Source organism: Lactiplantibacillus songbeiensis (assembly GCF_005405125.1).
Lineage (GTDB): Bacteria > Bacillota > Bacilli > Lactobacillales > Lactobacillaceae > Lactiplantibacillus > Lactiplantibacillus songbeiensis.
In genome coordinates, this window is the sequence record NZ_BJDL01000012.1 from 57,672 (window position 1) to 115,342 (window position 57,671).

At 43.8% G+C, this 57,671-nt stretch carries 50 protein-coding genes (2 of these 50 cut by a window edge); 8 read left to right on the forward strand and 42 right to left on the reverse strand.

The annotated features are described in order from the left end of the window. The 6 genes from FFM77_RS05270 to FFM77_RS05295 all read right to left on the reverse strand — a co-directional run. Positions 1 to 324, reverse strand: the start of a protein-coding gene (locus FFM77_RS05270; RefSeq protein WP_137634712.1) for an argininosuccinate synthase. 912 nt of this gene lie to the left of the window's left edge; only the first 324 of its 1,236 coding nucleotides appear in the window; the start codon lies at positions 322 to 324; the stop codon falls past the left edge of the window. Between the two features lie 244 nt (positions 325 to 568). Further along, entirely contained in the window at positions 569 to 1,045 is a 477-nt protein-coding gene (locus tag FFM77_RS05275; RefSeq protein WP_137634713.1) for an S-ribosylhomocysteine lyase, read from the reverse strand. Positions 1,046 to 1,107: 62 nt separating this feature from the next. Continuing rightward, positions 1,108 to 3,957, reverse strand: a complete 2,850-nt coding sequence (uvrA, locus tag FFM77_RS05280) for an excinuclease ABC subunit UvrA (RefSeq protein WP_137634714.1) — start codon at positions 3,955 to 3,957, stop codon at positions 1,108 to 1,110. 11 nt (positions 3,958 to 3,968) lie between these two features. Next, positions 3,969 to 5,972 carry an excinuclease ABC subunit UvrB gene (gene uvrB / locus FFM77_RS05285; RefSeq protein WP_137634715.1) on the reverse strand — a complete coding sequence of 668 codons (2,004 nt, stop codon included), beginning with the start codon at positions 5,970 to 5,972 and terminating at the stop codon, positions 3,969 to 3,971. A gap of 248 nt (positions 5,973 to 6,220) precedes the next feature. Then, the gene (locus tag FFM77_RS05290; protein WP_137634716.1) at positions 6,221 to 6,856 is read right to left on the reverse strand and encodes a YfbR-like 5'-deoxynucleotidase; all 636 of its coding nucleotides are present in this window, start codon (positions 6,854 to 6,856) and stop codon (positions 6,221 to 6,223) included. A 105-nt stretch (positions 6,857 to 6,961) separates the two neighbouring features. Next, a complete protein-coding gene (locus FFM77_RS05295) occupies positions 6,962 to 8,158 on the reverse strand; it encodes an MFS transporter (protein WP_137634717.1) in 1,197 nt (398 codons plus the stop codon). Between the two features lie 168 nt (positions 8,159 to 8,326). Here FFM77_RS05295 and FFM77_RS05300 point away from each other — a divergent pair, with 168 nt between their 5' ends. Continuing rightward, positions 8,327 to 8,884, forward strand: a complete 558-nt coding sequence (locus FFM77_RS05300; RefSeq protein WP_137634718.1) for a M15 family metallopeptidase — start codon at positions 8,327 to 8,329, stop codon at positions 8,882 to 8,884. A gap of 52 nt (positions 8,885 to 8,936) precedes the next feature. Here FFM77_RS05300 and FFM77_RS05305 read toward each other — a convergent pair whose 3' ends face one another. Continuing rightward, positions 8,937 to 10,664, reverse strand: coding sequence for a phospho-sugar mutase (locus tag FFM77_RS05305; protein WP_137634719.1), 1,728 nt, complete (start codon positions 10,662 to 10,664; stop codon positions 8,937 to 8,939). 217 nt (positions 10,665 to 10,881) lie between these two features. On the opposite strand from FFM77_RS05305, the gene FFM77_RS05310 reads away from it, so the two are divergent. From FFM77_RS05310 to FFM77_RS05320, 3 genes are all read left to right on the forward strand, one after another. Further along, positions 10,882 to 11,334 carry a DUF3290 domain-containing protein gene (locus FFM77_RS05310; protein ID WP_137634720.1) on the forward strand — a complete coding sequence of 151 codons (453 nt, stop codon included), beginning with the start codon at positions 10,882 to 10,884 and terminating at the stop codon, positions 11,332 to 11,334. Then, positions 11,334 to 11,966 carry a DUF421 domain-containing protein gene (locus FFM77_RS05315; protein WP_137634721.1) on the forward strand — a complete coding sequence of 211 codons (633 nt, stop codon included), beginning with the start codon at positions 11,334 to 11,336 and terminating at the stop codon, positions 11,964 to 11,966. The genes FFM77_RS05310 and FFM77_RS05315 overlap by 1 nt, the downstream gene beginning before the upstream one ends. A 417-nt stretch (positions 11,967 to 12,383) precedes the next feature. Further along, positions 12,384 to 13,325 (forward strand): glycosyltransferase family 2 protein, encoded by a 942-nt coding sequence (locus tag FFM77_RS05320; protein ID WP_137634722.1) that lies wholly within the window; start codon positions 12,384 to 12,386, stop codon positions 13,323 to 13,325. 143 nt (positions 13,326 to 13,468) lie between these two features. Here the strand turns inward: FFM77_RS05320 and trxB are convergent, their stop codons facing one another. The 8 genes from trxB to FFM77_RS05360 form a co-directional block, all read right to left on the reverse strand. Continuing rightward, positions 13,469 to 14,407 carry a thioredoxin-disulfide reductase gene (trxB, locus tag FFM77_RS05325; protein WP_137634723.1) on the reverse strand — a complete coding sequence of 313 codons (939 nt, stop codon included), beginning with the start codon at positions 14,405 to 14,407 and terminating at the stop codon, positions 13,469 to 13,471. A gap of 100 nt (positions 14,408 to 14,507) precedes the next feature. Then, on the reverse strand, positions 14,508 to 15,365 hold the full coding sequence (locus FFM77_RS05330; RefSeq protein WP_137634724.1) for a GGDEF domain-containing protein: 858 nt from the start codon (positions 15,363 to 15,365) through the stop codon (positions 14,508 to 14,510). Then, on the reverse strand, positions 15,358 to 17,583 hold the full coding sequence (locus FFM77_RS05335; protein WP_223876785.1) for a cellulose biosynthesis cyclic di-GMP-binding regulatory protein BcsB: 2,226 nt from the start codon (positions 17,581 to 17,583) through the stop codon (positions 15,358 to 15,360). Before FFM77_RS05335 ends, FFM77_RS05330 begins: the two co-directional genes overlap by 8 nt. Next, on the reverse strand, positions 17,507 to 18,760 hold the full coding sequence (locus tag FFM77_RS05340) for a glycosyltransferase family 2 protein (RefSeq protein ID WP_137634725.1): 1,254 nt from the start codon (positions 18,758 to 18,760) through the stop codon (positions 17,507 to 17,509). Before FFM77_RS05340 ends, FFM77_RS05335 begins: the two co-directional genes overlap by 77 nt. 303 nt (positions 18,761 to 19,063) lie before the next feature. After that, the gene (locus FFM77_RS05345) at positions 19,064 to 20,641 is read right to left on the reverse strand and encodes a hypothetical protein (RefSeq protein WP_137634726.1); all 1,578 of its coding nucleotides are present in this window, start codon (positions 20,639 to 20,641) and stop codon (positions 19,064 to 19,066) included. Beyond that, entirely contained in the window at positions 20,638 to 22,134 is a 1,497-nt protein-coding gene (gene wsfD, locus FFM77_RS05350; protein ID WP_137634727.1) for a glycan biosynthesis hexose transferase WsfD, read from the reverse strand. Before wsfD ends, FFM77_RS05345 begins: the two co-directional genes overlap by 4 nt. 19 nt (positions 22,135 to 22,153) lie before the next feature. Then, the gene (locus FFM77_RS05355; protein WP_137634728.1) at positions 22,154 to 23,284 is read right to left on the reverse strand and encodes a glycosyl hydrolase family 8; all 1,131 of its coding nucleotides are present in this window, start codon (positions 23,282 to 23,284) and stop codon (positions 22,154 to 22,156) included. Positions 23,285 to 23,304: 20 nt separating this feature from the next. Beyond that, entirely contained in the window at positions 23,305 to 24,717 is a 1,413-nt protein-coding gene (locus FFM77_RS05360; RefSeq protein ID WP_137634729.1) for an FAD-dependent oxidoreductase, read from the reverse strand. A gap of 374 nt (positions 24,718 to 25,091) precedes the next feature. On the opposite strand from FFM77_RS05360, the gene FFM77_RS05365 reads away from it, so the two are divergent. Next, positions 25,092 to 25,775, forward strand: a complete 684-nt coding sequence (locus FFM77_RS05365) for an EAL domain-containing protein (RefSeq protein WP_137634730.1) — start codon at positions 25,092 to 25,094, stop codon at positions 25,773 to 25,775. Between the two features lie 93 nt (positions 25,776 to 25,868). On the opposite strand, the gene galU is transcribed toward FFM77_RS05365, so the two are convergent. The 20 genes from galU to FFM77_RS05465 form a co-directional block, all read right to left on the reverse strand. Beyond that, positions 25,869 to 26,786 carry a UTP--glucose-1-phosphate uridylyltransferase GalU gene (gene galU / locus FFM77_RS05370; protein WP_137634731.1) on the reverse strand — a complete coding sequence of 306 codons (918 nt, stop codon included), beginning with the start codon at positions 26,784 to 26,786 and terminating at the stop codon, positions 25,869 to 25,871. A gap of 39 nt (positions 26,787 to 26,825) precedes the next feature. Further along, positions 26,826 to 27,842 (reverse strand): NAD(P)H-dependent glycerol-3-phosphate dehydrogenase, encoded by a 1,017-nt coding sequence (locus FFM77_RS05375; protein ID WP_137634732.1) that lies wholly within the window; start codon positions 27,840 to 27,842, stop codon positions 26,826 to 26,828. Positions 27,843 to 27,859: 17 nt separating this feature from the next. Further along, complete coding sequence (gene lgt, locus FFM77_RS05380; protein ID WP_137634733.1) at positions 27,860 to 28,708, reverse strand: prolipoprotein diacylglyceryl transferase; 849 nt, start codon at positions 28,706 to 28,708, stop codon at positions 27,860 to 27,862. Between the two features lie 15 nt (positions 28,709 to 28,723). Then, entirely contained in the window at positions 28,724 to 29,674 is a 951-nt protein-coding gene (hprK, locus tag FFM77_RS05385) for an HPr(Ser) kinase/phosphatase (protein WP_137634734.1), read from the reverse strand. Positions 29,675 to 29,833: 159 nt separating this feature from the next. Then, the gene (locus FFM77_RS05390) at positions 29,834 to 30,187 is read right to left on the reverse strand and encodes a phage holin family protein (protein ID WP_137634735.1); all 354 of its coding nucleotides are present in this window, start codon (positions 30,185 to 30,187) and stop codon (positions 29,834 to 29,836) included. Positions 30,188 to 30,202: 15 nt separating this feature from the next. After that, entirely contained in the window at positions 30,203 to 30,532 is a 330-nt protein-coding gene (locus tag FFM77_RS05395; RefSeq protein ID WP_137634736.1) for a PspC domain-containing protein, read from the reverse strand. A gap of 99 nt (positions 30,533 to 30,631) precedes the next feature. Then, positions 30,632 to 31,306 carry a phosphate signaling complex protein PhoU gene (gene phoU / locus FFM77_RS05400; protein WP_137634737.1) on the reverse strand — a complete coding sequence of 225 codons (675 nt, stop codon included), beginning with the start codon at positions 31,304 to 31,306 and terminating at the stop codon, positions 30,632 to 30,634. Positions 31,307 to 31,317: 11 nt separating this feature from the next. Continuing rightward, entirely contained in the window at positions 31,318 to 32,073 is a 756-nt protein-coding gene (pstB, locus tag FFM77_RS05405) for a phosphate ABC transporter ATP-binding protein PstB (RefSeq protein ID WP_137634738.1), read from the reverse strand. Between the two features lie 11 nt (positions 32,074 to 32,084). Next, on the reverse strand, positions 32,085 to 32,897 hold the full coding sequence (pstB, locus tag FFM77_RS05410; RefSeq protein WP_137634739.1) for a phosphate ABC transporter ATP-binding protein PstB: 813 nt from the start codon (positions 32,895 to 32,897) through the stop codon (positions 32,085 to 32,087). 10 nt (positions 32,898 to 32,907) lie between these two features. Beyond that, on the reverse strand, positions 32,908 to 33,792 hold the full coding sequence (gene pstA, locus FFM77_RS05415; protein ID WP_137634740.1) for a phosphate ABC transporter permease PstA: 885 nt from the start codon (positions 33,790 to 33,792) through the stop codon (positions 32,908 to 32,910). After that, positions 33,782 to 34,711 carry a phosphate ABC transporter permease subunit PstC gene (pstC, locus tag FFM77_RS05420; protein WP_137634741.1) on the reverse strand — a complete coding sequence of 310 codons (930 nt, stop codon included), beginning with the start codon at positions 34,709 to 34,711 and terminating at the stop codon, positions 33,782 to 33,784. Before pstC ends, pstA begins: the two co-directional genes overlap by 11 nt. Before the next feature lie 10 nt (positions 34,712 to 34,721). Further along, positions 34,722 to 35,597: a phosphate ABC transporter substrate-binding protein PstS family protein gene (locus tag FFM77_RS05425; RefSeq protein ID WP_137634742.1), complete on the reverse strand. Its 876-nt coding sequence runs from the start codon at positions 35,595 to 35,597 to the stop codon at positions 34,722 to 34,724. Positions 35,598 to 35,889: 292 nt separating this feature from the next. After that, positions 35,890 to 37,284: a two-component system histidine kinase PnpS gene (gene pnpS / locus FFM77_RS05430; RefSeq protein ID WP_137634743.1), complete on the reverse strand. Its 1,395-nt coding sequence runs from the start codon at positions 37,282 to 37,284 to the stop codon at positions 35,890 to 35,892. Beyond that, positions 37,277 to 37,999: a response regulator transcription factor gene (locus FFM77_RS05435; RefSeq protein ID WP_137634744.1), complete on the reverse strand. Its 723-nt coding sequence runs from the start codon at positions 37,997 to 37,999 to the stop codon at positions 37,277 to 37,279. Before FFM77_RS05435 ends, pnpS begins: the two co-directional genes overlap by 8 nt. 5 nt (positions 38,000 to 38,004) lie before the next feature. Further along, complete coding sequence (locus FFM77_RS05440; protein WP_137634745.1) at positions 38,005 to 39,180, reverse strand: PDZ domain-containing protein; 1,176 nt, start codon at positions 39,178 to 39,180, stop codon at positions 38,005 to 38,007. 202 nt (positions 39,181 to 39,382) lie between these two features. Next, positions 39,383 to 40,499 (reverse strand): peptide chain release factor 2 gene (gene prfB, locus FFM77_RS05445; protein WP_137634746.1). Its coding sequence is split into 2 segments (ribosomal slippage): positions 39,383 to 40,426 and positions 40,428 to 40,499, totalling 1,116 coding nucleotides; the frame shifts between segments, so codons are not numbered across the junction. Positions 40,500 to 40,595: 96 nt separating this feature from the next. Beyond that, a complete protein-coding gene (secA, locus tag FFM77_RS05450; RefSeq protein WP_137634747.1) occupies positions 40,596 to 42,959 on the reverse strand; it encodes a preprotein translocase subunit SecA in 2,364 nt (787 codons plus the stop codon). A gap of 257 nt (positions 42,960 to 43,216) precedes the next feature. Beyond that, positions 43,217 to 43,783: a ribosome hibernation-promoting factor, HPF/YfiA family gene (hpf, locus tag FFM77_RS05455; protein ID WP_137634748.1), complete on the reverse strand. Its 567-nt coding sequence runs from the start codon at positions 43,781 to 43,783 to the stop codon at positions 43,217 to 43,219. Between the two features lie 133 nt (positions 43,784 to 43,916). Continuing rightward, positions 43,917 to 44,582 carry a ComF family protein gene (locus FFM77_RS05460; RefSeq protein WP_137634749.1) on the reverse strand — a complete coding sequence of 222 codons (666 nt, stop codon included), beginning with the start codon at positions 44,580 to 44,582 and terminating at the stop codon, positions 43,917 to 43,919. Continuing rightward, the gene (locus FFM77_RS05465) at positions 44,545 to 45,897 is read right to left on the reverse strand and encodes an ATP-dependent helicase ComFA (RefSeq protein ID WP_137634750.1); all 1,353 of its coding nucleotides are present in this window, start codon (positions 45,895 to 45,897) and stop codon (positions 44,545 to 44,547) included. The genes FFM77_RS05460 and FFM77_RS05465 overlap by 38 nt, the downstream gene beginning before the upstream one ends. Positions 45,898 to 45,962: 65 nt before the next feature. On the opposite strand from FFM77_RS05465, the gene FFM77_RS05470 reads away from it, so the two are divergent. Beyond that, positions 45,963 to 46,601, forward strand: a complete 639-nt coding sequence (locus FFM77_RS05470; protein ID WP_137634751.1) for a YigZ family protein — start codon at positions 45,963 to 45,965, stop codon at positions 46,599 to 46,601. A gap of 99 nt (positions 46,602 to 46,700) precedes the next feature. On the opposite strand, the gene FFM77_RS05475 is transcribed toward FFM77_RS05470, so the two are convergent. The 5 genes from FFM77_RS05475 to groES form a co-directional block, all read right to left on the reverse strand. Next, a complete protein-coding gene (locus FFM77_RS05475; RefSeq protein WP_137634752.1) occupies positions 46,701 to 47,603 on the reverse strand; it encodes a phosphate ABC transporter substrate-binding protein PstS family protein in 903 nt (300 codons plus the stop codon). Between the two features lie 312 nt (positions 47,604 to 47,915). Continuing rightward, the gene (locus tag FFM77_RS05480) at positions 47,916 to 49,013 is read right to left on the reverse strand and encodes a glycosyltransferase family 4 protein (RefSeq protein WP_137634753.1); all 1,098 of its coding nucleotides are present in this window, start codon (positions 49,011 to 49,013) and stop codon (positions 47,916 to 47,918) included. A 163-nt stretch (positions 49,014 to 49,176) separates the two neighbouring features. Next, entirely contained in the window at positions 49,177 to 51,012 is a 1,836-nt protein-coding gene (locus FFM77_RS05485; RefSeq protein WP_137634754.1) for an APC family permease, read from the reverse strand. Between the two features lie 258 nt (positions 51,013 to 51,270). Then, on the reverse strand, positions 51,271 to 52,896 hold the full coding sequence (groL, locus tag FFM77_RS05490; protein ID WP_137634755.1) for a chaperonin GroEL: 1,626 nt from the start codon (positions 52,894 to 52,896) through the stop codon (positions 51,271 to 51,273). 58 nt (positions 52,897 to 52,954) lie between these two features. After that, entirely contained in the window at positions 52,955 to 53,239 is a 285-nt protein-coding gene (gene groES / locus FFM77_RS05495; RefSeq protein ID WP_137634756.1) for a co-chaperone GroES, read from the reverse strand. A 246-nt stretch (positions 53,240 to 53,485) separates the two neighbouring features. Here groES and FFM77_RS05500 point away from each other — a divergent pair, with 246 nt between their 5' ends. After that, a complete protein-coding gene (locus tag FFM77_RS05500) occupies positions 53,486 to 54,124 on the forward strand; it encodes a CPBP family intramembrane glutamic endopeptidase (protein ID WP_137634757.1) in 639 nt (212 codons plus the stop codon). A 45-nt stretch (positions 54,125 to 54,169) separates the two neighbouring features. Here the strand turns inward: FFM77_RS05500 and FFM77_RS05505 are convergent, their stop codons facing one another. Continuing rightward, entirely contained in the window at positions 54,170 to 54,838 is a 669-nt protein-coding gene (locus tag FFM77_RS05505; RefSeq protein WP_137634758.1) for a redox-sensing transcriptional repressor Rex, read from the reverse strand. Positions 54,839 to 55,004: 166 nt separating this feature from the next. Here FFM77_RS05505 and FFM77_RS05510 point away from each other — a divergent pair, with 166 nt between their 5' ends. Continuing rightward, the gene (locus FFM77_RS05510) at positions 55,005 to 56,984 is read left to right on the forward strand and encodes an ABC-F family ATP-binding cassette domain-containing protein (RefSeq protein WP_137634759.1); all 1,980 of its coding nucleotides are present in this window, start codon (positions 55,005 to 55,007) and stop codon (positions 56,982 to 56,984) included. A gap of 47 nt (positions 56,985 to 57,031) precedes the next feature. On the opposite strand, the gene tsaD is transcribed toward FFM77_RS05510, so the two are convergent. Beyond that, positions 57,032 to 57,671: the 3' portion of a tRNA (adenosine(37)-N6)-threonylcarbamoyltransferase complex transferase subunit TsaD gene (tsaD, locus tag FFM77_RS05515; RefSeq protein WP_137634760.1), read on the reverse strand. 398 nt of this gene lie beyond the right edge of the window; the window shows 640 of its 1,038 coding nt (coding positions 399–1,038); its start codon lies beyond the right edge, outside the window; the stop codon is at positions 57,032 to 57,034.

The window sequence follows — 57,671 nt, forward strand, 5'->3', positions numbered from 1 at the left end:
CTTCGCTAAGGTCACTAACTTCTTAGCAATTAAAGGCCGTGATAACGCTGATACTAATGGATATTCACCTTCGTATAACGTATGCCCTTGTAAAGCAATTAAAGCATATTCTTCAGCGAATTCTTGCTTGGCATCGATCATATATGACGCAACCGCCCCTAATTTCAAGGCTTTGGCTTTGATTGCATCCATATCTTTACCTTCACCAACATCAACGCCACAAGCAATGACGTCATAACCTTTGTCAGCTAACCAACTGATTGCCACTGACGTATCTAAACCACCGGAATAAGCGAGAATAATTTTATCATTTTGTTTGACCATTGAATTGTACCTCCAAAATTTATTGTCGAATTTCTCAATGACAGTATCGTACCACCTGATTTAACTTTATGCAACGTTTTTTGAGAAATATTCGTATTTTTCGAAATATTCAGTCTTTTTATGTATTTTTATACATTTATACAATTGTTTTTGTATTTATTGTCTCATTTAAAGCCACAAAAAAGCGTTATATCCGGTTGGATATAACGCTTTGATTAGTCAATTTTAATTTTTTAATCGATCCTTATTCAACGACTTTTCGAACGAATGGATCTGAGGAAATGCCTTGTGACAAGATCAATTTAGCCCATTCCTTAGCTGAGAATAAAGAATGATCTTTGTAATTCCCACAGCTATCAATGGTCGTCCCTTGAACATCAGACCACTTAGCAGGACCAGCGATGAACTCTAAGGAAGATTTCAAAGCTTTGGCAACTTCTTCCGTACTGTGTTCACCCCAAGTAATCAAATGGAACCCCGTCCGGCAACCAAATGGTGAACAGTCAATCACACCAGTCATCCGGTCACGCAATAATCCGGCCAACATATGTTCAATCGTATGCAAACCAGCCGTATCAATGGCAGTCTTGTTAGGTTGAACCAACCGTAAATCAAAGTTGGTGATGGCATCACCTTGGGGACCATGTTCCACCGTGATTTTACGAACATAAGGTGCTAAAACTTTCGTATGATCTAATGTAAAACTTTCTACTTTAGCCATTCAAAAAACACTCCTCTATTTAGATAATCAGTTAACAAGTCTAGTGTAGCACAACTCCACTGCTATTTGGCAGCCGCCATGCGTGCCCGGTCCCGTTCCAGTACTGGCTTCAAATACTGACCAGTATAACTTTCAGGTACCGCCGCAATCGCTTCAGGGGTCCCTGTCGCAATGACCGTGCCCCCACCAGCACCACCTTCTGGCCCCAGATCAATCAAATAGTCGGCAGACTTCACAACATCTAAGTTATGTTCAATGATCAAGACCGTATTGCCCGCATCGACTAGGCGTTCCAAAACACCGATCAAGCGCCGAATATCTTCACTATGCAACCCAGTGGTGGGTTCATCCAAAATGTAGAAGTTCTTCCCTGACTGTTGCTTATGCAATTCAGAAGCTAGCTTCATCCGTTGCGCTTCCCCACCAGAAAGCGTGGTGGCAGGTTGGCCTAGCTTGACGTAACCCAAGCCAACATCCACTAAAGTTTGTAACTTTCGCCGAATCTTAGGAATCGGTTCAAAGAATTTCAGGGCTTCGGAAGCCGTCATCTTTAAGACATCCGCAATATTCTTCCCTTTATATTCCACTTCCAAGGTTTCAGAATTATATTGCTGACCATGGCAGACTTCACATGGGACAAAAACATCCGGTAAGAAGTTCATTTCAATTTTCAAGATACCATCGCCATGACACGCTTCACAGCGGCCACCCTTAATATTAAAACTAAAGCGGCCCTTCTGATAACCTCGTAACTTGGCTTCATTAGTTTGCGCAAATAAATCTCGAATATTATCAAAGACGCCCGTATAGGTCGCCGGATTACTCCGCGGCGTGCGCCCAATCGGACTCTGGTCAATGTTAACTAACCGTTCGATATTTTTAACGCCACTAATCGACTTGTACTTACCTGGTTTTTCAGAATTATTATTGAGCTTTTGAGCCAAAGCCCGCTTTAAAATATCGTTAACTAACGTCGACTTACCGGAACCAGAAACCCCAGTCACAACGACAAATTCACCTAATGGGAAATCAACGTCAATCTGCTTGAGGTTATTTTCAGCCGCTCCAGTAATCCGAATCTTCTTGCCATTACCTTGACGCCGTTCCGTGGGTACCGGAATAAAGCGTTTACCGGCTAGATACTGTCCGGTTAATGATTTGCGTGACCGGGCCACTTGTTTAGGCGTCCCAGCAGCCATGACTTCACCACCGTTTTCACCCGCACCCGGACCAATATCGATAATATAATCGGCCGCCCGCATCGTATCTTCATCATGTTCAACGACAATCAGTGTATTCCCAAGGTCACGCATCTTCTTCAATGAACTAATTAAGCGGTCATTATCACGTTGATGTAACCCAATTGATGGTTCATCCAAAATATATAAAACCCCGGATAAATTCGACCCAATCTGCGTTGCTAACCGAATCCGTTGGGCTTCCCCACCAGATAAGGTCCGAGCGGCTCGACTTAACGTTAAGTAAGCCAACCCAACATTTTGCAAGAACGTTAATCGGTCCCGAATTTCCTTTAAAATGGGTTGTGCAATCACTAAGTCTTTTTCAGATAAAGTCAGCTTTTCAAAGAACGCTAATTCATCACCAATCGCTTCATCAGAAACGGTCCCGATATGTTCACCGCCGACCTTAACGGCTAAAGCTTTACGATTCAACCGGAAACCATGACACGTCTGGCAAGTGAGCTCAGTCATGTATTTCCGCATCACATCCCGGGTAAAGTCACTGCTAGTTTCCCGATAACGACGGTCCACATTATTCATGACCCCTTCAAAAACGGCATCGACATCGCGCACACCACCAAAGTCATTTTGATAATGAAAATGGAACTGTTTCCCATCAGAGCCATATAGAACCGTCTGTTGGTCAGCCTTAGATAAATCTTCAAATGGCACATCCAACGGAATATCTAATTGTTCACAAGCTTGCTTGAGCATTTCTGGATAATATTGCGAGCTGATGGGATTCCAAGGTGCCAAAGCGCCTTCAGCTAACGTCAAACTTTTATCAGGAACGACCAAATCTTCATCAACTTCCAGCTTCATCCCTAAGCCTTCACAGTCAGGACAAGCCCCCTGCGGCGCATTAAATGAGAATAAGCGTGGTTCCAACTCGCCCACGGTAAACCCACAGACGGGACAAGCGTAGTGTTCTGAGAAGAGAATTGGATCGCCACCAATCACATCAGCAATCGCATAACCGCCGCTCAAACGCAAAGCGGCTTCAAAAGAATCGAACAGTCGTGACCGATCACCGGGCTTAACCACAATCCGGTCAATCACGATTTCAATCGTATGCTGCTGGTTCTTGTTGAGGTCAAAGCTTTCACTAATATCATGAATCTCGCCATCCACGCGAACCCGCACGAAACCTTCACGTTTAATCTTTTCAAAAATCTTTTTGTGTTCACCTTTTTTTTGCCGCACAATTGGTGACAGAATTTGCAGCTTCGTCCGTTCAGGCAACTGTTGCACCCGGTCGACCATTTGTTCAACCGTTTGACTGACAATTGGCGTCCCGTCATTAGGACAAATCGGCTGGCCAACACGGGCCCACAACAAGCGTAGATAATCATTGATTTCAGTCACTGTTCCGACCGTGGAACGCGGGTTCTTCGACGTTGTCTTTTGGTCAATCGAAATGGCTGGACTAAGCCCATCAATCGAATCAACATCAGGCTTTTGCATTTGGCCTAAGAATTGCCGCGCATAGGCCGATAAACTTTCGACATAGCGCCGTTGACCTTCCGCGTACAGCGTATCAAACGCCAAAGAACTCTTCCCAGAACCGGACAACCCCGTAATCACGACTAATTTGTCACGGGGAATCGTGACATCAATATTTTTTAAGTTATGGGCGCGTGCGCCGTGAATGATTATTTTATCGTTCGCCAAAGAATTGCCTCCTAGCTAATCTGTGCTTTTAATTCCATCACCGTATCCCGTAAAGTAGCGGCTTGTTCAAAGTCGAGCTTCTTGGCAGCGGTCTTCATTTGTTCTTCTAACTTGCTAATCATATCTAATTGTTGTTCGTGCGTCATATCATCGAAATCAGTTTCCAAGAAGTCATCTTTCTTACCCGCATCGTCGGTTACCTTCGTTGAGGCAATCAAGTCCGGAATGGCTTTCTTGATCGTATGTGGCGTCATATGATGATCCACATTGTACTTTTTCTGAATTTCACGCCGACGCGCCGTTTCATCAATGGCGGCCTGCATGGAATCTGTGGTATGTTCCGCATACATGATTACGGCCCCGTGTTCATTCCGCGCCGCACGACCAATCGTTTGGATCAACGACCGTTCATTCCGTAAGAAACCTTCCTTATCCGCATCCAAAATTGCTACTAAGGACACTTCGGGCACATCGATTCCTTCACGCAATAAGTTAATCCCAACTAGCACGTCGAACTTGCCCAGCCGGAGATCACGGATAATTTTCGTTCGTTCCAGCGTCTTAATATCACTATGCAAGTAACGAACTTTAATGCCAAGATCCTTCATATAGTCAGTTAAATCTTCGGCCATTTTCTTCGTTAACGTGGTCACAAAGACCCGTTCATTGCGCTCAATACGCAAGTTGATTTCGCCAACCAAATCATCAATCTGTCCCATAATTGGTCGGACTTCAATCGTTGGATCGAGTAGGCCGGTTGGTCGAATAATTTGTTGAACCACATGCTTGGTGCGATCCATTTCATAAGGCCCGGGCGTGGCGGACATATAGACGACTTGATTAATATGTTGTTCAACTTCAGCTAATTTCAAAGGCCGGTTATCCAAGGCACTTGGTAAGCGGAACCCATAATCAACTAGCATCTGTTTTCGAGCCCGATCACCATTGTACATCCCGCGGACTTGTGGCATCGTGACATGCGATTCATCAACGACCATTAAGAAGTCTTTCGGGAAGAAATCCAGTAGCGTATATGGCGGTTCACCTGGTTTTCGACCATCCATAAACCGGGAATAGTTTTCAATCCCACTGGTGTAGCCCATCTCACGCATCATTTCAATATCATAAGTGGTCCGTTGCTTTAACCGTTGGGCTTCCAGCAACTTGCCATCATCGTTCAATTCTTTCAACCGCGCATTCATTTCGGCTTCAATGCCATCAATAGCGTGTTCCATGGTGTCTTCATTAGTCATAAAGTGGGTCGCCGGGAAAATCGCCACATGATCACGATCACCAACGACTTCCCCGGTCAACGCATCGATCTCACGAATGCGATCAATCTCATCACCGAAGAATTCCACCCGCAAGGCATGATCGTCACGAGAAGCCGGGAAGATTTCGACAATGTCTCCATGAACCCGGAACCGTCCCCGTTGAAAATCAATATCATTGCGATCAAATTGAATATCGACTAACTTGCGTAACAAGTCGTTACGATCGAGCTGCATGCCCACACGTAAGGACACCACGTGATTCTTATATTCAGTCGGATCACCTAAACCAAAGATACTGGATACGGAAGCGACTACAATGACATCGTTACGTTCAAGTAATGAGCTGGTAGCTGAATGCCGTAATTTATCGATTTCATCATTAATGGCGGAGTCCTTTTCGATATACGTATCACTCGAAGGGACATACGCTTCTGGTTGATAATAATCGTAATAACTCACAAAGTATTCCACCGCATTATTCGGGAAGAATTTCTTAAATTCACCATATAGTTGACCCGCTAAGGTCTTGTTGTGCGACAAAATTAACGTTGGCTTGTTGACTTGGGCAATCACGTTAGAAATTGTAAACGTCTTCCCAGTCCCGGTCGCCCCCATTAAAATCTGTTCTTTTTCGCCCGCATTAAGTCCAGCCGTGAGTTGTTTAATCGCTGCTGGCTGATCCCCGGTTGGTTGATAGTCTGAAACTAAGTCAAACCGATTATTATCAATTCGATCGATCAAGGTGACTCCTCCTTTTTTATCTCGTTTGTTTTTTCCGAAACGTGTTCGTCAAAACTGGCAACTCCGCTTGCTACGTCCACGGGCCACAGCCAGAACCGCTGTCACCCATGGACTAGGCAATGCTCATTGCCAACCCGTTTTGACTCACACTCTAACACAAAAAATAGGCAAGCCACAGCCTCCCTATCAATTACAAAACCGCTATTCATTTTAGCACATCGAACATACTTTCGCCATTAAACAGGTTGCTAATCCGTCGTTAATATTTCATGCGTTAAAGCTTGCAATTTATCTTGGTTGGTAAACGGTTCTGCCAACATTTCTGGCAAAACTGACTTTAAGAAATATTGCACACTGGCCAGTTGTTTAAAAGCCACAATCGTCTTTAAACTCTCTTGATAAATGTCCGTAAAGACGGATTCTGGATTGCCTTTTTGAATTTCGCCAAATGATTCATATAATAAGTCGATTTTATCAGCGACTGATAAGATTTGACCTTCCAAGGTGTCATCCTTACCCTCAGAGAGCCGCCGTGAATAGGCCGCTTGAAATTCGGTGGGAATTTCGTTTTGCACAAAGTTTTGGGACAACTTATGCTCCACATCTGCCAGCATCCCACGTAACGATTTCGTGGCGTACTTAACTGGCGTCTTAATGTCGCCGATAAACCGTTCGTTATAATCATGGTTCAAGGCTTTCTCATATAGTGACCGCCAATCAACCGGCTGGCCAGCATTTTCTTCGACGTCGCCTAAGAATTGTGCCGTTTCAGCCACTTTGAACGAATGTGCTGCTACCGAATGATTTTGATATTTAAAGAATCCCGGTGCGCGTTGAATCGTTTCCAAGTTACTTAAGCTTTGTAAATATTGATGCATACCCATTTGTTATCGCCCCTTCTGAACTTAATTAAATTGCAACTAGTGTATCAGAGCTAACTAATGGACGCAATGAAAAAGCAATGCTCAACCGAACATTGCTTTTTCAGCTTATTTTGGTGCTGCCATTTGACTCGGATGGCGCAACGTAAATGCCATGACATACGACACAATCAAAAAGACGGCCACCACGAGATAAGGATAATGATAATTCATATCCAATAGCATCCCGGACATAATCGGCCCCACGATATTCCCCACACTCGTTAAGGACATGTTTAACCCGTTGATTAGCCCCTGATTGGACTCACTCGCCTTAGTTAACAACGTCGTAATCGCTGGTCGCAATAAATCGAAAGCTGAGAAAACAACCAACGTGGCAATAATCACTTCCCACTTCGTATGTGCTTGGGTAATCCAAATCGTACAAATTGCCGCCGACGCAAAGCACACGCGAATCACGCGGCGTTCGCCAAAACGTTGGACAAAGGTATCGAATAAAGCCACTTGTAAGAATAATGAAATTAACCCATTCAACGTTAGTACTAACGCAATATTGCTTAAACTAAAATGAAAGACTTCATTCACATAAATACTATAAATGCTTTCAAAACCTTGTAGACCAAATGACGACACTAAAATCATCGTAAACAAAATAATAATCGGCACGGTCCAAAACGCCCGCGTCATTGGATGATTAGGGGCCGGTTTGTCCTGATTAGCCGGTTCCAAATCAGATTGCTTCACAATATCGCGGTCATTTGGCAATTGGGTGATTAGCACAATCGCACTCAACAAACCGAGTGTTCCAGCCACCCAAAACGGGGTCTTATAACTAATCCCAGCCAAAATACCGCCAATCCCGGGACCTAAGATTAACCCGCCACTAAAGGCCGCTGACAACCAGCCAATCACTTTGGCCCGTTGCCGCTTCGTTGTAATATCAGAAGCCATCGCCATCGCAGTCGGCACGACCATTGCGGCTGACAGCCCACCAACAACCCGTGAGATATTAAAGACCCATAGTTGATTAGTCAACGCAAACAAGACTTCAGAGACCATATATAAGAACAGGCCCGCCGTTAAAACGGGTTTACGACCAATTTTATCCGACACCCGACCAATCACTGGTGACGCGACAAACTGTGCTAACGCAAATAACGCGTTCATAATGCCCATATCCGTAGCCGTCAAATGCAAGTCATTCTTAATGAACGGCATGACGGGAATCACTAAACTAATCCCCAAACAGACTAGAAATTCACTAAATATTAAAATAAAAATGGCTCGTTTAGTTTGACGTGTCATCAGTTGCACCTCACTTGATTTTTTTCACACAGTAAAGCTATCTTAACAAGTTTAACTAACAAAAGTCTAGTCACAGACCCTTTCGCATTGGTCTAATGCACCATCACAGACAAAACCCCCGTGATTACGTACAATAGAGCTAAGATGAACTAAGGAGGTCCAGCCATCATGTCCCCAGAATTAAACGGTTTCATAAATATTCAAAAACTCGATCCAAACATTATTGTTGACTTACGTTATGCCACGACGAATAATTTCACTCACAAAAAAATTTATGACTTCACCACTGCCATCGTACGTACTGGGACGGCTCACAAATTAGCCCGAGCGAGTACCGCCGTTCAAGCTCAAGGTTATCGTTTGAAAATCTGGGATGCGTATCGTCCAGTTAGTGCACAGCGGCGCTTATTCGAAGTTTATCCAGATCCTGACTTTGTTGCTAGGCCTAATCCTAACTTTAGTCATCAAAAAGGGGTAACCTTAGATTTAACCTTAACCGATGCAGCCGGCCATGAGTGCCCGTTGCCAACCGCCTTTGATGACTTTACCCCATTGGCACACCGTGACGCGCCCCGAACTGCAATTCAAGATCAGTATTATCAGCTCTTAAACACCGCGATGCTGCAAGCTGGCTTTGTCGGCTACGTTAACGAATGGTGGGATTACCGTGATGCTGATATGGATGACTACCAGCCCTTGCAAGCTGATCCTAATGATTATGCTTAACAAAAAAACGCCGCCCACGTAATTGTGGACGACGTTTTTTGTTAGGACTCTTTTAAGCTTTAATAAAGGTTTGCAAAGCAGCTTCAAATTGATCAAGCTTCGTATTCGCTTGGTCTAATGAGTCACCCAGCGTGCCAATGTAGAACTTGATCTTTGGTTCTGTCCCAGATGGACGAATGGCGATCCAAGTACCATCGTTTAATTTATACTTCAACACGTTCGCTTGTGGCAAGCTGATTGGTGCACTATGACCGTCTGCAAAGGTTTCAACTTGTGACTGGAAGTCTTCAGTTGAGACCACGTCAAATCCATTAAAGGCTTTCGGCGCTTCGTCACGGAACTTCGTCATCAAAGCCGCAATCTTATCACTACCACCGACGCCATCAAATTCCTCAGAAGTCGTCTTTTCACGGAAGTACCCGTATTCAGCAAACAAATCTTGTAAGCCATCATATAAGTTTTTACCTTGATGCTTGTAATAAGCCGCCACTTCAGCCAATAAGACTGTTGTTTGAATGGCATCCTTATCATGTACAAATGGCTTGATCAAGTAACCGTAGCTTTCTTCAAAGCCAAACATGTAAGTATGATCACCACTAGCTTCAAAGTGTTCAATTTGTTCCGCGATGTACTTGAACCCAGTCAAGACGTTGATCATTTTAACGTGATAAGAAGCCGCAATCTTGGTTGCAAACTCACTTGACACGATTGATTTAACCGCCGCTGCATTGGCTGGCAACGTTCCAGCATCTTGATTGGCTTGTAAGATGTAATGTAACAAAACAGCTGCAATTTGGTTCCCGGTCAGCAAGACATAGTCGCCATTAGGTTGCCGCACCGCCGTGCCTAACCGATCAGCATCGGGATCAACCGCGATCAAGACATCGGCGTCTTCTTTTTTACCTAAATCAATCGCCATCTTAAAGGCTTCCGGAAATTCGGGGTTCGGGAACTTAACCGTTGAGAATTCAGGATCGGCAACGGCTTGTTCTTTAACCACGCTAAAGTTTTTAAACCCAGCGTTACGTAAGGCTTTTTCACCTAACATCCGACCAGTCCCATGCAATGGCGTGAAGACTAACTTCATGTCTTTACCATCTTCATCGACTAATTTTTGATTGATCGTCACCGTCTTAACCTTAGCTAAGTAGGCTTGATCGACGTCATCGCCAATGATCGTCATCGTCTTATCCGCTAATAATTGGGTTTCATCAGCAACCTTAATTGCAAATAAATCCGTGACTTTACGAATATAAGACGTAATCAAATCAGATTCTTTTGGTGGCATTTGTCCGCCATCTTCGCCATAGATCTTATAGCCATTGTATTGCTTTGGATTATGACTAGCCGTAATCATGATGCCGGCATACGTATGTAAATGCCGCACCGTAAAGGAAAGTTCTGGTGTTGGTCGTAAACTCTCAAACACATACGACTTAATCCCATGTTCACCTAAAACGCGGGCTGATTCATGGGCAAAATCCGTTGAATGGTGCCGTGAATCAAAACTAATCGCGACCCCGCGGGCTTTAACGCTGTCATCCAACGTATCCATAAAACGTGCTAACCCTTCAGTTGCTTGCCGAACGGTATAAATGTTCATTCGATTGATCCCAGGTCCCAAGACCCCACGCATCCCGGCTGTCCCAAACTCCATTGGTTGATAGAACGCATCCTCCAATGTCGCATCGTCGCCAGCTAAGGCGTTTAATTCATTTTTAAGGCTTGGTTCAAGGTTTGCTTGATTATTCCAAGTTGCATAATTATCTTTCCAACTCAAATCGGCCATCCCCATTCAATATAGTTGTTAGTGCTTACAAAAACAGTATACAACATGTTATCGCTTTACCAAGTAAAATTTACTGAAAAAAGTCGGCTTTTCATTGGTTTCTTAGTAAAGTTTACGCTAGTTAGGTTACTCACTGAACCGAACTATAGGTGTGATTAATTAAGTCACTAGCCAAACTTGGTATAATATTTTTAATAGGAGGCTGATTATGACATTTTATTCTTACGCCTACTTAACCCATCAAAATAGCCATCACACCTTATTACAGCTCACAGTGATTGGCATTATCATTTTAATCATTGCTGGTTTAAGCTGGCTCTGGTATCGCCACAAAACTGATTTAAAGTATCGCGACTTATTCATCATCATGGTGTTAATTTTATGCTTACTCATTGGCATCCAATATAATGAATTTCAAAGTTTGCGGTCAAGCTTTTCACAAAAATCACAAGTAACGCAAATTATGCAACGGGTTGCTGAAGAAAAAGGTGTCGCCACGACCGCTGTCTGGTCCAATACCGCCACCGTCAGCAGTGGCATGTTGATTGCCGTTCAACACCACATCTATAATGTGACCCTCAATCCAGATGGCAATAGTTACACCCTGACTAACGCCACCCCGATTACCCAACCAATCAAATACGTGAAAGAAGGCCAATAATGTTTTCTTACTGGGACGTCACAATCAAGTTGGCTTTAGGCTTGTTAACCATTATTTTACAAATTAACTTATCTGGTAAGAGTAATCTTGCCCCGATCAGCGCGCTTGATCAAGTTCAAAACTACGTCCTTGGGGCGATTGTTGGTGGCATGATTTATAGTACCAGCGTGACGGTTTTGCAATATATTTTAGTGCTCTTAATTTGGACCATTCTAGTCTTAGTGTTGCGCTTCATGACGCATCACAATCGCTACCTCAAGAGTCTGATCGACGGTAAACCACAATTGCTCATTAAAGATGGTGAATTAATGGTCGCGACGGCGCTCAAAAATGGGATGAGTGCGAATGACTTAGCCTTTCGCTTACGAACTGAAGGTATCACTGATATTCGCTACGTTAAACGCGCTGTTTTGGAACAGAACGGTCAATTAACGATTACGCAAGTTGGTGATGACACCATCAAGTATCCGCTCATTATTGACGGCCAGTTAAACGCCGACGCATTGGCCACCAGCGACCACGATTTAGCCTGGTTGACCAGCCAGCTTGAGGCCCAACACTATCAAATTAGTGATATTTATTTAGGGACCTATACGAACCATCAATTATTACTCTTTCCTTATCAACATTAAAATTGTACGCCTGGTGCTAGTTGAAATTACCGCCTGCCGGTAGATTTCTAAAATACTGGAACGCCAACGACATGGCTGAACATTTTAGAAACCAACCTATTGGCTAAATTTTTGGGTTAAATGAGAGCTATCCGTAATTAACGCCGGGCGGGCTAGAATTGGCTCAGTGGTGTCGTTTATCTTGGTCGGTGAATTTTCCGACTTAGATAAAGCCCGGCTTTTGAGACCGCTTTGTGGCTCAAAAACGTGGCCACCACGTTCCAGCCGATTCTAGACCAACCAGAGTGCCAATTTAATCCAACTAGCACCAAACGTAAACTGTATTTAAGGACACGATGTCTAAAAGATTGAACCACTCAATAACCGTTTATGGTAAGCTAAAGAAGTGTTCAAATCTATATTTAGGGGGCTTTAATCATGCCCAAAATCAGTTTAATCGTCCCTTGTTTTAATGAGGAACTAACTTTAGAAATCTTTTACAATACGGTTGAAAAAGTCTTTAGCCAACATGCCACCACTTTTAAAAATATCACCCATGAATATCGGTTTATTGATGATGGTTCCAGTGATCAAACTTTAGTCGAATTAAAAAAGCTACAAGCTCAGCATCCTGACACCGTTCATTACTTGTCGTTTTCCCGCAACTTTGGTAAAGAGGCAGGTTTAGCGGCTGGGCTGCAACATGCTGACGGTGATTACATCGCCGTCATGGATGTCGATCTCCAAGACCCACCGGAATTATTACCCAAGATGCTGACGACCTTGCAGCAAGGTGACTATGACTGTGTCGGAACAATGCGTTCTGATCGCCGCGGTGAGCCAGCAATTCGCTCATTTTTCTCGCGCGCTTTCTATTCGATTATCAACAAAATATCAAAAGTACAAATTATTCCGAACGCCCGTGATTACCGCTTAATGACTCGGCAAATGGTTGATGCTATTTTAGAATTGCCGGAATATAATCGTTTTTCTAAAGGCATCTTTAATTGGGTCGGCTTTAAAACTACCTACCTAACCTTTGAAAATGCACCCCGCTCTGCTGGAGAATCACACTGGTCCTTTTGGCAGTTACTGAATTATTCCATCGAAGCCATTGTGGACTTTTCGGAAGTGCCGTTAAAAATTGCCACCTTCATTGGCGGTCTATTCGCCTTTCTATCAGTCATCGGGATCATCTTTATTATTATCCGTAAACTGATCTGGGGGAACAGTGTCGGTGGTTGGGCCTCATTGGTTTCGATTATGCTATTTGTTGGTGGCGTTCAACTCTTTTGTCTGGGAATCATCGGTAATTACATTGGCAAGATTTACTTAGAAAGTAAGCATCGCCCATTGTATATTGTTAAAGAGCAAAAATAATCTGTCCGACACGCGATGCTAGCTGGATTAAGCTTGTCACTCTGGTTGGACCAGAATCGGCTGGAACGTGGTATCGTTGGTCTTAATCTTTCAAAAAGCAATAAAAAAGTCGACTGGAAAATTTTCCAATCGACTTTTTTAGATTAAACGCGGGCTTTATCACCTAGCGCTGTGATGTAGTTATAAACTTGTTGTCCGGCAGTTCCGCCTTCACCGACAGCAGTTGCGACTTGACGTAAGTCTTTCTTACGAACATCGCCCACTGCAAAGATACCAGAGACTTTGGTTTCCATATGGTCATTCGTCTCAATCCAACCATTTTCATCGGTAATCCCTAAGTTAGTAAATGGCGCGGTAATTGGGTTGATGCCGACATAGATAAAGACACCATCAACGGCAATTTCACTATCTTCACCGGTTTTATTATTATTAACCTTAACCGCAGTGACCTTCTTGTCATCACCGACAATTTCAGTCACGTTACTATTCCAGACAAATTCCATCTTATCATTAGCAAATGCCCGGTCTTGCAAAATCTTTTGGGCCCGTAATTGATCCCGACGATGAATAACCGTGACTTTGTCGGCCAATTGGGTCAAATAAGTGCCTTCTTCAATGGCTGAATCGCCACCGCCAACGACGACCACGTGCTTATTACGGAAAAACGCCCCATCGCAGACTGCACAGTAGGAAACACCCCGGCCACCATAAGCATCTTCGCCAGGAACACCCAATTTGCGATATTGAGACCCGGTCCCAATAATTAAGGCTTTCGTTTCAAAGGTATCTGAGTCAGTCTTCACGATCTTTAAATCGCCTTGGTCTTCGACCGAATCAACCGTGCCATACGCATATTCAGCACCGAATTGGGTTGACGATTCATACATATCCTTCGCCAAGTCGGGACCTAATACGGATTTAAACCCTGGGTAGTTTTCAATTGCGGCGGTGTTATTCATCTGACCACCGTAAATCCCGCGGTCTAACATTAATACTGATAAGTTGGCGCGTGAAGCATAGAGGGCGGCGGTCATCCCAGCCGGACCCGCACCAATAATAATCACGTCGTAACGCTTTGCCATTTCTAAAAGACCCCTTTCACTAAAATACTATGTGGTTTAGTATACCCTCAAAATTTACATTTGTCGACTATCTTGCTTGTACACAACGAAAAAGTTGGGTTTACCCAGCAACGTCATACTCGGTCTCTTTAATCCCAGTATTCATAAAGTCATACGGACTCTTCATCTTATCCGGGTCCCAACTCGCAATGCCGACTACCAACAAGATTTCCAGAGAACTCAAGCTGACTGAATCGTTAAGTCGTTTTTCAAAAGCCGACTTAATCCGATTAGCTGCAATTTGAGCGCCGGGCGTATCAGAAAACAGTAAGATCGCCCAAGTCGGATTATCTTGGTCCAGCGAATACGTAATATCATTATCCCGGGTGGTCGCCGCAATCGTATCCGAAGTTAACCGTAAGAGGTCCGAAAACTGCTGATCATTCATCATCCGCTTGATTTCGTTAAAATACCGTATCCGAATGATGACCGTGGTCACCGGCAATTGAAAACGGCGATTGGTTTCAATAAAAACTTGTGCATCTTGAATATAAGCCACCGTCGTCCGTAGATCCGTCCGCTCATCAAACGCCCCACGCTTCATAATGTCACCCCGCAGTTTTGCATTCGATGCTTGCAACAAGGTTAGTCGCCGGGTCATCGCATAAAAGGTTGCTGACAATAATAGCGGCATCACCAACCAAAAAATCATAATCATTGGAATCTCGGCGTGATGAGTCGAATTGATATAAATCATGACTACTGCCTGCACAAAAATAAACAATAGATTCGCCGTTAGACCGGTAACTGCTCCGAAAAAGTAAGTCATTAAAATCATGACCAACGTGAGCCCTAAATAAATCGTATTTAACGTTAAGTTTGCCGTTAAGGTCATTAAGATGGCCGTTACACTGAATAGCGCTAAAAACAATAGTAAGTAGACATCGGCTAATATGGCCGATCGTTGATCATCACTCATGGTGCCGCCCCCTTTGCGCCATTAAGCCGTTTTTACGCAGAATCAGAAACGCTGCTAACGCTATCACCACGATTGCCGCCAGCGCAATACCCAGATAGATCACCAATTGAGAATTACGTGTAATGACAGTCTTAATCGTCGTCCCGTCACCAATCGTTTTCTTTTTCTTAAACCGGTAGTCGTAATGATGATTATCATGGTCAACCACAATCGCATCGCCCGTATATTGCTGAATATTACGTTGGAAGTTAAGCTGCGTTGACGCGCGGTAAACATCAGCTGATTTTCCAGCTGTCACCACTAGTAACCCAGAACGGACATTATATGGGGAGCGTAGCAGTTGCGCCGTCCCAATATTTTGACCATATTGGTGTTCAATACTCAGCTTTTCATTCGACACAAAGCCATGGTCACCCTTGCCATATTGAAAATACAATTTTTTATTCAATTGCTTAATAAACACATTTTGTTGTGGCGTCCCAAAGGCAATCACATTCTTGTTTTTTAAGACTGGCTTACTTGGCCGTTGTGTATAAAACTGTACATCCCCAGTATTACTCTGCGCATAATTTCCAATCAAATTAAAAATATTAGTTAACGTCTGGTAATCATATTTAGTCAATGCTTTGGGCCGAACAACCGCAATCTGATTGAACGTATCGTTTTTTAAAAATAGATTAGGATAATTCGTAAACAATAAGTCACTGACCGGCTTCGACTTAATATAAGCCTTCGAATCCGATTCAATCGTAGCCCAAGGGGTCTGCGCATTATCAGCACTCGACTGGTCATGCATCTCCAAATCAAAAGCAACTCGAATCGTAAAGCTATGTCCTAGAGCTTGCCCCTTTGGCAACGTTACCGTCAAGCTGTCATTATCGGCATGTGCCGCACTCAACTTCTTACTCCCCAACGGACTACCGTTGAGATAAATCGTAGCGAGTGCCCGCTTAAAGTTCAAGTTTTTAGCATACCGAAAATGTATCCGGATTTGAGACCCATCCGCATTTGTACGGTCAACGGGTAAGCTGACAAAATACGTACTCGATTGATGTTGCGCCCCAGTCAGGGTATCATCACGACTCGTCAACTGATAACTGCCATCATACTGTAATTCCGAGGTTTCAGTCCGCGTCTGGTCACTAATATATTCCGTATGGGCCTGCGTTTCTTGCATCAATTCCTGATTAGCAATAAACCGACTGGCTTCTTTCAAACGCTTAGCCGTTAGCGCGGTCACAATCAAATAATGCTTATGGCCCGTATACATCGTCTTAATCACTGCTCGCTGCTTAAGCTTTGTCGCATCAATCACCCGCCGAAACCGGGCCGGTAAGTGCGCATAGGTCGCCATCACTAATTGATAGTCCCCTTGTTTAGCTGCCGCATTATCAAAAGTCGTCACCTGAATTTGTGAGATTTCAGTCGTAATCGTTCGAGCTTCTCCTGACAACGCGTACATCGCCGCCGTCAGCTCACCATTACTAGCTTGCTTAGGCGTCGTAATATAAGAATTCTGATACGCAATCGTGTCAGTTCCTGAAAAATGGGCATAAAAAGACTTAATTGCGCGTGTTGGCGGCTTTAACAAGTATTGAAAGTTCACGTTAGCCCCATCATAAATCGTCAACCAATTAGCTGGCGTTTGTGCTAGTTGTAACTTTTTAGACCCCGCTTGATTTAAAATCTGCCCGCTAATCTTTAACTGATTTTCACCTTGAACTAGTCGTAATGGCACACTAATCGCCTTTGTTTGCAGACCAGTCCGCCGACTAGGCCGAAACGAATAAAATTTAGTGCCATTAAGTGACAACGTGATATCAGAAGTTGACCGTTGTGCTAATTGTGAGATTTGAAAATTCAAATTCAAGGTCACTTTTTTCAGCTGCCAATAGTCCATTTTAATAAAGTACATATTGGCTTCGACCGACTTACCAGACAGCGTTGTCGTCGTATTTTGAAACGGCTGTGTATAGGACTTCAGCTGACTCTTTTTAGATTTGGCTTTAGCTTTACGCTTGGTTTTAGCTTTAAATTGCTTCGCCTGCGCAGTCGTTTTAGCTTGACCCATCAGGCTAGGCACACTCAGCCCGCCACCGACCGCCATCAAAATAACCAATAAACTGATTAATAATCGCCAGTTACTGATACCGTTTGGTTTTATACCATTTTGCTTGTTGATGAAAGACTTGCTCACGAACATACCCCACCATTCCATGGGCTGCTACTGCTAACCACATCTGACTATAGACTAAGTACATAAAAATAATAATCATGAGATTGGCGAACGTCATCTCGCCTTTTTCAGTGGTAATCGTCACAAATGTACTTATCACAAATGTTAACACCGCCATCAGCCATAACACATTACTAAACCCCACTAAATCTGAATGGGCCACTCCGGCTACCGATAAGACAAACATCGTATCGGATAAGATAAGTGACGTCATTAATAAGAAATAAATGGATAAAAAGTAAAGTAAATCAAAGCGAATCGGGCGGCCAGATTTCGTAAACAGTAACCGCGAATTCTTTAAAATCACATAAATATTACCTTTAACCCAACGCGTCCGCTGGTGAAACCAGACATCTAAAGTTTGCGGTTCTTGTTCCCAAGTGACCGCTAACGGTTGAAACCGAATGCGGTAGCCCATCCGGTAGACCCGAAAACTAATTTCAGTATCTTCCGCTAAGGCTTTGACATCCCAACCGCCAATCTTTTCTAAGACATCTCGTCGAATGACGTAATTCGTGCCCGGAATCGTGCATAACTTAAATAACTTTTCCCGTCCCGCTTGCGCCATCCATTGAAAAGATAAGGTCTCAATATTAATAAAGCGTGTCAACAACGAGGCATTTTTATTCCGGGTCCGAAACTTACCGATTACGGCTGCGAGGCGATCATCGCCCATTAATTCAGCCACTAACAACCGTAAAGCACTCGCTTGCGGCGTGTTATCAGCATCATAGATTGAGATCAATGACCCCTTTGCTTGCCGCAAACCAATATTTAAAGCATTCGACTTCCCTTTACCGCCAGTTTTTTTATCCGTATTGATGACCGTTAGATTGCGTTTGGGATACAAGGTTTGCATCCGCGCCAACAACACTGCTGAATTGTCATCCGAATTATCGTTAATCACAATAATCTCGTAACGGTCATGTGGATAATCGAAATTCAACAATGATTGCAACGTCTTAACAATCACGATGCCTTCATTATGTGCTGGCACCATAATCGTCACAAACGGCACCTTTGCTGGCAACTGCGGCTCAGGACGCCGGGCTTTCTGCAAATAATTCACATAGCCGGCAATCGTGAGGATTACATTCACCACTAAGATCCCCCAGATTGCCAAAATCGCAACAAATAAGAACCAATCTAAAACTGTGATTTGACTTCCCCCTTCAGCCTCAGTCTAATTAACACGTTTAGTGCTAATTGAAATTGCCGCCTGTCGGTTGGATTCTAAAATGCTTGACTTTAAATGATCAATTGTTAATTTTTTAATTCCCGTTAGTTAACAACGGGTGGGCCAGAATTGACTCAGCGGTGTCGTTTATCTTAGTCGTGGTTTTCGGCTTAGATACCCCCCGGCTTGCGAGCCCGATCTTTGGCTCACAAACATGGCCACCACGTTCCAGCCAATTCTGGGCCAACCAAAGTAGCAATTTAATCCAACTAGCACCAGGCGCAATTAACGTTTAAACATATTCAAATAAAGGCGTCGCCCTAAGACAATAAACAGTACAAAGACAATAAATGTGATAATGAAAAAGGCTAATAAAACCGTCCCTTGCGTTTTGAAGAACCGGTTGACCCAGGTCGTTTCCATCTTTACTGCGGCCAACTTTTTAGGCCGTGGCTGCGTATCAGTAATCGTCGTTGCTTGACCGTTCAAAAAGTACGTCCCATGTTGATAGCCAAACGACACGGTGCCACTGGCAATCTTAGTTGGTGTCAATTGTGTCGCTGGATTAAACCAACGATAATTTAGCCGATCCAGCCGGCGCATCAAGTTCTGCAAACTCCGCCGACTGTTGGGCATCGTAAACGTCACAGCTGTGGGAATTGGAAAATCAGTCGCAACCTTTCCAAGCGTCGAGCCTTTAGTGACCGTTTCAAGGGATGCCGCATCCAAGCCATAAAAACTTTGTTTAAAAGTCGTCGCGGTATTATCTTGCTTAGCATAGACCGGACTGGCCGGATTCGGTAACCACAACAGATGATCCGCTTTTTCGAGCGCATTTTGCCGATAAATCGCATCTTGGTTCCAATAGGCTGACGCACTCATCCCAACTGGGTAGACTTGATTCTGCGCGAACTGAATCAGCTCATTATCGATCAACGTTGAGAGCCCTGGACCACTACTCGTTGTGACCCCACCAACTGCCGGCATCTTTAAGAACACCACGCCACCACGATTCTCGACTAATCTCAAAACCCGGGCGAAACGTTGAAACGCTTTAAAATGCGCATGATTACCAACCGTAGTCGTACTAATGGCAAACGGGATGCCGCGTTGATACAACTTGAGGCTCAACCGCTCTAACACGGCCATGTTCGTATAAGGTGTGACCTTCGTAATTGTGAGTAGTGGCTGGTAATGTCCCGCCTGACTAAATAACATAGCAATCGTTTGCGCTGCGAGCACAAAGCTGTAGCCACCGGTTGACAAGTAAGGTAGATAACCCTGCCTCCCGACAATCGTGCCATATGGATAACGACGCTGATCAACTGATTGTGACTTTAAATAGCCAATTGTTTGTGCTTTAGCCGGTAAGTGGGTTAGCGCCACCATCGTTTCACTGAACGCTAACAATTGATGCAAGTGCCCATTTTTATTTTGTAGTGTAAATTGCTGCTGATAAAGATTGGCGCGTTTCACGTGTAGTCCCGCTGCCTCATCAGCAGTCAGCCTGGGACCAATGTGTAACTTCATTCCGTTAAACCGGCGGCGGTCCCGTACAAATGCTGTATTATTCAGATCGGTTTGCGGCCAATTAATCATCGTGATGACCCCTTGATAGTGCCGTAAACTGCCCGCCTGATAATCTGCAGCAACTTCGGTCTTAACCCGGACTTGTATCCCGGTTAAAATCCGCTGCACCGCTGCCACTTTCCGTTGATCTTGCTGCGCCACATTTTGTGAATCATAAACTAATAAGACTTTTGGCGTGGTCACTTTGGCTTGCACCGGCAACTGCCATAACCAACCGCCAATTAGCAGGCCACTTATTAACCAACTGACCACGCGCCACCATTTAACTGTCATTCAGTGGTCGTCCCTTCTCGATAGGCATGCCACAAGCGATGGTTCAAAATATCTGAAATAAATAATAAGAATGTTAGATCCAAGCTCACCGGTACCATAAAGATATGCTTAGCCAAATCCGCATCGCCATCACCAACAATTGAGATGATGGGGACAAAGATAAAGATTGTCATGAGCCCTAAGACCAAGCAGAATCGAAGCACCCCTTCGATTTCATGCTGACGCAAATCGTTATACATCCCGACAGCATAAACCATCACAAACGCGACAGCCAACAAACAATTAAAGGCAAACTTTTGTGGAAAGAAAGCCCCGGCAATCGCACTATACCCCGTAAAAAACGTCACTTGTTGCCCGGGGGAGGCCCCGGAAGCCTTGGTATAGTCTCCGACTGCCTTAGTCTGCGTAATCATGACATCAGCGGCTGCTAAGTCCATCAGCTTGCCAAATTGTTTCAAATGACCCATATAATACTTCACAATCCAGACAAAGTTATACTTCGGTAACAAATTCTGCTCCACATAGCTTTGCGGTGGCTGAATCGCTGCGAACTGCTTGGCATAGTAATCTTGATCTTTCATTAAGGCGTATTGCTCATCAATCCCATTCTTCGCAATCGCCTTACTTGGATCCCCCGTCTGGGTTAAAACCCCATGTGAAAAGGCCTGATATTGGTTGATACTCGTAAAATTCTTCCCAATCAAGGTATACGTTAACCCACCTGTAATGAGTAAAATACCGATGCCAGCAAACAGATATAGGCGTTGCGCTTTAAAGTTAGGTAAAAACAACAAGCCCAACGCTACCACTGTATAGCTTAAGGCTAACGGGGCATTTTGTGATTTACTGGAAATCAGCAACAACGTACTTACCATAAAGATGAGTAACAACGGCCAACGCCGCCGATATCGTTGACGCGCCAACAACATGATCGACGAGAACGAATACAAGGTCATGCTCAACATCTGTGGTTCCGCAAAAAACGAATTAAAATACAACGTAAATGAAGAATCACCGAAAACAAAGACCACCAATCCAGCAATCAGATAATTGCGCCAACGCTTCGAGGGGAAGGTCAACGCATCAGTCAAGAGATAAATACTACCGAGATACAGGCCATAATTGACTAAGCCCATAAAGCGGATATCAAACACCGTCCGACTATAAAATAACTTATTCAACCCAACAGCTAAGCGGACAAAGATTGGCTGTGACGAAAATGTCACGGAACGATACTCATTGTAATATTTCATCAATCCAAAATGCTGGGTCACATAACCAAAATAGTTATAGTGTGTCCCCAACAACTTGTAAATGCCATTGCTATACATCGCTCGATAAAAATCCCCATTATCGGCCAACCCATTAATCGGCGGGATAAAGATTAAGTAACCAGCTAATCCCGCACACAGTAACATCGCCAACAATGGTGGTGGCATTAATTTTTGAAAAATCCGGCCCAATTGTCCAAGCCGTTGCTTTAAATTCGCCATCGTTTGTCACACCTTAACCTCATTTAAAAGCCGCGTTCAACGCCGTTAAATTATTGTATGAATACGCTTGATTCGTCGCTGCGTCACCAATACCGCCAACAATCGCGGACTTTTTCGCCGTGACTTGTAAGCGCCAAACTGCCTGCATAGCTCGTTGATAATTTTTTTGATCATGAACCGCCGCAAAAATCATCGCCGCTAAGGCATAGTTACCCGCAGACTCGCCTTTAACACTGACGGTCCCAGTTGTCGTATACCCATTAGCTAAGTTATGTTGAACTAGGCGTTGGCTTAACCAGCGCCGACTCGTGGTCTTTAACTGCCCAATCTCAGCTAAATGCAACAAGGTTTCGAGCGCTTCCGACGTATTCAAGTTGGCACTGCTATACTTACTAGTCGTCCACTGATAGCTGGCCGCATACAACGGAAAGACATCGCCCAAGTAGCCACTCTTCACCACGGTTAATTGTTTTTGGTACGCTGCACGCCCTTTTTTAGAACCTTGTTCAAAGTAATGTAACGTCTTTAAATCAAAATACGCCAAACTCCCAGTCGTCGTTGCCTTTTTCGTCTGCATATCATAATAGTTCACCAGATGCCCTTGCTTCAGACTCGTATTCACTAATGTCTGATAACGTTGCGTCGCTTCATGCCGATACGTCGACCGGTGATGCATTTGATCATACGCTAAAAGGGCGCGGATGAGTCGCAAATCATCGAGCGTCGCATTAACGCGGTACCTTTTTTTAGTTCGTGGATCATACCGATAGCTGAACTGACCATGATCATCGAACGTTTTTTTAGTCGCCTGATAAAACGTTCGAAATTGAGCCCACTGATGAGTGGTTGCCAAATATTGTAACCACATCCCTGATGATTCGCTCAATAACTCATGACCTGTCGCTGCTCCAGCCGTCCGCTGCTTAGTATCAACATAATTGGTATACAGCCCTTGTTTGGTTAACAACCCTTGTTTGATAAAGGTCGCTACCTTCTGACCATGTTGGCGATCAGTCGTGGTCGCCAATTGGCTAGGCGTGGCAAATGCCGTGGGCGCTTGAGTTGGCGTTTTAACGGTGACTTGTTTTTGACAACCGCTTAAACCGAATAAAACCGGTAAAAGCAGCCAAGTTAGCCATTGCCAGCGCATAACTCTGCCTCACTTTCTCATTACTTCAACGTTTGATCGTTTTCCTTAGCCCAATCACCAACCGCACTGATCCGGACTTTGCTGCGACCATTTTGCCGTTCTTGTTCCACGGCCATTTGACCGACTAAGTTCAAATAATTAAATGGATCATCAAAGTTTGGTGAGAATAACATATCCACAAAGGCTAAATCATCGATCGTATTGTCGTTTTGAATCGCAATTGACAAGGCGTTCGCTGATTGTGCAATTTCGTGTGGACTCCATAATTGCGCCCCTAGGATCTTCCGGTTTTCCGGATTATAAACTAATTCAATCGTTAATGGCGCCGTTGACTGCATGTAAGCCGGCCGCCAGTTTCCTTCAAAGACGACCCGTTCAGCTGGAATCTTACTTTGCTTAGCGATTTCATACGTTAACCCAGTCGTTGCCAACGTGTGATCAAAGAGTTGCATCGCTGAAGTCGCTTGCGTCCCCATGTAACGTTGGATATCACCAAAGATGTTCATACCGGCTAACGTCCCTTGCCGCACCGCATTGGTTGCTAATGGTGTATAAGCTGAGCGACCAGTTGGGTTAAAGTTAACGACACAAGAATCCCCCGCCGCATAAATATCAGGGTCAGAAGTTTGCACATAGTCATTAATAATGATGGCCCCGTGCTTATCCATCTTGACTTGACCACGTAATAACTCAGTGACCGGCACAAAGCCAGTCCCAACAATGGCTAAGTCAGCCACAAAGTCGCCCTCGTTCGTTTCAATAACTAACTCACCATTATCGTTACCAGTAAAGGCCGTGACACGATGGTTTAATTCAACCTTAACACCATGTTGTTTTAACAAGGCAACGGCCCGATCAGACATGTCTTTACTGATGTAGTGGTTTAAAATCTGATCATGTGATTGGAATAAAGTCACTTCATGATCGGTATTAGCATAACTTTCTGATAGTTCGGTCCCAATATAACCGGCCCCGATAATGGCAATCCGCCGGTTATCTTTAGCCGTCTTATAGATTTCTTGAGCTTGTTCATAGTTTTTGCAGAGTAAGACTTTAGATTCATCAATCCCAAAGATTGGTGGCACTTTAACAGAAGAACCAGTTGTCATGATTAATTTATCATAGTGATCATCAAAGACATCGCCAGTTTCCATATTGGCAACTTGTAACGTCTTCGTTGACGCGTCAATCTTTAGTACATTATGTTTCGTTTTAACCGTGGCGCCTTGTTTCTCCAGATCAGCTGGTGAAGAATAAAACATATCTTCCAATCGACCAACCTTACCACCTAAATATAAATAGATTCCACAAGACAAGAATGAAATATTATCGTTCCGTTCATAAACCGTTACTTCTGATTCAGGATGATCCTTTAAGATTTGAGCAGCTGCCGCCGTACCAGCATGGGTACACCCAACAATGACAATTTTCATGACGAAGCCTCCAAGTATTTTGTTCTGCACTAATGAATCGCTTTAACGCTAAGCTTAGTGATCCGATAAAAGCTAATATCGCTTTCACCAACACAAATTCACAAGTGACGTGACAATGTGCACATTAAAATATAAAATAATAAATACTGCATCACACTCATTATACGTTAATTCTGAGTCACTGGGTGCTTTTCCAACAAATTCATGACACAACTTTTCCAACAGCCCGCTTAAAAATAGTGACACTGATGATTCAAGACCGTAACCACTTTAAAAATTTTAAGGCTTAATCATTCCGCTTATACGCAATTTAGGTTACTATGGTAGTTAGGGGTATTTTTCGTACACACAATCTAAACATGAGGGGCCAGTCTATGTATCGCTATTTTATTCAGCCACAATTAGATAAATTCAATAATTCATTAATTGGCTATGAGATGTTAATTCGTTATCGTGCTACCGAAGCGGATCGTTGGACCTTGCCTGATAATTTTGAAGCCATTCCCATCGATGTCCAAATTGATTTATTAAAAGCCACCGCCAGTGAACTTTCATTGAAGATCGGATCGGTTTCGATTAACTTTAACCGCAAGCAATTTTTAAATCCAGAAATCACAGCCGCTGTCATCGACGCCCAAACTAAGTTATTCCCAACTAAGGTCATTGTCGAAGTTACTGAAGAACCTGGGGAAGATAACTATGCGTTAGCCGATATGCAAAAGCAGATTGAACTCATTAAATCACATGGGTTACAATTCAGTCTGGATGATGTTGGCACGGGGATCAACGTCTATGATCATATCAAGCCACTACTTGGTTATGCCGAAGAAATCAAATTTGCCATGCAAAACTTTCGCAATGAAGAACGGGCCGATGAGATTCCCGACCAACTTAAATTCTGGCGCGATATTGCTGAAAAGTATGACATGCGGCTCATTCTTGAAGGGGTTGAGAATGATGAAGAAGATCAACTCGCTGATGATCTTGAAATTCCACTCCGCCAAGGGTACTACTATGGTAAGCCACATTTATTCAAACTCAAAGCTGATCGCAACTAATTATTCAACCTTACTACTCACGTGGTAAGGTTTTTTTAGTCAAAAAAATCCCAGTTAGTCAACAACAGACTAGCTGGGATTTAAGCTTAACTTTTATTTTTTAGGACTTTTCTTAGGTGCGGCGGCACTGTCTTCTTTAGTTAACTTGCTGCCCAGATCTTTGATATAGGCCCGTAAATCATCCTTAACATCTGGATGGGTTAGCCCATATTCAATCGTGGTCTTCAAGTAACCAAATTTGTAGCCAACATCATGCCGGGTGCCTTTGAATTCGTGTGCAAAAACACGTTGCGTCTTATTCAACGTATCAATCGCATCCGTTAATTGAACCTCGCCACCCTTACCTGGTTTTTGATGTTCTAAGACATTAAAAATTTCAGGTGTCAGTAAATACCGACCAATAATGGCTAAATCACTCGGTGCTTCTTCAGGGGTTGGCTTCTCAACAAAATTATTCACATTGTACAAGCCTGGTTCTTTTTCACTTTCAGGATTGATGACGCCATACTTCGAGACTTCTTCGTGCGGCACCTTCATCACTGCCAAAGTTGAGGCGTGGGTCTTGTCGTAGCTATTCATTAATTGCTTGGTCAATGGCACTTTATCTTCCATCAAGTCATCACCTAGCATGACCACAAATGGTTCATCACCAACAAAGGCTTTCGCCGTTAAAACGGCATCACCTAAGCCGCGTGGATGCGATTGACGAATGAAATACAAGTTAATGTCGGTGGTTTCTTGAACCAACTTCAACATTTCTTCCTTGTGCTTAGCCCGCAAGTTATCTTCTAGTTCCGGATTAGAATCATAGTAATCTTCAATACTACGTTTGCTCTTCCCAGTAACAATGACAATATCTTCGATCCCCGATTTACGAGCTTCATCAACGATAAATTGAATCGTCGGTTTATCGACGATTGGTAACATTTCTTTAGGCATCGCTTTGGTAGCAGGTAAAAAACGTGTTCCTAAACCGGCAGCTGGAATAACCGCCTTTCTAACTTTTGACATGTGCTGATCCTCCTAAGAATATAAAATCTTAAATTCAGCCTACTGAATTTCTGGTTTACCTTCACGTTGCATCAATTGTGGAATCACTTGCTTAATATCCGCACCGTTGTATAACACATCATAAATAGCTTCGGTAATTGGCATTTCGATGTGTTGTTGTTGCGCTAATTCATACGCGGCTTTGGTTGAAGGAATCCCTTCAATAACCATGCCCATCGTATCAATGACCGTCTTCAAAGCTTGGCCTTGACCTAATTCGTTCCCAGCACGCCAATTACGTGAATGGACACTAGTTGCCGTCACGATTAAATCGCCGACCCCGGATAACCCAATAAAGGTTAACGGTTGGGCTCCCAATGCGACGCCTAACCGGCTAATTTCAGCTAAACCACGAGTCATTAACGCCGCCTTAGCGTCATCCCCGTAGCCTAAGCCATGCAATGCCCCGGCACCTAACGCAATAATGTTCTTTAAAGCGGCGCCTAATTCGACCCCAATCACATCATTATTCGTATAGATCCGGAAGTAGTCGTTCATGAATAATTGTTGCACGAACTTAGCGGCATCATTGTTAGCACTAGCTGCCGTAATTAATGTGATATCACGTTTGGCAACTTCTTCGGCATGACTCGGACCAGATAAGACCACTACCGCTTGGCGTAAGTCGGCCGGAATTTCTTCTGACAAGACTTCAGATAAGCGTTTGTGGGTTTCCAGTTCAAGCCCTTTGCTGGCATGAATAATAATTGGGTGATTACCAGTTTGTTTTAAGACTTCTGTCACTTGCTTAGCAACAATCCGAATGGCCCCAGTTGGGACAACAAATAAGATAGCAGCCACACCATCCAATGCCGCACTTAAATCAGTGTAAGCTTTTAAAGAGGTTGAATAATGAAAATCATGAACATAATGTTCATTAGTGTGGTTCTCATTTAATTCTGCCACTTGTTTGGGATTGTTCGACCAAAGTCGGACATCATTTCCATTGTTATCTAATAAATTGGCTAATACGCTGCCCCATGAGCCAGCGCCTAAAACGGCAATTTTTTCTGCCATACAAATAACCCTCTAATCTAATTTTTTTCTGCAGCAAATTTTTGACCAGAACCGTCTAAATACCAGCGATTCGCAGTTAAGTGCCGCCGACGCCAAATGATCAATCCAATACTGCCGACGAATAAGACCACTGACAACGCCTGTGACACCCGGATCACATTGAACAACATCAATGAATCCGTTCGCATTCCTTCAGTGAAGAAGCGCCCAAAGGAATACCAAGCAACATAGGTCAAGAACACTTCACCTTGCTTATAGAGACCAGCGCGATGGCGCGTGGTCATTAACAAGATAAAGCCTAAAATATCCCAAGTCGACTCATATAAGTAAGTCGGCTGACGATAAGCGCCATTGATATACATTTGCGAAATAATCCAATTGGGCAAATGCAACCCTTGTAAGAAACTCAGGCTAGTGACCCGGCCAAAAGCTTCTTGGTTCATAAAGTTACCCCAACGTCCAATTCCTTGTCCCATAATCACGGTTGGCGCCGCGACATCGAGCATCAACCAGACCGGAATAAATCGTGAACGACAGAATAGAATCACAACAATGGCGGCCCCAATCAGGCTCCCATAGATTGCAATCCCACCATCCCAAATCCGGATAATTTCGGCCGGATGTTGGCTGTAATAGGACCATTGGAAAATGACATAATAGAGTCGCGCCGCAATTAATGTAAACGGTAACGCCCACAAAATCATGTCATAGATATCATCAGCCCGAATACCACGCTGATTACCTTCACGTACGGCTAAAGCAACCGCAATCACCACAGCTGTTGCAATGATGACGCCGTACCAATGTACTTCGATTGGTCCTAAACGTAATGCAATCGGGTTTAACGCCCCCAAGACGGTTTTCACGCTGTTGCCATCTCCTTAATGCTTGTGAGAATCGTGAGCCGAATTTTCTTTGATTAAGGAGTTCAAATTATCATCAAAGACCTTCGTCGCATCATACCCCATGCTTTCGGCACGGAAGTTCATTGCCGCGGCTTCAATAATAATTGCCAAGTTCCGTCCAGTCTTAACTGGAATAGAAATTTCTGGCACTTCCACATCAAAGAACTTTCGAGACTGTTCTCCATTCCCTAGTCTATCAAATTGCTTATCAGGCGTCCAATTCTCTAAGTGAACGATTAAATCGATATCTGTATCTTGCCGAACTGCCCCGGCCCCAAATAGATTCATGACATCAATAATCCCAATCCCACGAATCTCTAATAGGTGGTTTAAAATCTTTGGCGCTTCACCGACTAGGGTTTGTTCATCTTGCTGATAAACATCCACCCGATCATCTGCAATCAAGCGATGGCCCCGCTTAACAAGTTCCAACGCCGTTTCACTTTTACCAACGCCGGAATCCCCGGTAATTAATACCCCGAGACCATAAATATCCACTAAAACCCCGTGAACTGATTGGCGTTCGGCGAGCTTACCTTCTAGGTAGTTTGTCATGTTACTTAAAATTCGTGACGACGTCATCTTAGTGCCCAAGATTGGCACCTTGTTTTCCTCACCGGCCTGCACTAACTCTGCTGGCACCGGTAGTCCGGTTGACACCACGAAGGCTGGTGTCGTTAACTGACACATCTTGCGAAAAATCATTAACCGCTCATCATGACTCATGTTTTTAGAATAAGCGGTTTCAGTTTTACCCAATAATTGAACTCGCTCGCGCGGATAATAATTGAAATAGCCGGTTAATGCTAACCCCGGCCGTGAAATATCACTAGTCGTTATCTCTTTTTCGTTTAATAGCTTGGCGCCATGATAAACATCCAAGCGGGTATTTTTCACTAAATCGGCAACGGTTACACTTCCTGCCAAGTTAATCCCTCCCAAATCATTTCCATTGTTCAAAAAAAGTACGGCCGGCATGTCCATGGTTACTATCATAACCAGTTATCAAGCCGACCGTACTTTCTTGACTGAAATGGAGCATTCCTATCTTTCAATCTTAGCACTTTAAAGCGCTTTATTCACCTATTACTCGCTCTTTGCAAAAAAATTAGAGACAATCACATTAGCTAATGACATCAAGACCGAGACCAGCATGGCCATCCCAAAACTGGAAAAGCCAAAGTTAGCTCGTCCTACAACGGCCGACGTTAATTGCAACATCAACCCATTAATCACAATACTAAACAATCCCAATGTTAACAGCGTAATTGGTAAGGATAGCAACACCAAGAACGGTTTAATCGCGGCATTCAAAATGGCCAGAATAAAACTGGCTATTAAGGCCGTCCAAATACTAGCAATGTGAAAGTTACTTTGAAAAAAGCCTGCGATTGCAACAAAAAGAACAGTATTAATTAAAATTCGTTTCCAAAAGCCCACGTCGTAATCACTCCATTAATCTTGATGGTGCGGTTCGTCTTCTTCATGCACGTTATGAATTTCTTTACGACCATGTGACTGTCGAGCAGTAGACTGTTCAGACCCAGCTTGACCAGCCTGCCGTATTTGTTCAAAGAAGCCCGCATTGCCTGGCTTACTTGGCATAATTGTCATAAGTAACAAATAAACCAAGATGCCAGCACCATGTGAGACAATGGTCAACAAGACAAAAAGAACTCTTAACACAGTCGCATTCCATTGAAGATATTCCGCAATGCCGCCTAATACCCCGGCAAAAACGCGATCGTTAGATTTGGTTAGTTTACGATTAGTTTTAGTTTTCATAATTAGACACCTCAATAAGTTTAGTCTAATTGTATTTTACCGATTATAAAAGCGAGTTGCAAACTTGCAGAACTCGCCATCGTCATTATTTAGGATTCCTTAAACTAAATTGGAACTTTCGGGATTTAATTCAATAATCTTACCGGTATTTAAATATACGATCCATTCACCGATATTGGTGACTAAAGCACCAATCCGTAATAAATAACTAGCCACATTTAAATAATCTGTTGACCCAACCACAGTTTCAGGATGGCGTTCCATCTTTGAAATGCCTTTTTCATTGATCTTATCGTACATCTCGCCAACTTTAGCGTCCTTAGCAGCCACGGCCCGGGCGGCTTGATCATCATTTTTAACGTAAGCGGATAACATCGCTTCGACCATCTTTCGAACCCGGTTACCCATCTCGGATAATTCAGCTTCGATTTCGGGCACCCGGACGTGACCTTTCACTCGAATCGTCGCATGGGCAATATTACGCGCATAGTCCGCAATCCGCTCGAGTTCTGATACTGCTTTTAAAATCGTCACGATCTCACGTAAATCAGAAGTCACTGGTTGATAGAGCGCAATCATTTCAAATGACTTTTTTTCTAATTCAACTTCGCGTTCGTTGATTTTGGTATCATGATCAATAATTTCTTGCGCCAAGTCCCGATCATGATCAATAAAGGCTTTGACAGCTTTGCCGATTGCATCACTAACCATCATACCCATTTCTGTGAAGTTCGCATCAATATCATTCAATTCATCATCAAATAATCGTCGCATCGTTCATCCTCCTAGCCAAATCGTCCTGAAATATAGTCATTGGTCTCTTGTCTAACTGGATTCATAAAAATCTGTTTCGTATCATTAGCCTCAATCAATTCACCATTCAAGAAAAAGGCTGTGCGATCAGAAATTCGTGAAGCCTGTTGCATATTATGTGTAACAGTTATGATAGTGTAATCGTGCCGCAAATTCAATAGGGTCATCTCAATCATGTGACTAGAAATCGGATCTAAGGCACTTGTTGCTTCATCTAACAAGATAATATCTGGTTCGACAGCTAAGACCCGGGCAATGCAAACCCGTTGTTGTTGCCCACCAGATAGTGCCAAGGCATTCACATGTAGCCGATCTTTAACTTCGTCCCAGATAGCCGCTTGCTTTAAGCTCTTTTCAACGGCCGCGTCTAATCGTTCTTTATCCCGGACACCGGCTAAGCGTAACCCATAAACGACATTTTCATAAATTGAAAACGGAAATGGATTAGGTTGCTGAAAAACCATGCCAATTTCTTTGCGTAACTTAACGGTATCGGTGGTCGGTGCATAAATATCGGCTTGGTTGAACTCGACCTTACCAGTAATCGTTACACCCGGAATCAAATCATTCATTCGGTTCAAGCAGCGTAAAAAAGTAGATTTACCACAACCAGAAGGACCGATTAACGCGGTAATCCCAGTCTCATCAAAACTCATGTTAACGCCCTTTAAAGCTTCTTTCTTACCATAAAATAACGATAAGTTTTCAGTAGTTAAAATTGTACTCATCCGCGCCCCTCCTAGCCAAAGTTTCCAGAAATGTAGTCATTGGTCAAATCTACTTTTGGATTGGTAAAAATATCGCCAGTTTCGGCGTACTCTAAGGCTTTGCCAAGATTAAAGAAAGCCGTATAATCGCTAATCCGTGACGCTTGTTGCATATTATGTGTCACGATAATGATCGTGTAATTTTGTTTTAATTCTAATAACGTATCTTCAATCTGACTGGTTGACACTGGATCTAGCGCACTAGCTGGTTCATCCAACAATAGAATATCGGGCTTAATGGCAATAGCGCGCGCAATGCAAAGCCGTTGTTGTTGACCACCTGATAAGGCTAACGCACTCTTATTCAGATCGTCTTTAACTTGGTCCCACATGGCAGCTTGCCGTAAAGAACGTTCAACGATTTCATCTAAGTCCGCTTTTTTATTCATCCCGCGCTGACGCAGGGCAAAAGCAATGTTCTCATAAATAGACTTAGCAAATGGATTCGGGCGTTGAAAGACCATCCCAATATGCCGGCGCATCTCATAAACATCGATATCGTTACTATTGATATCTAAGCCTCGATACATAATCTTTCCTTTAACCGTCGCAATCCGGTCATTCATCCGGTTTAAAGAACGTAAGTAGGTTGATTTACCAGAACCAGAAGGACCAATCAAGGCCGTAATCTTGTAACGTTCAAACTGTAAATCTCCCTCTGAAATAGCTTCAGAATTGCCATAGAAGACGTGTAAATCTTCCGTTGACAATGCAATCTCATGTGCTTGCGGATCAAAGGTCATAATATTGCGTTGATCCGTGGTCATCGTATTGTTATCAGCCATAGTAGCCCTCCTATTCTGCCGTTAAATGTTTATACAAGCGTTTACCTAGCCAACGTGCTAAGAAGTTAAAGAGTAGCACGGCAATAATTAAGACGGCCGAGGCACCAGCTGAGACGGCCTTAGCATCCGGCATAATGCCTTCAGAGTTAATCTTCCAAATATGCACCGCTAGCGTTTCGGCTGGCCGTAAAGGACTTAACGGGCTACTAATATTGAAAGGATTCCAATCGCTGAAATTCAGCGCTGGGGCACTTTGCCCGGCTGTATAAATCAACGCCGCAGCTTCCCCAAAGATTCGGCCAGCACTTAACACAACACCAGTAATAATACTTGGCAAAGCGGCCGGCACAACAATCTTCGTCACCGTTTCCCAACGAGATAGCCCTAATGCGTAACCGGCTTCGCGTTGATCATCAGAAATGTTTGCCAAAGCTTCTTCAATACTCCGCGTTAGAATCGGCAAGTTGAACACGGTTAACGCAAAGGCTCCCGACAAGATTGAGAAACCTAATTTGAATTGCACGACGAAAAATAAATAGCCGAACAACCCAACAACAACGGATGGTAACGAGCTCAAAATTTCGATTGTCGTCCGAATTAAGCCAGTAATTGTATTTTGACCCGCATATTCGTTTAAGTAAATCCCTGCACCCAACGAAATCGGCAATGAGATCAACAAGGCTAAAAACAACAAATAGAACGAATTAAACAATTGAATCCCAATCCCACCACCAGCTTCAAAGGATAACGCTGGCGAAGTTAAGAAGTGCCACGAAATCTCAGGCACCCCTTGCACTAGAATATAGCCTAGCAGGGCAACTAAAATAATGACAACTAAGGCTGCAATCGCGTATAAAACCCCGGTTGCAATTTTATCAACTCGTTTAGCGTTCATGATTTAATTTCCCCTTTCGACCAATATAGCGAATAATTAAGTTAAACAGTAATGACATTAACAATAGAATCATCGCTAACGACCAGAGGGCATTGTTTTGTAACGACCCCATGACCGTATTCCCGATACCCATCGTTAAGATACTGGTTAAGGTTGAAGCTGGTGAAACCAAGTTATGTGGTAACAAGGTCGCATTCCCGATAACCATTTGGACAGCTAACGCTTCCCCAAATGCCCGCGCCATCCCAAAGACAATCGCTGTTAACATCCCAGGAATTGCCGCTCTTAAAACCACTTTATAAATAGTCTGCCAGCGCGTCGCCCCTAATGCTAAAGACGCTTCACGATAATAGCGTGGTACGGCATTTAAAGCATCTGCACTCATTGATGTTACGGTTGGTAAGATCATGACGAATAAGACGAAGGTCCCAGACAAAATCCCATAGCCACTGCCACCAAAAGTGTTTCGTACGAATGGCACCACGACCTGTAGCCCGATAAACCCATAGACAACTGAGGGAATCCCGACTAATAATTCCGTCACTGGTCGCAAAATCTGCGCGCCACGGCGAGGTGAGATTTCAGTCATAAAAACGGCTGTCCCAATCGCAAACGGTGTTGCCACAATCGCTGAAAAAATGGTAATTAGAAATGACCCGACAATCATCGGCAAGGCCCCAACAGCCGGCTGTCCATTACTTCCGACTGTTCCTGGATTCCATTGGATTCCGCTTAGGAACTGCCATAAATTAATGTGGTTTTGAAAAAAGGTCGCTAAACCACGGGAAGCGACAAAGTAAAAGATTAAGAAAACAACTAAGATAATTAAGGCTAGGCAACTCAAACTCAAGATTTTTCCCCGCCGTTCAATTTTAGTTGCGATTGATTTTTTTAATAAACTTGCTCGGATTTTGTCCATCGGCTCCCCCTCATTTCACTGTCGTGATTTTACCAGACGCACGGCGCTGGACTTGCATGTCGTGCACTGAAATATAACCTAACTGTTTCACTAACTTCTTTTGGACTGCCTCTGAAAGAATATAAGTAATAAATTTTTTAGTTAATTGATTTGGTTGTTTTTGTGTATAGAGATGTTCATAAGACCAGATTTTCCACCGATTGTGCCGCACATTTGCTTCGGTCGGCGTCACGCCGTCGACTTTCAGAGTCGTCACTGAATGATCTAAATAAGAAAAGGCGACATAGCTGACTGCCCCCGGGGTACTCCCCACAATGGAGCGCGCTAGTCCAGACGAGTCTTGCTCTTGTGAGTCCGCACTCTTCTGACCATCTAAAGCGTAACTTTCAAAAGTCTTGCGAGTTCCAGAACCTTGTGCTCGGTTAATCAACACAATTGGTAGGTTCTTGCCGCCAAGTTCGCGCCAGTTCTTAACTTTGCCAGTAAAAACTTGAATTAATTGTTGCTTGGTCAAGTTACGAATACCAGTCTGTTTATTAATAATTGGCGCAATGCCAACGACCGCGACTTGATGATCTTGTAGCTTCTTGGCATTAATACCAGCCTGTTCTTCAGCAAAAATATCGGAATTTCCGATAGCAACTGCCCCCGACTGAATTTGGCTCAGACCCGTTCCGGAGCCCCCGCCTTGCACGTTAATAAAAACACCAGTGTGTTCTGAACTATATTGCTCGCCAGCTGCTTCCACTAACGGTTGTAAAGCGGTGGAACCAACTGCGGTGATTGATTCGCCAGTATCAGTATGTGCCCGGTTCGTATAACCAAAGCCAATGCCGACACCAACTAAGATCAATCCTAGTAATTGGATGACCCGACTTTTCTTCATAACAAAATACCTCCTACCCATTGCTCATTTACATATTACTAAGTTTGTGTAAATACTTAATATGAGTTGTGTAAAGATTGTGTAAAGGTCGAAATATTTTGATACTCATAAGCCCGTTTCATTGCTCATTCTCGCAGTCACACAGTACTAGTTAGCCGCGATCACTGACAATGAGTGGCTTACCAGCCTAATCCACCCCACTCAAACAAGTAACCCTAACAGGCTTTACAAAAAAAGCGATTGAGCCGACTACTAACTAAAGTTAATAATCGGCTCAATCGCTAAATCTAACTTATTCACTTGGTTTTAACGGCAGTGTGACGATCATCGTTGTCCCCACACCACGTTGACTAGTCACTGCAATCTGACCCTGCATGGCTGTCACTAGCTCTTTGACAATTGCCAGGCCCAACCCAGTACCGCTGACAACTTGTTGTGAACGTGATGGACTCGCTCGATAAAAGCGTTCAAAAATTCGTTGTTGATCATCAGCACTGATACCAACTCCATTATCACGTACGCGTAAATACCAATGCTCAAGATCAGCCGTTGCACTGATAGTTACTCGACCATTCGGACGATTATATTTAATCGCATTCGACAACAAATTCTTCACGACCTGGCTGAGCTTTTGGACATCCGCCACCACTTGAATCGCTGGATCAATATCTGTAACGACCGTCAAATGTTGATGATCAATCGTTTGCTGCATTAACGTCTTTTCTTGATCAATTAGTGGTTTAAGCTTAACGGTCTGCACACTTAAATTAGTTGTGCTCTGCGCTCGAATGCGTGAGAGCGAGAGGACGTCTTGAATTAAATCAATCAATCGCTGACTCTCATCTGAAATGATTTGTAAAAACTGTGTTAAGGTCGCCGGATCATCCTTGGCCCCATCAAGTAAAGTCTCCGTAAAGCCAGCAATCGCCGTAATTGGGGTTTTCAATTCATGACTAGCATTACTAACAAAGTCGTCTTGCATCTGTTCAATCATATAAACTTCTGTAATGTCATACAGCATTAAGACAATCTGAAAATTTGCTCGGCTATTTTGAATATACACCGTGGTGGCTTCGACCACTTGGGTATTCGGTGCCGGTGTCAATGTAATCGTGGCCCGCTGATTATGCTGCGTTGTGATGGTGTCTTCAATCACTTTGGTCAACGCATACAACTGAATATCCTTGGTATACAAGTGAGCAACCGCATTAATCGACTGTTGCAACAAATCACTCATCGCCGGATTCGATAGTTGCACTTGTCGGTGATGGTCAATCACCATCACGCCGACTGGCAAATAACGCATAATCATCATTAATTCTTTTTCTTGCAATTCAGCTCGCCGAGTTTGATTCCGTTGATACGACTCAAGCTGATTAACTGCTTGTGACAAGCTGTAAAGTGGATCGCTCTGTGGCAACAAAATGTGTGGTGGAAACTGCTGACTGCTCATTTGTCGTAGCTTAGCTTCCATCCGGTCAATGGTTTTCTGGCGTTCCTTTTGTTGCAACCAAACAACCCCAGCTTCAATTGTCGCTAACACCAACCACGCCAAAATTAGCGCTCCCACCAGCGCAGCCGACCACTTAATCGGCGAAAAGCGCTGTAAGACCACTAATCCTAGAACTAAAATTAAACCATTCTCCAAAGCCAGCAAACGCACCGTTTGCTGCCACTGATTATGCATGCTCATCACCTACAAATTCATAACCAAAGCCACGAACCGTTCGGATGTACGTTGGTTCTTTCGGATCAAGTTCAATCTTTTCACGTAAATGTGAAATATGAATATCAACAATGCGCGTCTCACTCGCGTAATCGTAACCCCAAACGTGGTTTAAAATGGCATCACGGCTGAGAACTCGGCCTTCCCGTTCAACAAAGTAAACCAGCAGTTCAAATTCCTTAGGCGTTAAACTGATATTCTCGCCATTACGGGTCACTCGATATTTATTTTGATCAATTCGCAGATTGCCAACAACGGTGATTGCCCGGTTAGTTGGTGGTGTGGCAACGGGCGTCACTGGTTCGGCACTAGGTGACACCCGCCGCATAACCGCTTTAATTCGTGCCAAAACTTCCCGTGGTGAAAACGGTTTGGTAATATAGTCATCAGCACCTAATTCCAAACCAAAGACCTTATCAAACTCATCATTTTTCGCCGTCACAATAATAATTGGCGTGTGAATTTTTTCTTGTCGTAATCGCTTGGTGACTTCCATACCATCTAATTTTGGCAACATTAAATCTAATAAAATACAAGTAAAGGTCCCGTGTAATGCCAAATCCAGCGCAACTTCCCCATCCGTTGCGGTGGTAACCTCATAGCCAGCTTGCTTTAAGTTATACGATAATAACGTTACGATGGCCGGTTCATCGTCAACTACCAAAATCTTATTCATGGTCGTTAATCCTCCTGATCAGTGAATAACACAATCCCTAACTCATGTGGTGCGCCACTATAAATGGCTGTTTCAGTAATAATCAATTCCTGCTGCCGGTTACGAACCTTTAAATGAACGTAAGTCGGACTTTTTAATAAGGCCGCATAGAACTGAGCCTCCGTATGCACCGGTTGCCGGTTACATTCTAAGATCACATCGCCAATCTTCAAGTTTAGTTTATCAGCCGGCGTCTGTGGGCGCAAACCAATCACCCGCACACCTTGATCTGTATCTGAATACCAGAACTGCTGATGGCGATCATGATAACGATGTTGGGCTAATAAAAGCCAAGTTGCGACAACTAGTAAACACACTAATCCAATCAACCATTGCGGGCTTAACGCTGTTAATTGGGCAATTAACGCACTCACTAGACTAACCGTCGCTAAGATCCAGTAACCGATTGCTAAGCGCCGCCAAGCCAAACGTGGCAATTGCTTATAAACTTGGACACTGGCACCAATTAGTAAGGGCAGCAACAAAACCGAGTACGTTTGTTGGCCCACTTGAAAGACCGGCCACCAACTAAGCGTGGCATGAATCCAATCACCTGGCACTAAAACGCCCATTGGTATGACCACCAACTGATGCCACCGATAGCGCACAATCCGCTTTCCCCGTTGATCAGGCCGAACTTGTGGTGAATTCAACTGCGTATTCGACCGTGTTAATAACCAGGCAGTCCCTGCCAATAAGACGGCTAACAAAACAAGACCGTTGATGATGACCCGACTACTAAGATTCGTTGTTAACACGCCATGCGCTTGTAGTTGAGCAGCAATGCGAGTGACATGGGGATTAAAGCCCCAATAGATCACCCAACTCAGCCCAAACACCGTTACTGGAACAAGTCCAAAAGGCACAATCACTAAACTAATGACCGCTAACAACTCATAAATCACAACCCAGACTGGTGACACAAAAATCCCTAAGACTAACCCAATCACCGTGGCAATGACCCCCAGTAACAGACCGTCAGTCACAAAATGACGACTCTCCAGGTACCGAGCATCAATGGCACTGCGAAAGTGATCCCGTTCATAATTAACGCGTTGCCGCGCGGATAAGATACTGCGAATCAGCCCAAGCCAGACCAATGGTTGTAAAATGAATAATTCCAATACTTTCAATAGCTGCATGCGTGTTACTCCTCACGTTAAACTCTGAAATTAGTATAGCATTTTTACTGGTTCAGACCAATGCTGTTTATTGCGGCACAGCCTTGATATAAATACATTAATACTCAATTCATTATACGGCTTATGTCGAAAAAAATACTAAGTTGACTGGGTGATTGCTAAGTCAACTTAGTATTTAAAAGAACGCACCACATTAAAATTCCTACTGTGGATTCTGTTGTGCTAACTTCCATTGTAAATAAGCATCCATGAACGGATCTAAATCCCCATCCATGACAGCTTGACCGTCATGGGTTTCATAATTCGTTCGGTGATCCTTAACCATCGTATATGGATGAAAAACGTAGGACCGAATCTGTGACCCCCAACCGATATCGAGTTGCTCACCTTGAATTGCTGCCCGTTGTTTGGCCTTTTCAGCCTCTTCACGTTCATACAATTTGGCTCGCAACATGTTCAACGCCGTCTGTCGGTTTTGCAATTGTGACCGTTGAGCCTGACTGGCAACGACAATCCCCGTTGGAAGATGGGTGATTCGAACTGCTGAAGACGTCTTATTGACATGTTGCCCACCAGCACCACTGGCCCGATAAACGTCAACCTTCAAATCATCTGGTCGAATCTCAATATCCACCGTATCATCCAATTCGGGCATCACATCGACACTGGCAAATGATGTATGGCGCCGACCAGCTGCATCAAATGGTGAAATTCGAACCAACCGATGAACCCCTTTTTCAGAGCGCAAATAACCATATGCATTGTGACCACTAATCAATAATGTGACACTCTTAATCCCGGCCTCATCACCAGCTTGATAATCAACAGTTTCGGCTTTAAAATTGTGACTTGCCGCCCAGCGCGTATACATCCGTAACAGCATGGCACCCCAGTCTTGGGATTCGGTGCCACCCGCACCAGGATGAATTTCCAGGATCGCATTATTACGATCATACGGCCCATCTAGCAACAGATTTAACCGATATTGTTGTAAAGCTTGTTGTGCCGTTTTAAAGTTCGTCTCAAACTCCGCTTGCATCTCAGCATCTGGTTCTTCACTCAATAGTTCATAGGCCACAGCCAAATCATCGACCGCACTGGCTAATTGTTGATAGGCATCAAACTTGTTTTTTAGTGCATTATTGTCATCAATGACCTTTTGCGCCGTTGCTTGATCATCCCAAAAACCTGGTTCAGCCATCCGAGCTTCATTTTCTTGGATACTTTCATTCAAAGCATCTAAGTCAAAGCGACCCCCTAAAGTCGCTGACAGCACTTTGCATCTCTTCGATTAAATGTTTATATTCACTTAATTCCACAAAGAACCCTTCTTTCAACTTATTAATTTATTTATTTTGCAAAAAACGCAGTTGGTCGCATCAATCGCCCAACTACGTTTTTAATCGCTTGTTTAATTACCGTTGGATATTCTGACGAATCTCAGACTTCATAAAGAGTCGAGTCGTATCATAATCGATATCGGCAACCATTTCTTCAAACATCCGGTACCCATCACGTTGGTATTCAACCAATGGATTTAACTGGCCATAGCCCCGTAATCCGATTGATTGCCGTAATTGATCCATCGCATCGATATGATCAGTCCAATGTGAATCGACCACTCGTAAAACAACGACTTTTTCAAATTCCAACATTTGATTATCATCATAAAGTTGTTTAGCCTTGGCGTCATAAACGTCAGCCACGCGACCCATCAAGTAAGCTTCAATTTCGGCCTGTGATTTATTTTCTAAGTCGGCAACTTTAATTGAATCTTCATTGACCATCGCTGCTTGGGCAAAGTCAACAATTGCCGCAAGATCCCAATCTTTTTGATCCCCTTGCGTATGCAATTGCACCGTGCGTTCAACGGTCCGTTTGATCATCGGCATAATGACTGGCTTCAACGTCTTTTCTTCCATAATGACTTGTTGACGTTCGCCATAGATAACTTCCCGTTGGGCCCGCATGACATCATCGTATTGTAAGACGTTCTTCCGTGAGTCGTAGTTATTCCCTTCGACCCGCTTTTGAGCGCCTTCAACTTGCCGCGTAATCATCCGTGATTGAATGACTGCATCATCATCTTCAACTTGCATCCGACTCAAGAAGTTCTTAATCCGTTCAGAACCGAACCGTAACATCAAGTCATCTTCAAGTGACAAGTAGAATTGTGACATACCAGGATCACCCTGGCGCCCAGAACGGCCCCGTAACTGGTTATCAATCCGGCGAGATTCATGACGTTCAGTCCCAATAACGGCTAAACCACCGAGTTCACGAACACCAGGTCCTAATTTAATATCGGTCCCACGACCAGCCATGTTGGTGGCAATCGTAACCGCACCGCGTTGACCAGCATTAGCCACAATGTCGGCTTCTTTGGCATGGTTCTTCGCGTTCAAGACCACGTGTGGGATTCCAGCATCGTCTAACCGTTGTGACAAGTATTCAGATGTTTCAACCGCGACAGTCCCGATTAACATTGGTTGCCCTTTTTCATGCAATCCAGTGATTTCTTTAACGACCGCATTAAACTTACTCCGTAATGTCGGGTACAACAAATCTGGCCGATCATCACGAATCATTGGACGGTTAGTTGGCACCGTAATGACTTCCATATTGTAAATTTCACGGAATTCTTCTTGTTCCGTTTTAGCCGTCCCAGTCATCCCAGATAACTTCTTATACATCCGGAATAAGTTTTGGTACGTGATGTTCGCCATGGTCTTGGTTTCTTCTTGAATCTCGACGTGTTCTTTCGCTTCAATCGCTTGATGCAACCCATCTGAGAATCGCCGACCATCCATAATCCGCCCAGTAAAGGAATCAACGATCAAGGCTTGGCCGTCAGAAATCACGTAATCCTTATCTTTGAGCATGATATAGTTTGCTCGCAACGCTTCATCCAAATAATGATTTAAAGCAGTGTTATCAGTGTCATATAAGTTATCCAAGCCAAAGTACTTTTCAGCCTTCCGAATCCCTTCGTCCAGCAAAGCAACCGTCTTAGATTCCAAATCAACTTTGTAATCTTCTTCTTTAGTCAACGTCTTGGCAAACCGATCGGCCCGTTTATACATCCCGGTTGTCCCTTCGGATTGGCCAGAAATGATTAATGGGGTCCGCGCTTCATCAATTAAAATCGAGTCAACTTCATCAATAATCGCAAAGTTTAATGGTCGTTGTACCATATCTTCTCGATAAACAACCATGTTATCCCGTAAGTAATCGAACCCAATTTCCCCGTTAGTTGAGTAGGTGATGTCGGCGTTATAAGCTTCCCGTTTTTCTTCCGGTGACTTATTGGCGCCATTAATCCCGACACTCATGCCTAACCAGTTATAGAGTTCACCCATTTCAGTCGCATCACGCGCTGATAAGTATTCGTTAACGGTAACCACGTGGACCCCTTTACCTGAAATCGCATTCAGATAGACTGGCATAGTGGCGGTCAAGGTCTTCCCTTCACCAGTTTTCATTTCGGCGATATCGCCTTGGTGTAACACGATCCCACCTAGAATTTGGACATGAAAGGGATACAAGCCCAATACACGCTTAGCGCCTTCACGGGCGACAGCGAAGGCTTCTGGTAGCAAATCATCAAGGGATTCGCCTTCCTTATATCGTTCACGAAATTCTGGTGTCTTGGCTTGCAAGTCGGCGTCGCTTAGCTTAGCGTATTCATCCGCATAAGCTTCGACTTTATTCGCAGTCTTATCCAGACGCCGAATAATGCGCTTGTCGCTTTCAACCCAGCGTTTTAAAATGTTGGCCATTTACTTATCCTCTCCAAATAATAATTCTTAACTATCGATTAATTAGCATATTTTGAAATAAAATATCAACTGTCATTTTACCATTTTTCGGGCCTAATGAAAACCGCGCAATCCGAATGAAACCGATATCTAACGCTGAATTAACAAAATAAATTCCGAATTAGCCGTTAAAAACGTAAGCGTTTAACTGACTCGACTAAATTCAGCCGAAAAAAAAGGACCAGTCAATGACTAGTCCCTTTGATTACGCGTTGAGATTAATGATTGTCACCAGTTTCGATCAAACCATAACGACCATCGTTACGCCGATAAACAATATTGATGGCGTCCGTTTCAGCATCTTCATAGATAAAGAAGTCGTGCCCGAGCATATCCATCTGTAAGATAGCTTCTTCGTTATCCATTGGCTTCAATGAAACCCGCTTCGTACGTACAACATCTAGCTTATCGTCCTGATCGTTTTCAGCAGCGGCAACCGTTTCGTCAGTCGCTGCAAAGTCAATCGCCTTGTAGCCTTTTTCGCGCGACTTACGGTTGACCTTGGTTTTATACTTACGGATTTGGCGTTCGAGCTTGTCGGTTACCAAATCAACGCTCGCATACATATCAGGAGAAGTTTCTTCTGCCCGGAGAACTAAATAGGGAAGTGGAATCGTTACTTCGACTTTAGCAGTCTTGTCTGGATGAATCTTTAAGTTGACATGGGCAATTGAGTCAACGTCATTCCCAAAGAATTTTTGTAACTTACCCACCCGTTTTTGAACATAGTCACGAATGGCTTGAGTCACTTCGATATTTTCACCGCGAATATTAAAATTTAGCATAGATCTTCTCTCCCTTCACACACATTACTGTGTACCCAAAGTAATCAAAGGACCACTCTTTCATTACTTTGCTTAAATTCATTATAATAGAAAGCGCTATAATAAACAATCCAAATGCGACCTTTCCTAACAATTAACGCGCTAAAGTCAGCCCTGTAACTGAATTGGCACCGTTTTCCAGCATTAGATTGGCCGCATGGCGCATCGTTCGTCCCGTCGTATAGACATCATCAACAAGTACGATCCGTTGTCCACTCAAATCAACACCAGGTGCAAGTCCAAACGGCTGCTTGGTTGCTAGGCGTGCCTGCCGGTCTTTTTGCGACTGGGCAACCGTTTTAGCAACAGTTAGGACCCCATCATTAATTCCCGTATCGAGCCAGCCCGTCACTTGATTAAAGCCCCGCGTCGCCATTGTGGCAGTCGTTACTGGAATCGTCACGACTTGATCAGCCGTTAGTTGTTGTAGCCGCTGTTGCACGATCGTTTGAAAAACCGCTCGCAAACGATAGTCACCTTGAAACTTATAGTGTTGAAAATAAGCTTGCATGGCCTCATTATACGTAAATAATGCGACATTCTGAAAATCAGGTTGGGCTGCCCAGCGCTGACAATCCCGACAAACTTGCCAATGTGGTTGTGCCCGACCACATTGCGGGCAAGCTGTGGCCAATATAATCGGCTGAAATTGCTGCCAACAGGCGGTACAAACAACCGGTTGCGCCACTGGTTGCCAGCTCAATAACCAAGGTAAAGTCAACTTAGTCGTTAGCGGTCGTTGGCACAGTAGACAAGTCATCTCGTAATCGCCGTCCTTTCCGATTGACTAGTTTAATCTGACGTTGGGCTTGTTTAATCGCTCGGGTATAACTGCCACTAACAAAGCGCACCAAGCCAGTTGGTCGCTGTTGACTGCGCCCCACCCGGCCGGCAATTTGAACCAACGCCGCCGTTGAAAATACCGGATCATCTGCGCCTAATACTAAAACGTCGATTCCAGGGAAAGTCACGCCGCGTTCCAAAATCGTCGTCGTAATTAAGTATTGCACTTGCTCCTGCCGCATTTGTTGTACTTTAGCTAAACGGTCTGGATCAGCCGAATAGACTGTTTGTCCCGACATCGTTGGAAACTGGCGTTGAATAGCGGCTTGCACCACTGTCAGTTGATCAATCCGCGGCACAAAAATAAGAAAACGTTGACCGCTAGTCGCATAGGCCCCTAACCACCGCCTTAATTTGGCTGGCAAGCGACCCTTGGCAATGGCTGACCACCATTTAGGTAATAAGGTAACTTGAATCGTCGGCAATAAGTGCTGATGAAATCGTAACGGCAAGTAACTCAACTTTAATTGTCCCCGCCGCGTTTGCCGTAACAAGGCGTCACTAGGCGTGGCAGTTAGATATAACACGGCCCCATGTGGTTTCACCGCGTGATCAACGGCATAATAAAGTTGTTGATTGGCCGCAAACGGAAAGGCATCCACCTCATCTATGACTAGTACATCAAAGGCTGCTCGAAAACGTAACAACTGATGCGTTGTGCAAACGGTCAATTGTCGATAGGCATAAGCTGCTGTTTGCCGACCATGTAGCACTGCTACCGTGGTATCTGCAAATGCGGCCTGCAGTCGTGGTGCCAGTTCTAAACACACATCCACTCGTGGCGACGCGACCGCCACTCGCCAGCCTTGCTGTAACGCCCAAGCTAAACCTGGAAACAACATCTCAGTCTTCCCCGCACCCGTGACGGCCCATAATAAATGTCGTTCATGGGCAGCAAAAGCACGCTGTAAATCGGCGGCACAGACAGCTTGCGCCGACGTTAGGTGCCCCGTCCAAGTTAACTTGGGGCGTTGCGGAAACTCATTAGGTTCCGGAATGTGATAAAGTGGAGTTAAGCTACTAACACGGCCCAAATTCAAACATTGATAACAGTAGAACTGCTTTTGCGGCAATTGTGCCGTTCGATGATCAAGCGTGCTGCCGCAGCGTTGACATTGAATCTGAGACGCGGTAATCGTTAGCCCCGCCCGTGATTGAACATCGGCCGGTAACGTTGCCAGTTCAGCCGCCGTTAACAATAACTGTCGTCCATATAAATCCTTAGGTTGCATATTTGCACCTCCTAACAGTAACTACGTCATTAACTTTGATTTTAATTAAAAGGAGTTTCTAGCCAATGTCCAAGCCCTATTACACCATTGCAACGGACGCCGTTGCAGAACAAACGATCAAAAAATCACGTTTCATTGTCCATTTATATCGCATTACTGATGAACCGATGGCCCAAGCAAAACTTGCCGCAGCCTGCGCGGCAGACCCTAAGGCCACACACCATTGCTTTGCTTATATGCTCGGCACTGACGACCACATCCAGCGCATGAGTGATGATGGTGAGCCATCAGGTACAGCCGGTGTACCGATCCTAGAGGCACTTAAATTAAATGAGCTCCATGACGTCTTAGCTGTGGTGACCCGTTATTTTGGTGGCATTAAACTTGGCGCTGGCGGTCTCATTCGGGCATACAACAGCACGCCTGTCTTAGGCATCCAAGCAGTTGGTAAAGTCCAGCGCTGCTTGCAAACTAAACTCGCCATCACCCTAGATTATAAAAACGTGGATACCTTAAATTACTACTTGAACCAGCAGCAGCTCACCACCTTAACGACTGACTACGGGGTCCAAGTCACGATTGTCATTGCGGTCAATGCCACCGACAGCGCTACCACCCAGACGGCCATTACCAATCTGTTGAGTGGTCAAGTTAGCTTTGATGATCAAGGCCAACAATTTACCGAAATTCCCGTTGCTGATTAAAATAGCCAGTTGCTCAAATTGACAACAAAAAAACAGCGTTTCAGAAATTTAGCATTTCTGAAACGCTGTTTTAGTTAGGGCTTAACCCCGTTTAATGATTTATTTTAAAGTGGTAATTTTACCAGATAATCCACGGTCAACTTTCATTGACGTCAATGGAATGTAACCTAATTTTTTAACTAATGACCCTTGGACTGATTTAGACGTCATGTAAGTCAAGAAGTCAGCCAGTTCACCTTTAGGTTGGCCCTTAGTATACATATGTTCATATGCCCAGATTTTCCACTTATTAGTGGCAACATTAGCTTCAGTTGGTTTAACATTGTCGATTGATAATTCTTGCAAGTTAGACTTTACATAAGAGAATGCTAAGTAACTAATTGCACCTGGCGTTGTAGAAACAATCTTTTGAACAGTCCCATTAGAATCTTGTTCTTGGCTTGTCGCAACTTTAGCATTGTTTAAGCCCCACTTTTCAAAGGTTGCTCGGGTCCCACTACCTTGTGCTCGGTTAACAACAGTGATTTTCTCACTCTTACCACCAACTTCTTTCCAATTAGTGATCTTACCTTGGAAAATCTTCACTAACTGGGCTTTAGAAACATTAGTCACTCCGGCATCTTTATTGACAACCGGTGCCATTCCAACAACAGCGACCTTGTGATCAACTAGACCCTTTGTGTCCAAACCAGATTGTTCTTGTGCAAACAAATCGGAGTTACCAATATTGACCGATCCTTTAGCAACTTGGCTCAAACCAGCACCGGAACCACCACCTTGGACGTTGATCGTCACATTGGCATGTTCATTTTGATACTCTTGGCCAGCTTGTTCAACTAGCGGTTGTAACGCGGTCGAACCTGTCGCTACAATTTTAGTGGTCTTGGCTTTGTCACTACTACTGCTAGTACTCTTAGTGCTAGTAGCGGAACTACTTCCACAACCGGCTAATAAGACGGTCATCGTCACGGCCAGCGCCCCAAATGTCACTGCTTTTTTCATAATAGAAACTCCCCTTCTCCGTTTTACTATCATAATGAGAACAATCAACGCCACTCGAACAAAGAACGCAAGTCTGGGTAGGAAGTGCGATGTCGTGATGCGAGCGTGCACACGCTTTGCTGGTTAGTGACATTGACTGCTGTTGGAACACTCTTAATACTACCGGTCGTTTGTAAATTCAAAATGACGTTTTTGTAAATAACTTGTATAGTTTTGGTAAAGGCCATCCAAATAAACTTTAAGAAAACAGTCCGATTAAAAAAAGCCTGTCCACGATCACTCGTAAACAGACTTGTAACAATTAATTGGTCTTTAATGACTACTTTTAGACGTAAACCGTGCCACAGTTCGCTTGATCCAATTTAAAAGTGGTTGACGATGATCCCCAGCTAAGCCAATCGCTTCCACGAAAAGTTCCAAGCCAAACAACAGGCCAATCGTCAGTAAGATTGAGCCACCGATTGAAGAAATGGGATATAGCAAAGAAATAAACGAGAATATCAACGCAATCCCATAGATCACCATGACCGTTTGACGATGGGTCAGTCCGAGTTGCATCAACCGATGATGCAAGTGATGCTTATCGGCTTGCGAGATTGGCTTCTTATTCAAGATCCGCCGAATCATGGCATAAACCGTATCCGTAATTGGGACCCCTAAAATCATGACTGGAATCCCGACTGAGATCAAGGTGACATTTTTCAACCCGAATAACGAGAAGACCGCCGTCATGAATCCAATAAATAATGAACCGGTATCTCCTAAATAAATTCGCGCTGGGAAAAAGTTATACGGCAAGAAGCCCAACATCGCGGCTACCAACGTAAAGATCATCAGTGAGACAAAGGTATTGGCATTTAAGAAAAACAGGCCAATCACCCCAGTCGTGCTCAACGCAATAATCGAAACCCCCGTTGCTAAGCCGTCCAACCCATCAATTAGATTAATCGCATTCGTGATGGCTAAAATCCACAATAATGTAATCGGCAAGCTCAACCAGTGAAAATGGATCAATCCAACAAATGGGAAGGTAAAAGTCGTCATCCGAATGCCACCGATAAAGTAAACCTCTAACGCTGCCAACGTAATTCCCAACATCTTCTGTCGGGGTTTTAATTCATAAATATCATCAATAATACCAGTCGCTAAAATAATCAGCTCGCCGCCTAATAAAGCAAAGAAAATCCGCGTTGGAAATTGATGCATCAGATAAAGCATCGTTGATCCCAACGTATACGCGATAAAGATCGCTAGTCCACCCATTGTGGGCATCGGTACTTTATTAACACGACGTAAATTAGGTTTATCAACCGCCCCAATTTTAAACGCCAGCTTGCGCACAAACGGCGTTAAAATTGCAGAGAGCATCATTGTCGCCATTAGGCAGACTAAGATTTCAAATCTAATCATTTGCGCGAGCCCCTCTTTCGTTAATTACTGATAATTATACAAATGTCCGGCAACCTTGACAACTCGATTCACTAAAACTTAGTAATTCTCCTAGTTTTTAGACCAGTTTAGTCAAAAAAAGAGTCTCAGAAATTCTGAGACTCTCTTTAGTATTAGCAATCAACTACTCTTTAAGATGATAGTTGTAAGTTGATACAATAATATTTTCACGTGAATTTAACACGGCCCGTAACCGTAGACTCGTTTGGTTATGCAAAATATTTTGCCAAGGTTTCTTCGGCACAAATTGTGGCACCAAGACTGTCGTCGAGAAGTTGCGTTCAGCCGCACGTTTGGCAATCACATCACAGAATCGTAAGGTTGGCGTTGCAATTGACCGATAAGATGAATGAATATCCACAAAGCGCACATCTGGGAACGTCGACTTGAATTCCGCCGCCGTCTTATGTTCTTTTTCAGGATTTTCATCAAACGACACATGCATGGCGATCACGTAGTCCCCGATTGACCGGGCGTAGTTAACCGCCGCAGTAGTGACACGAGTAACATTTGAAACTAAAACAATCACTGTTGCTCCGTCATAATCATGCAGTTCGGCTTTTTCTTTGGCCACAACCCGTAACTGTGCAGCCACACGATTGTAGTGCACGTGAACCCGATAAAACATGTACAGTAAGACTGGCATCACGATTAAGTAAGGCCAAACATTGCCGAAATGTAACATGAATAAAACGACAACTAAAAATAGTGAAATCAACGCGCCTAATAAGTTAACCGCAGCTTTCATCCACCACCAGCTGCCACGTTCTCGCAACCAATGCACGATCATCCCAGATTGCGATAACGTAAACGGCACAAAGACCCCAACAGCATATAATGGAATCAACAACGTCGTTTTACCATGGAAGATGATAATTAACGCAATTGCCCCCACGGCCAACGAAATAATCCCGTTAGAATAACCTAAGCGGTCGCCACGATCCATATAAGCATGTGGCAAAAATTTATCTTTAGCCAAGTTATAAGCCAAGATTGGAAACGCTGAAAATCCAGTGTTGGCTGCTACAGCCAAAATTAACGCCGTCGATAATTGTAAGAGATAGTAGAATAAGCCATGCCCGAAAACGGCCGATGCGATTTGTGACAAGACCGTATTATCCGCTTGTGGTCGAATCCCTAAATAGTAACTCAAGTAAGTAATACCGCCGAAAAAGGCTGCTAAGACCAGTGACATCAATGCTAAGGTATTGGCCGCATTCTTACGCTTAGGCCGCTTAAAGTTTGGTACTGCATTACTAATGGCTTCGACCCCGGTCAGTGAAGATGACCCAGACGAGAACGCCCGGAAGAAGAGTAACAAGGTCATCCCTTTAACCGGTGCGCCAATAGCTGCCGAGGCATGGTAAGTTAAGTTACCACTCGCAATGTTCACAACGCCCCATAAAACCATTCCAATAATCATGACAATAAAGAAATAGACTGGTAGCGTTAAGAAGGACGCTGATTCACGCATTCCCCGTAAATTAAGCGCCATCACCGCAATAACAATTAGAATGGCAATTAAAACTTGATAATTAACTAACGCCGGAATAGCTGACGTAATCGCTTCAGTCCCAGAAGTGACTGAAACGGCGACCGTCAACATATAATCAACTAGTAGAGACCCCCCGGCCACTAATCCAGCCGGCCGCCCCCAATTGGTGCTGGCAACCACATAAGCCCCACCACCAGATGGATACGCGCGAATAATTTGTCGATAAGACATCGTAATCGCGAATAACAAGACCAAAACGAACGCAGCCACGTATAATTGATACATCAAGGCTGCAGCTGAAAGGGTGATCAACACCGTTGTAATCTGTTCAGTCCCATAAGCCACTGACGACAGCGCATCTGAAGAGAGTAGCGCCAGTGCCTTGAACTTGGTCAGTGCTTGGCCACCCTCATCCATGGTTTTTAACGGTTTCCCGATCAGCAACCGTTTTAAATAACGCCACATGCTAATAACTCCTTTATTCACAAAATAATTATTCCCAAGTAAGTGCTAAGTCAAAGTTGATTTTACTACTTTAAATTCGTAAATACTACACGTTTGACCGGAACTCACTAATTTTTTAAATCTTCATATTGCTTTAACTTAACGATAGTCCCAATACTTGAGTCTAACATTCCGGTACATCCAACTGATACAAACGCATTTAAGACCAAAAAAAACACCCACTCAACTTGAGCAGGTGTTTATTAGCTTAATTTAAGCTTACATCATGCCGCCCATACCTGGGTTTGGTGCAGCTGGTGCAGCTGGCGCTTGTGGTTCTGGCTTTTCAGCTACGACCGCTTCAGTCGTTAATAATAACGCTGAAACTGAAGCCGCATTTTGTAAAGCTGAACGGGTAACCTTGGTTGGATCAACAATCCCAGCCTTGATCATATCAACCCATTCGTCGGTTGCTGCGTTGAAACCAAAGCCTGGCTTTTGTTCCTTCATCTTTTCAACGATTACAGAACCTTCCAATCCAGCATTTTCAGCAATTTGACGAACTGGTTCTTCTAAGGCGCGCTTAACAATATTGATCCCAGTTTGAACATCGCCGGTTTCCTTTAAGGCAGCGACATCCTTGATCACATTGATCAAAGCAGTCCCACCACCAGCAACGAAGCCTTCTTCAACGGCCGCACGGGTCGCATTCAAAGCATCTTCAATCCGGTATTTACGTTCTTTAAGTTCGGTTTCAGTTGCAGCACCGACCCGCACAACGGCGACCCCGCCAGCTAACTTAGCCAAACGTTCTTGTAACTTTTCTTTGTCGAAATCAGAACTAGTTTCACTGATTTGGTTACGGATAAATTCAACTCGTTCGTTGATAGCAGCCTTATCGCCAGCCCCTTCAACAATCGTAGTGTTGTCTTTAGTAACCGTGACTTTATTTGCTTGACCTAATTGATCAATCGTGGTGTCTTTTAATTCAAGACCCAAGTCATCAGTAATAACCGTCCCACCAGTTAAGATGGCGATATCTTGCAATTGTTCCTTACGCCGATCACCAAAACCGGGTGCCTTAACAGCGACGACGTTAAACGTCCCCCGCATCTTGTTTAAGACTAAGGTTGGTAAGGCTTCACCAGAAATGTCATCCGCGATGATCAATAATGGCTTGCCTTGTTCAACAATCGATTGTAACAATGGTAAGATATCTTGAATGTTAGAAATCTTCTTATCAGTGATCAAGATGTATGGGTTATCAAGGTCAGCTTCCATTTTATCGTTATCAGTAACCATGTATTGTGATAAGTAACCACGGTCAAATTGCATTCCTTCAACGACATCCAAACTCGTATCAACCCCACGAGATTCTTCAATCGTGATAACACCATCATGACCAACTTTTTCCATAGCTTCCGCAATCAACTTACCAGTTTCTTGGCTAGCTGATGAAACTGAAGCGATTTGTGCAATATCATCTTGCGTCTTAACTTCATGTGCCATGGCGTGTAAAGAGTCAACCGCAGTCTTAGTAGCTTCTTCAATCCCACGACGAATGCCAACTGGGTTAGCCCCGGCAGTGACGTTCTTCATTCCTTCGTTAACGATTGATTGGGTTAAGACCGTAGCAGTAGTGGTCCCATCACCAGCGATATCGTTCGTTTTTGAAGCAACTTCAGAAACTAACTTCGCACCCATATTTTCAAAGTGGTCGTCTAATTCAATCGCCTTAGCAATTGTGACCCCATCATTAGTGATGGTTGGCGAACCATATGATTGTTCCAAAACAACGTTACGCCCTTTAGGCCCTAACGTAGATTTAACGGTGTTAGCCAATTGGTCGACACCTTTAAGCATTGCTGAACGTGCATCTTCAGAGAACTTTAATTCTTTAGCCATTATCTGTGTTCACCTCATAAATAGATTTTTTTGTTTAGTTATAAATTTTTAAATGGAATTAGGCTTCGACAGCCACAATGTCTTTTTCATGTAAGACTAAATAAGTGGTGCCTTCGTACTTAACTTCAGTACCGGCGTACTTGTCGAACAATACTTGATCGCCGACTTTCACGCTTGGGGCAACCTTCGTCCCGTTATCTAAAATCCGGCCATCGGCTACAGCAACAACTTTGCCGCTTTGTGGCTTTTCCTTAGCGTTGTTGGCGATAACAATCCCGCCAACCGTTTGTTCTTCTTCTGCTTGTTGTTGCAAGATGACGCGATCTCCTAATGGTTTTAACACGTGAATCCCTCCATTTATTTCTTTTTTAGCACTCTTAAAGCTCAAGTGCTAATCACAAAATCAACTATAACATTTTAATTTTAGAATGCAAGTTATTTGTCAAAATTAGTCAAAGAAAGTCAAATCGATTATAATGGATTTATTTACTGCCCGTTGCTGGTCATTTTTAACAATCATTGTGCCCTCTAAATTGGGGTTGAGGTCAGCGCGGCAACTTGCTTGATCACTAACAAAGGATGTGAGTTCATGGCCAATCGCCGACAATCACTAACTATTTTAATCGTTTACTTTATCATCTATGCGCTACCCAGTTTACTAGTAGCCATCTTTAAGCATCTCGGCAGCCAGGTCTTTTTAATCCAAACCTTGGATTATCTTATTGGCGCAGTCCTATTAGCTTGGCTAGCCACACGCCCGTCAACGCCTAATCCAATCGAGCGTCATCAACAAAACTGGCTAATAACGCTGCTTTGGGGACTGGCTGGTTTCGTCATTGTGGTTATTGTTCAGGCCATCGTCCTGCAACTTGATCAATGGCTCGGCCATTCCGTCGCTTCAACCAATACGTCAACATTGTTAACTGTTGGCCATCAATACCCCTTTTTCTTCCTGGCCATCTTCGTCGGCGCACCAATTATGGAAGAAATCGTCTTTCGAAAAGTTATCTTTGGCAATCTAAGTTCATTGATTGGTCCGATTGGCGCTGCCTTAATTTCTAGTCTATTTTTTAGCTTTGCGCATGCAGATGGTCATTTAATTCTATATGCTCTGATTGGCTTGTGTTTCTGTTGGCTATATCGACAAACTGGTCGTATTCAGACATCGATGTTAGCGCATATTTTGATGAATGCCCTGGCCATTATGAGTGCCATTTATCATTTTTAGTAAACCAAAAGGCGTTCCCAATGTGGGAGCGCCTTTTAAATAAGCCTAATCCGCTGACGAATCAGTTTTTTTATCACCTAATTGTTCACCATAATGTTCAATGAAATAAATTAACGTTTGCAATTCGTTGGTTAAATCGACGTTTTGTACCCGCACGGTTTCAGGAACTGAAATGCGTAATGGCGTGAAGTTCATGATGCCCTTCACATTTGCGTCCACCAAGGCATCGGTAATATCTTGCACAACAGTGGTTGGTACCGTTAAAATGGCAATCTCGATTTGTTGCTCGATCAATTGCTTTTTCAACTCAGTCATGGGATAGACGGGCACCCCGCTTTGGACGGTGTTCGCGATTGCTTCGTTCACATCGAAAGCAGCGGAAATACGAACATTACTATTCTTGTGAAAATTAAAATTAAGTAACGCGTGTCCAAGGTTCCCGACCCCAATCAAAGCAACATTGGTCAAGGTATCCTGATTTAAAATCTTCTTGAAAAATGCCAAGAGCTTTTCAACATCATAGCCATAACCACGCTTACCTAAAGCCCCAAAATATGAGAAATCACGCCGAATCGTAGCGGAATCAACTTTAACCGCCTCTGAAAGTTCGGTCGATGAAACCCGTTTTTTGTCGGCATCCAACAGAATGTTTAAGTACCGATAGTAGATTGGTAACCGTTTAGCTGTTGCTCGTGGAATTTTTGTCTCTGCCATTTGACGACCCTCCTTATTAAAAAGTTTGTGAATTTGCTGACACTATTCTAGCATAACCCGTCACTTTGTGAAATAATAATCCCTCATTATTCCATTTTGTTAGGGCAAAACGCGACAATATGCTACAATTATTTGACGAATCAAGTGTGAAAGGAGCTTAAAAAACGTGATTTTACTACAAGTACAGCAAGTCATGCGGCGTTTTGGCGCCGATGTCTTGTTCGATAACGTACAAATGGACATCCAAGATCATGCCCGAGTCGCACTCGTTGGCCGCAACGGAGCCGGCAAGTCGACGCTTTTAAAGATGATTGCCGGTGAAACCGTCCCAGATGAGGGCCAAATTTCAATGCGCAAAGGGTTAACAATCGGTTATTTAGCCCAAGACCAAGGACTGGATAGTCACAACACAATTTGGGAAGAAATGAGCAGCGTCTTTGCCGGACTACATAAATTAGAGGCGCAAATGCACCGATTAGAAGCGCGCTTGAGTGATCCCGCTGTCATTGCCGATGAGACCGACTATCAACAGACCTTAAAAACTTACGATCAGGTTCAGACTGAATTTCAACAAAAGAATGGCTATGGTTATCAAGCGGAAATTCGGGGGGTCCTCCATGGGTTTCAATTTGAAGCCGATGTTTACGACAAGTCAGTTACCGAATTATCAGGGGGTCAAAAGACCCAGTTGGCGCTTGCTAAGTTACTGTTAGAAAAACGTGACTTACTCATCTTGGATGAACCGACCAACCATTTGGACGTCGAAACCTTGACCTGGTTGGAAGGTTATTTGCAATCCTATACTGGTGCCTTATTAATTGTCAGCCATGACCGCTATTTCTTAGACCGCGTGGTTAGCGAAGTTTATGATCTGTCCCATCACGAAATGGTCCATTATACTGGAAATTATGACCAATTCGTGCAAAAAAAAGCGGCACGAATTCAAGCTGAGTGGAAACACTATGAGAAGCAACAAGCCGAAATCAGTAAATTAGAAGATTTCGTTAATCGCAACATTGTCCGGGCTTCGACCACCAAGCGGGCCCAATCCCGGCGCAAGCAATTGGCCAAGATGGATCGTTTGGAACGACCAGATAGCGATGATAAGACCGCCCACTTTGGGTTTCACGCGGCTAAGCAAAGTGGCAACATTGTGTTGACCGTTAAAGATGCCGCTGTCGGTTATGCCGGTCAGATTTTATCTGAACCCGATAACCTCAATGTCAAAAAACATGAAGCCGTTGCGATTGTTGGTCCGAACGGGATTGGTAAATCCACCCTCTTAAAGAGTATTCTTGGTCAGATTCCATTCATTAAAGGCCAAGCCACCTTTGGCACCAACGTTGTCACTGGTTACTACGACCAGGAACAAAAGAATTTGCATGATAAAAAGACCGTCTTGAGCGAATTATGGGATGAACACCCCACGACACCTGAAAAGGACATTCGAACAATCTTAGGGAGTTTCCTCTTTACCGGTGAAGATGTTGATAAACCCATCAACGCCCTATCTGGTGGTGAGCGTGCCCGGTTACTATTAACGAAATTAGCGATGCAAAACGACAATTTCTTAATCTTAGACGAACCAACCAACCATTTGGACATTGACAGTCGGGAAGTCTTGGAAGTCGCTTTAAATGATTTCGATGGCACCTTACTATTCGTTTCACATGACCGTTACTTCATCAATCAGGTTGCCACTAGTGTTGTTGAGGTATCCCCGAGCGGCACTGAATTATTCCTGGGTGACTATGATTACTATATAGATAAGAAACAAGAACAAGCTGAGATTGCTGCCGCAGCTGAAAGTGAAGCTGCCGCTAGTACCGCCGCGGCCAATCCGGCAACCAGCGAAGCAACCGCTCCTGATAACCGCTCTAAAGGACAACAAAGTTATCAAGCCAGCAAACAGCAACAACGTGACAAGCGTAAGCTAGAACGATCTGTTGCTAATTTGGAAACCAAAATGACGGCTTTAGAAACCCAAGCGGCCGCTATTCAAGAACAAATGGCGCAACCGGAAATCTTTGCCGATTCTGCTAAACTACAGGATTTACAACAACAATTAGAAGCTGTTAATGCTGAACAAGAACAAGCTGAAAATGACTGGACCGAACAAGCTGAAGCATTAGAAGCTTTTGATTAAAAAAATAACGTTCCCTTTTCGTTTAACGAAAAAGGAGCGTTATTTTTTTAATGAACCATATTAGGCATCCAATCGAATTCAAGACTTGGATCTGCATTCAGACTCGCATCACCAAACTTTTGCTGTTGATATTGAATATATCCGGCAGCCCCAATCATGGCCCCGTTATCACCACAAAGTTTTAGTGGGGCTAAGATGAGTTCCGTATTTGGAAATTTTACTGGTAGTTCAGCCTGCAACCGTTCCCGCAGACCATGATTAGCAGCAACCCCACCAGCTAAGACCAACTGCTTAACCGGATATTGTTCCAAGACACGCATCGTCTTAGCCGTTAAAACATCGACTACACTAGCCTGAAAACTAGCCGCTAAATCATTTTTATCCAAGGTTTCGCCAATCTGATCTGCATGATGCACAGTATTGATGAATGCACTCTTCAACCCACTGAAACTAAAATCAAAGTTGTCTTCATCCATCATGGCACGCGGAAACTTAAACGTATCCTGACCTTGATGGGCCATCTCGTCAATAACCTTACCAGCTGGATAAGGCACGCCTAAGACCCGGCCAATTTTATCATAGGCTTCACCGGCCGCATCATCCCGGGTTTCACCGATAATTTCGAATTGACCATCGGCTTGCATATAGACCAATTCCGTATGACCGCCAGAAACCAATAAAGCCATC

Excerpts from the sequence above, each read along its gene's own strand:
- FFM77_RS05290 (WP_137634716.1), bottom strand. The coding sequence starts at position 6,856 with ATGGGTATGCATCAATATTTACAAAGCTTAAGTAACTTGGAAACGATT.
- FFM77_RS05300 (WP_137634718.1), top strand. The coding sequence starts at position 8,327 with ATGTCCCCAGAATTAAACGGTTTCATAAATATTCAAAAACTCGATCCA.
- pstA (WP_137634740.1), bottom strand. The coding sequence starts at position 33,792 with ATGAACGCTAAACGAGTTGATAAAATTGCAACCGGGGTTTTATACGCG.
- groL (WP_137634755.1), bottom strand. The coding sequence starts at position 52,896 with ATGGCTAAAGAATTAAAGTTCTCTGAAGATGCACGTTCAGCAATGCTT.
- FFM77_RS05485 (WP_137634754.1), bottom strand. The coding sequence starts at position 51,012 with ATGTGGCGTTATTTAAAACGGTTGCTGATCGGGAAACCGTTAAAAACC.
- phoU (WP_137634737.1), bottom strand. The coding sequence starts at position 31,306 with ATGCGACGATTATTTGATGATGAATTGAATGATATTGATGCGAACTTC.
- FFM77_RS05275 (WP_137634713.1), bottom strand. The coding sequence starts at position 1,045 with ATGGCTAAAGTAGAAAGTTTTACATTAGATCATACGAAAGTTTTAGCA.
- FFM77_RS05395 (WP_137634736.1), bottom strand. The coding sequence starts at position 30,532 with ATGAAAACTAAAACTAATCGTAAACTAACCAAATCTAACGATCGCGTT.
- FFM77_RS05335 (WP_223876785.1), bottom strand. The coding sequence starts at position 17,583 with ATGGAATGGTGGGGTATGTTCGTGAGCAAGTCTTTCATCAACAAGCAA.
- pstC (WP_137634741.1), bottom strand. The coding sequence starts at position 34,711 with ATGGACAAAATCCGAGCAAGTTTATTAAAAAAATCAATCGCAACTAAA.
- FFM77_RS05315 (WP_137634721.1), top strand. The coding sequence starts at position 11,334 with ATGTTTTCTTACTGGGACGTCACAATCAAGTTGGCTTTAGGCTTGTTA.
- FFM77_RS05435 (WP_137634744.1), bottom strand. The coding sequence starts at position 37,999 with ATGAATAAGATTTTGGTAGTTGACGATGAACCGGCCATCGTAACGTTA.
- FFM77_RS05330 (WP_137634724.1), bottom strand. The coding sequence starts at position 15,365 with ATGAGTGATGATCAACGATCGGCCATATTAGCCGATGTCTACTTACTA.
- wsfD (WP_137634727.1), bottom strand. The coding sequence starts at position 22,134 with ATGGCGAATTTAAAGCAACGGCTTGGACAATTGGGCCGGATTTTTCAA.
- FFM77_RS05425 (WP_137634742.1), bottom strand. The coding sequence starts at position 35,597 with ATGAAGAAAAGTCGGGTCATCCAATTACTAGGATTGATCTTAGTTGGT.
- pstB (WP_137634739.1), bottom strand. The coding sequence starts at position 32,897 with ATGGCTGATAACAATACGATGACCACGGATCAACGCAATATTATGACC.
- pstB (WP_137634738.1), bottom strand. The coding sequence starts at position 32,073 with ATGAGTACAATTTTAACTACTGAAAACTTATCGTTATTTTATGGTAAG.
- FFM77_RS05480 (WP_137634753.1), bottom strand. The coding sequence starts at position 49,013 with ATGATTAGATTTGAAATCTTAGTCTGCCTAATGGCGACAATGATGCTC.
- FFM77_RS05355 (WP_137634728.1), bottom strand. The coding sequence starts at position 23,284 with ATGCGCTGGCAATGGCTAACTTGGCTGCTTTTACCGGTTTTATTCGGT.
- secA (WP_137634747.1), bottom strand. The coding sequence starts at position 42,959 with ATGGCCAACATTTTAAAACGCTGGGTTGAAAGCGACAAGCGCATTATT.
- galU (WP_137634731.1), bottom strand. The coding sequence starts at position 26,786 with ATGTCAAAAGTTAGAAAGGCGGTTATTCCAGCTGCCGGTTTAGGAACA.
- FFM77_RS05500 (WP_137634757.1), top strand. The coding sequence starts at position 53,486 with ATGGCCAATCGCCGACAATCACTAACTATTTTAATCGTTTACTTTATC.
- FFM77_RS05505 (WP_137634758.1), bottom strand. The coding sequence starts at position 54,838 with ATGGCAGAGACAAAAATTCCACGAGCAACAGCTAAACGGTTACCAATC.
- FFM77_RS05470 (WP_137634751.1), top strand. The coding sequence starts at position 45,963 with ATGTCCAAGCCCTATTACACCATTGCAACGGACGCCGTTGCAGAACAA.
- FFM77_RS05295 (WP_137634717.1), bottom strand. The coding sequence starts at position 8,158 with ATGACACGTCAAACTAAACGAGCCATTTTTATTTTAATATTTAGTGAA.
- FFM77_RS05345 (WP_137634726.1), bottom strand. The coding sequence starts at position 20,641 with ATGACAGTTAAATGGTGGCGCGTGGTCAGTTGGTTAATAAGTGGCCTG.
- FFM77_RS05440 (WP_137634745.1), bottom strand. The coding sequence starts at position 39,180 with ATGCAGCTATTGAAAGTATTGGAATTATTCATTTTACAACCATTGGTC.
- FFM77_RS05465 (WP_137634750.1), bottom strand. The coding sequence starts at position 45,897 with ATGCAACCTAAGGATTTATATGGACGACAGTTATTGTTAACGGCGGCT.
- FFM77_RS05310 (WP_137634720.1), top strand. The coding sequence starts at position 10,882 with ATGACATTTTATTCTTACGCCTACTTAACCCATCAAAATAGCCATCAC.
- FFM77_RS05475 (WP_137634752.1), bottom strand. The coding sequence starts at position 47,603 with ATGAAAAAAGCAGTGACATTTGGGGCGCTGGCCGTGACGATGACCGTC.
- FFM77_RS05360 (WP_137634729.1), bottom strand. The coding sequence starts at position 24,717 with ATGAAAATTGTCATTGTTGGGTGTACCCATGCTGGTACGGCGGCAGCT.
- FFM77_RS05375 (WP_137634732.1), bottom strand. The coding sequence starts at position 27,842 with ATGGCAGAAAAAATTGCCGTTTTAGGCGCTGGCTCATGGGGCAGCGTA.
- pnpS (WP_137634743.1), bottom strand. The coding sequence starts at position 37,284 with ATGCATAATCAGTGGCAGCAAACGGTGCGTTTGCTGGCTTTGGAGAAT.
- hpf (WP_137634748.1), bottom strand. The coding sequence starts at position 43,783 with ATGCTAAATTTTAATATTCGCGGTGAAAATATCGAAGTGACTCAAGCC.
- FFM77_RS05460 (WP_137634749.1), bottom strand. The coding sequence starts at position 44,582 with ATGACTTGTCTACTGTGCCAACGACCGCTAACGACTAAGTTGACTTTA.
- FFM77_RS05365 (WP_137634730.1), top strand. The coding sequence starts at position 25,092 with ATGTATCGCTATTTTATTCAGCCACAATTAGATAAATTCAATAATTCA.
- FFM77_RS05320 (WP_137634722.1), top strand. The coding sequence starts at position 12,384 with ATGCCCAAAATCAGTTTAATCGTCCCTTGTTTTAATGAGGAACTAACT.
- trxB (WP_137634723.1), bottom strand. The coding sequence starts at position 14,407 with ATGGCAAAGCGTTACGACGTGATTATTATTGGTGCGGGTCCGGCTGGG.